47 protein-coding genes (1 of these 47 cut by a window edge) are annotated in these 57,671 nt (G+C 40.5%); 17 read left to right on the forward strand and 30 right to left on the reverse strand.

Going from position 1 to position 57,671, the window contains the following annotated elements:
• The coding region (locus WSC_RS22095; protein WP_169315464.1) for a hypothetical protein at positions 1–1,024 on the forward strand (1,024 nt) is incomplete at its 5' end.
• 72 nt (positions 1,025–1,096) lie between these two features.
• On the opposite strand, the gene WSC_RS0107000 is transcribed toward WSC_RS22095, so the two are convergent.
• On the reverse strand, positions 1,097–2,539 hold the full coding sequence (locus WSC_RS0107000; RefSeq protein ID WP_016955204.1) for a sugar porter family MFS transporter: 1,443 nt from the start codon (positions 2,537–2,539) through the stop codon (positions 1,097–1,099).
• Between the two features lie 130 nt (positions 2,540–2,669).
• On the opposite strand from WSC_RS0107000, the gene WSC_RS0107005 reads away from it, so the two are divergent.
• Positions 2,670–3,842 (forward strand): XylR family transcriptional regulator, encoded by a 1,173-nt coding sequence (locus WSC_RS0107005; RefSeq protein WP_016955205.1) that lies wholly within the window; start codon positions 2,670–2,672, stop codon positions 3,840–3,842.
• 12 nt (positions 3,843–3,854) lie between these two features.
• Here the strand turns inward: WSC_RS0107005 and WSC_RS0107010 are convergent, their stop codons facing one another.
• From WSC_RS0107010 to WSC_RS25575, 12 genes are all read right to left on the reverse strand, one after another.
• Complete coding sequence (locus tag WSC_RS0107010; protein WP_016955206.1) at positions 3,855–4,859, reverse strand: LacI family DNA-binding transcriptional regulator; 1,005 nt, start codon at positions 4,857–4,859, stop codon at positions 3,855–3,857.
• A gap of 362 nt (positions 4,860–5,221) precedes the next feature.
• Positions 5,222–8,029, reverse strand: coding sequence for a bifunctional aconitate hydratase 2/2-methylisocitrate dehydratase (locus WSC_RS0107015; RefSeq protein WP_016955207.1), 2,808 nt, complete (start codon positions 8,027–8,029; stop codon positions 5,222–5,224).
• A 178-nt stretch (positions 8,030–8,207) separates the two neighbouring features.
• Positions 8,208–8,615: an HIT domain-containing protein gene (locus WSC_RS0107020; protein WP_016955208.1), complete on the reverse strand. Its 408-nt coding sequence runs from the start codon at positions 8,613–8,615 to the stop codon at positions 8,208–8,210.
• A gap of 169 nt (positions 8,616–8,784) precedes the next feature.
• Positions 8,785–10,083, reverse strand: coding sequence for a tetratricopeptide repeat protein (locus WSC_RS0107025; protein ID WP_016955209.1), 1,299 nt, complete (start codon positions 10,081–10,083; stop codon positions 8,785–8,787).
• A 17-nt stretch (positions 10,084–10,100) separates the two neighbouring features.
• Positions 10,101–10,706: an energy transducer TonB gene (locus WSC_RS0107030; RefSeq protein WP_016955210.1), complete on the reverse strand. Its 606-nt coding sequence runs from the start codon at positions 10,704–10,706 to the stop codon at positions 10,101–10,103.
• 6 nt (positions 10,707–10,712) lie between these two features.
• Positions 10,713–11,120, reverse strand: coding sequence for an ExbD/TolR family protein (locus WSC_RS0107035; RefSeq protein ID WP_016955211.1), 408 nt, complete (start codon positions 11,118–11,120; stop codon positions 10,713–10,715).
• A 167-nt stretch (positions 11,121–11,287) separates the two neighbouring features.
• Positions 11,288–11,815: a MotA/TolQ/ExbB proton channel family protein gene (locus WSC_RS0107040; RefSeq protein WP_016955212.1), complete on the reverse strand. Its 528-nt coding sequence runs from the start codon at positions 11,813–11,815 to the stop codon at positions 11,288–11,290.
• Between the two features lies 1 nt (position 11,816).
• Positions 11,817–13,190 carry a MotA/TolQ/ExbB proton channel family protein gene (locus WSC_RS0107045; protein ID WP_016955213.1) on the reverse strand — a complete coding sequence of 458 codons (1,374 nt, stop codon included), beginning with the start codon at positions 13,188–13,190 and terminating at the stop codon, positions 11,817–11,819.
• Between the two features lie 11 nt (positions 13,191–13,201).
• Positions 13,202–13,963 carry a DUF3450 domain-containing protein gene (locus WSC_RS0107050; protein WP_016955214.1) on the reverse strand — a complete coding sequence of 254 codons (762 nt, stop codon included), beginning with the start codon at positions 13,961–13,963 and terminating at the stop codon, positions 13,202–13,204.
• Between the two features lie 188 nt (positions 13,964–14,151).
• Positions 14,152–16,830 (reverse strand): TonB-dependent receptor plug domain-containing protein, encoded by a 2,679-nt coding sequence (locus tag WSC_RS0107055; protein WP_016955215.1) that lies wholly within the window; start codon positions 16,828–16,830, stop codon positions 14,152–14,154.
• Positions 16,831–16,898: 68 nt separating this feature from the next.
• Positions 16,899–18,170 (reverse strand): hypothetical protein, encoded by a 1,272-nt coding sequence (locus tag WSC_RS22100; protein WP_016955216.1) that lies wholly within the window; start codon positions 18,168–18,170, stop codon positions 16,899–16,901.
• A 159-nt stretch (positions 18,171–18,329) separates the two neighbouring features.
• Positions 18,330–18,497 carry a hypothetical protein gene (locus tag WSC_RS25575; protein ID WP_016955217.1) on the reverse strand — a complete coding sequence of 56 codons (168 nt, stop codon included), beginning with the start codon at positions 18,495–18,497 and terminating at the stop codon, positions 18,330–18,332.
• A 376-nt stretch (positions 18,498–18,873) separates the two neighbouring features.
• Here WSC_RS25575 and WSC_RS0107065 point away from each other — a divergent pair, with 376 nt between their 5' ends.
• Positions 18,874–19,461, forward strand: a complete 588-nt coding sequence (locus tag WSC_RS0107065; protein WP_016955218.1) for a 5-formyltetrahydrofolate cyclo-ligase — start codon at positions 18,874–18,876, stop codon at positions 19,459–19,461.
• Positions 19,462–19,465: 4 nt separating this feature from the next.
• Here the strand turns inward: WSC_RS0107065 and arsJ are convergent, their stop codons facing one another.
• The 4 genes from arsJ to WSC_RS0107085 are packed head-to-tail and all read right to left on the reverse strand — an operon-like array spanning position 19,466 to position 23,526.
• Positions 19,466–20,680: an organoarsenical effux MFS transporter ArsJ gene (gene arsJ, locus WSC_RS0107070; RefSeq protein WP_016955219.1), complete on the reverse strand. Its 1,215-nt coding sequence runs from the start codon at positions 20,678–20,680 to the stop codon at positions 19,466–19,468.
• Positions 20,681–20,692: 12 nt separating this feature from the next.
• Complete coding sequence (locus WSC_RS0107075; RefSeq protein WP_016955220.1) at positions 20,693–21,697, reverse strand: ArsJ-associated glyceraldehyde-3-phosphate dehydrogenase; 1,005 nt, start codon at positions 21,695–21,697, stop codon at positions 20,693–20,695.
• 35 nt (positions 21,698–21,732) lie between these two features.
• Positions 21,733–22,752, reverse strand: coding sequence for an ACR3 family arsenite efflux transporter (gene arsB, locus WSC_RS0107080; RefSeq protein WP_016955221.1), 1,020 nt, complete (start codon positions 22,750–22,752; stop codon positions 21,733–21,735).
• Between the two features lie 12 nt (positions 22,753–22,764).
• On the reverse strand, positions 22,765–23,526 hold the full coding sequence (locus WSC_RS0107085) for a metalloregulator ArsR/SmtB family transcription factor (RefSeq protein ID WP_026016711.1): 762 nt from the start codon (positions 23,524–23,526) through the stop codon (positions 22,765–22,767).
• A gap of 153 nt (positions 23,527–23,679) precedes the next feature.
• Between WSC_RS0107085 and rpiA the strand changes: the two genes are divergently transcribed.
• The 4 genes from rpiA to bfr (WSC_RS0107105) all read left to right on the forward strand — a co-directional run bounded on the left by rpiA (position 23,680) and on the right by bfr (WSC_RS0107105) (position 27,214).
• Entirely contained in the window at positions 23,680–24,333 is a 654-nt protein-coding gene (rpiA, locus tag WSC_RS0107090; protein ID WP_016955223.1) for a ribose-5-phosphate isomerase RpiA, read from the forward strand.
• 399 nt (positions 24,334–24,732) lie between these two features.
• The gene (gene serA / locus WSC_RS0107095; RefSeq protein WP_016955224.1) at positions 24,733–25,968 is read left to right on the forward strand and encodes a phosphoglycerate dehydrogenase; all 1,236 of its coding nucleotides are present in this window, start codon (positions 24,733–24,735) and stop codon (positions 25,966–25,968) included.
• A gap of 298 nt (positions 25,969–26,266) precedes the next feature.
• Positions 26,267–26,731 (forward strand): bacterioferritin, encoded by a 465-nt coding sequence (gene bfr, locus WSC_RS0107100; RefSeq protein WP_016955225.1) that lies wholly within the window; start codon positions 26,267–26,269, stop codon positions 26,729–26,731.
• A 15-nt stretch (positions 26,732–26,746) separates the two neighbouring features.
• Positions 26,747–27,214 carry a bacterioferritin gene (bfr, locus tag WSC_RS0107105; protein WP_016955226.1) on the forward strand — a complete coding sequence of 156 codons (468 nt, stop codon included), beginning with the start codon at positions 26,747–26,749 and terminating at the stop codon, positions 27,212–27,214.
• A gap of 107 nt (positions 27,215–27,321) precedes the next feature.
• On the opposite strand, the gene WSC_RS0107110 is transcribed toward bfr (WSC_RS0107105), so the two are convergent.
• From WSC_RS0107110 to WSC_RS0107145, 8 genes are all read right to left on the reverse strand, one after another.
• Positions 27,322–28,803 carry a tryptophan halogenase family protein gene (locus WSC_RS0107110; protein ID WP_016955227.1) on the reverse strand — a complete coding sequence of 494 codons (1,482 nt, stop codon included), beginning with the start codon at positions 28,801–28,803 and terminating at the stop codon, positions 27,322–27,324.
• Positions 28,804–29,006: 203 nt separating this feature from the next.
• Positions 29,007–32,096: a TonB-dependent receptor gene (locus WSC_RS0107115; RefSeq protein ID WP_016955228.1), complete on the reverse strand. Its 3,090-nt coding sequence runs from the start codon at positions 32,094–32,096 to the stop codon at positions 29,007–29,009.
• A gap of 277 nt (positions 32,097–32,373) precedes the next feature.
• Positions 32,374–32,640 carry a transposase gene (locus WSC_RS0107120; protein WP_016955229.1) on the reverse strand — a complete coding sequence of 89 codons (267 nt, stop codon included), beginning with the start codon at positions 32,638–32,640 and terminating at the stop codon, positions 32,374–32,376.
• 1 nt (position 32,641) lies between these two features.
• Positions 32,642–34,156, reverse strand: a complete 1,515-nt coding sequence (locus tag WSC_RS0107125) for a tryptophan halogenase family protein (RefSeq protein WP_016955230.1) — start codon at positions 34,154–34,156, stop codon at positions 32,642–32,644.
• A 73-nt stretch (positions 34,157–34,229) separates the two neighbouring features.
• Complete coding sequence (locus tag WSC_RS0107130; RefSeq protein WP_085953481.1) at positions 34,230–37,145, reverse strand: TonB-dependent receptor; 2,916 nt, start codon at positions 37,143–37,145, stop codon at positions 34,230–34,232.
• Positions 37,146–37,306: 161 nt separating this feature from the next.
• Positions 37,307–38,056, reverse strand: a complete 750-nt coding sequence (locus tag WSC_RS0107135; RefSeq protein ID WP_016955232.1) for a LytR/AlgR family response regulator transcription factor — start codon at positions 38,054–38,056, stop codon at positions 37,307–37,309.
• Positions 38,057–38,060: 4 nt separating this feature from the next.
• The gene (locus WSC_RS24015; protein ID WP_016955233.1) at positions 38,061–39,158 is read right to left on the reverse strand and encodes a sensor histidine kinase; all 1,098 of its coding nucleotides are present in this window, start codon (positions 39,156–39,158) and stop codon (positions 38,061–38,063) included.
• Between the two features lie 102 nt (positions 39,159–39,260).
• Complete coding sequence (locus tag WSC_RS0107145) at positions 39,261–39,656, reverse strand: GlcG/HbpS family heme-binding protein (protein WP_016955234.1); 396 nt, start codon at positions 39,654–39,656, stop codon at positions 39,261–39,263.
• A gap of 342 nt (positions 39,657–39,998) precedes the next feature.
• Between WSC_RS0107145 and WSC_RS0107150 the strand changes: the two genes are divergently transcribed.
• The 4 genes from WSC_RS0107150 to WSC_RS0107165 are packed head-to-tail and all read left to right on the forward strand — an operon-like array spanning position 39,999 to position 43,687.
• Positions 39,999–40,712 (forward strand): spondin domain-containing protein, encoded by a 714-nt coding sequence (locus WSC_RS0107150; protein ID WP_016955235.1) that lies wholly within the window; start codon positions 39,999–40,001, stop codon positions 40,710–40,712.
• A 10-nt stretch (positions 40,713–40,722) separates the two neighbouring features.
• Positions 40,723–41,442 (forward strand): spondin domain-containing protein, encoded by a 720-nt coding sequence (locus tag WSC_RS0107155; protein WP_016955236.1) that lies wholly within the window; start codon positions 40,723–40,725, stop codon positions 41,440–41,442.
• A 58-nt stretch (positions 41,443–41,500) separates the two neighbouring features.
• On the forward strand, positions 41,501–42,217 hold the full coding sequence (locus tag WSC_RS0107160) for a response regulator transcription factor (protein ID WP_016955237.1): 717 nt from the start codon (positions 41,501–41,503) through the stop codon (positions 42,215–42,217).
• Between the two features lie 9 nt (positions 42,218–42,226).
• Positions 42,227–43,687: a sensor histidine kinase gene (locus WSC_RS0107165; protein ID WP_016955238.1), complete on the forward strand. Its 1,461-nt coding sequence runs from the start codon at positions 42,227–42,229 to the stop codon at positions 43,685–43,687.
• Here the strand turns inward: WSC_RS0107165 and WSC_RS22110 are convergent.
• The 5 genes from WSC_RS22110 to WSC_RS0107190 form a co-directional block, all read right to left on the reverse strand.
• A complete protein-coding gene (locus WSC_RS22110) occupies positions 43,659–44,567 on the reverse strand; it encodes a hypothetical protein (RefSeq protein ID WP_016955239.1) in 909 nt (302 codons plus the stop codon). The two genes, WSC_RS0107165 and WSC_RS22110, sit on opposite strands and share 29 nt — an antisense overlap.
• Positions 44,568–44,611: 44 nt before the next feature.
• The gene (locus WSC_RS0107175; protein WP_016955240.1) at positions 44,612–45,355 is read right to left on the reverse strand and encodes a DUF6445 family protein; all 744 of its coding nucleotides are present in this window, start codon (positions 45,353–45,355) and stop codon (positions 44,612–44,614) included.
• A 6-nt stretch (positions 45,356–45,361) separates the two neighbouring features.
• Positions 45,362–46,120, reverse strand: coding sequence for a SapC family protein (locus WSC_RS0107180; RefSeq protein ID WP_016955241.1), 759 nt, complete (start codon positions 46,118–46,120; stop codon positions 45,362–45,364).
• 10 nt (positions 46,121–46,130) lie between these two features.
• Entirely contained in the window at positions 46,131–47,699 is a 1,569-nt protein-coding gene (locus WSC_RS0107185) for a tryptophan halogenase family protein (RefSeq protein WP_016955242.1), read from the reverse strand.
• 384 nt (positions 47,700–48,083) lie between these two features.
• Entirely contained in the window at positions 48,084–51,026 is a 2,943-nt protein-coding gene (locus WSC_RS0107190) for a TonB-dependent receptor (RefSeq protein ID WP_040394087.1), read from the reverse strand.
• Positions 51,027–51,738: 712 nt separating this feature from the next.
• Between WSC_RS0107190 and WSC_RS0107200 the strand changes: the two genes are divergently transcribed.
• The 6 genes from WSC_RS0107200 to hemL all read left to right on the forward strand — a co-directional run.
• Entirely contained in the window at positions 51,739–52,293 is a 555-nt protein-coding gene (locus WSC_RS0107200) for an RNA polymerase sigma factor (protein WP_016955245.1), read from the forward strand.
• Positions 52,286–53,344, forward strand: a complete 1,059-nt coding sequence (locus WSC_RS0107205; protein WP_016955246.1) for a FecR family protein — start codon at positions 52,286–52,288, stop codon at positions 53,342–53,344. Before WSC_RS0107200 ends, WSC_RS0107205 begins: the two co-directional genes overlap by 8 nt.
• Positions 53,345–53,796: 452 nt before the next feature.
• A complete protein-coding gene (locus WSC_RS0107210) occupies positions 53,797–54,462 on the forward strand; it encodes a tetratricopeptide repeat protein (RefSeq protein WP_016955247.1) in 666 nt (221 codons plus the stop codon).
• A 57-nt stretch (positions 54,463–54,519) separates the two neighbouring features.
• Positions 54,520–55,401: a TIGR02285 family protein gene (locus WSC_RS0107215; protein ID WP_016955248.1), complete on the forward strand. Its 882-nt coding sequence runs from the start codon at positions 54,520–54,522 to the stop codon at positions 55,399–55,401.
• Between the two features lie 100 nt (positions 55,402–55,501).
• Entirely contained in the window at positions 55,502–56,524 is a 1,023-nt protein-coding gene (locus WSC_RS0107220; protein WP_016955249.1) for an aspartate carbamoyltransferase, read from the forward strand.
• A protein-coding gene (gene hemL / locus WSC_RS0107225) for a glutamate-1-semialdehyde 2,1-aminomutase (RefSeq protein ID WP_016955250.1) crosses the window boundary here: on the forward strand, positions 56,524–57,671 show its 5' portion. 142 nt of this gene lie beyond the right edge of the window; 1,148 of the gene's 1,290 nt are visible here — the first part of the coding sequence; it begins with the start codon at positions 56,524–56,526; its stop codon lies off the right edge, out of view. Before WSC_RS0107220 ends, hemL begins: the two co-directional genes overlap by 1 nt.

Raw genomic sequence — 57,671 nt, forward strand, 5'->3', positions numbered from 1 at the left:
CCAAACCATGCACTTAATCTGCAACAAGCATCTCAATTATCAGTTATTAGATGATGAACAATTGCCCAAAGTTGCCAAGTTATTAAAGTTACTAGAACAAGCTATTAGTGTTTGCCAACTTAAAATGCTACGTATTACCCCTTGGCCTATTTTTGTCGCCAGTGTTGAACAGTTTCAACAGCGTGAGATTTGGTTAGAACAACATAACTTTTTACAGTATCTAGCAGAATTAAGATCACAAGCATTTAGTCAGATGATTGCAGAAGACCAAATGGTCTTTTTTGGTAAACATAGCGCCAAACACGATCCAAGTGTTTATCAATTTGATGTCGAGCATTTTACCGGCTTCCGCAATGCAAAAACCTATCTAGCCACAGTAGCTCATAATGGTGAAAAAATTGAAGCTATGTTAGCGGCGATTCCGCTGGAAGGCGAAGTAACTTTTCAACATTACCAAAACTTCGTAAATCAATACGTTGCAATGTTTGAACAACAAGCTGAACCGGAAAAAGCACCACTATTTCCTGCAACTCGATTATTAGCCCTGCGCCGTCCTGACACATTTGTCAGCCTAAATTCAACCAAGGCTGATGTTTTATCTATCGCGTTTGCCATCAATAAATTATCTAACCAAGACTTTTTAGCCTACTGGCATGATGTAGTGACAAGTTATCAACAAATGCCATGGTGGAAATTAGCGACAAATAGCAGCGACAGTGAGCAGTTTATTTTTGCACACAGAGCGATTTTGTTAGATTTATTCTGGTTTAGTGAAGAAAACGCCCATCAGCAAACTAATTATTATAAAGCTTTGAATAAAGCGACACCCGCTAGTAGCAAAAGCACTATAGTTAGACGAAATGGTAAAAGTTTAGAGTCGGTCACAGCTATGGTAGATCGTGTACTTGCAGACGAAGAGATCCCAGCTTTTGTAAAAGCCAACCGCGATGCCATAATTAAACAAGTGATGGGCGGCAAAAAAATAGAAGAAGTTATCAGCTTAATGCGCTCAATATTTGGGTAACAGATTGGGTCAAGCGCTAAGTTGTTAACTTAGCGCTTTAATGATTAAATTTTCAAACTGTGGCTAAATCAATTAACCAGCCATTTCCTCTAGTTCTTTGCCTTTAGTTTCCATCACACACTTAAATACAAAATAAGCTGAAATAGCCGCACAGACAGCGTAAAAACCATACGCATATGCAAGACCGACGCTACCCAATAAGATAGGGAAAGTCATAGTGATGGCAAAATTTGCAACCCACTGGAAGAAACCAGCAATCGCCAAACCTAAACCACGAATTTGATTCGGGAACATCTCGCCTAGCATAACCCACATAATCGGCCCCCATGACATATTAAAAAATATCACATACAGATTAGCCGATACCAAGGCCAGCATGCCCATATCCGAGGTTAAACTTAGGCTACCTTCGACATCTAAAGTGGCGGTTGAAAACGCATATGCTGCAATACTTAAAGTGATCGCCATACCAATTGAACCAATCCACAATAATGGTTTACGGCCTAATTTATCGACCAATACAATGGCTAAAATACAGGCACCAATACTTAAGCTACCAGATAATACATTGATAAATAAAGCATCTGACTCTGAAAAACCAACCGACTGCCACAATATCGCGCCGTAATAAAATACCACGTTAATCCCAACAAATTGTTGGAATACAGCCAAACCAATACCAATCCAGATAATAGGACGAATCTTTCCTGTCACTTTGTCTTTGATATCCGACCACTTTGGCTGATGTTTAGCTTGTGTTTGATCTGCTAATGAAGCTTCAATTTCGGCAAATTTACGATGACCTTCCGCATCACCGTACAATTTAATTAATACCGACCTAGCTTGTTGTGAGCGGCTTTTGGCAACTAAAAACCTTGGACTTTCTGGAATTAAAAACAATGCAAATAAGAAAATGCTTGCTGGAATCAGCTCAACCCAAAACATCCAACGCCAAGTTTCATAACCTGCCCATAAAGGATTTAATGCCGAACCGGATAGATTGGCTAACAGATAATTGCTTAAAAACGCACCTGTTAAACCCGAAATAATCGCCACTTGTTGAATTGTGGTTAAGCGACCACGATATCGAGCTAACGCAACTTCACTGATATACGCCGGCGTCATAACACTCGCAGCACCGACAGCAATACCACCGATAACTCGATAAATAACAAACTCAAACGAGCCAGTCGCAACACCAGATCCCCAAGCAGATACAATAAACATCACAGCAGACAAAATTAACATGGCTTTACGCCCATATAAGTCAGCTAGACGTCCAGCAAGTGCAGCACCAACAGCGCATCCCAACAACATAGACGCGACATTAAAGCCTGTGCCCGCAGAGTCAGAGTTAAATGCAACTTGCAAACCTTCAACCGTGCCGTTAATTACGCCACTGTCGTAACCAAATAAAAATCCACCTATGGTTGCAATACAGCTAACCATAATAATAAACCAAGTATTTTCGCCACCAGTTTCTTGTTGATACTGATTGCTGACAATAGATTCCACCCAAACCTCCACAGTTACGCCAAGTTAACATCTTATGTACTTTTGTTGTTTCATATTAACAAAACTTGTGTTAGCTTAAATTTATAAAATTTCTTATATAACGTATGAAAATTAATTAAAAATTTCATTTATGAAGAAACTGCAAAAAGTCGCTGTGCTGTTTAACGCCAATAAAGGTTACGACAGAAAAATAATCAAAGGCATCTCACGTTATTCGAGAGAAGTCGCCAATTGGCATATTTGTGTTGAAGAAGACTTAGTCACCCGCCTAGACAATTTAGCCAATTGGCAAGGTGAGGGCATAATAGCTGACTTTGATGATCCTAAAATTGTCGATTTTGTCCGCGCCAACAACATCCCTTGTGTTGCTGTAGGCAGTTCATACCGACAAACCAGCGAATATCCACAAAACATCCATTATGTGGCAACCAATAATGATGAAATTGCTCGACTTGGTTGTGAGCACTTAAGCCGACTTGGATTAAAAAATTTGGCCTTTTACACCGGCTTTGTCGACATAAAAAGCCGATGGGCGAAAGAGCGTGAATTGGCCTTTATCGAACATGCAAAAAAGTCTGGTTACCAAGATGAAAACTTGTATGTTTTAAGACCGCAGAATGTATCAGTCGACAGAGTTGAAAATATTAATCAATTAGCCGATTGGATAGCCAGTTTGCCTAAACCCATTGGCATAATGGCACCAACAGATATGCGAGCATGGCAAGTTTTTGAAGCCTGCCAACAAATAGACGTCAGCATACCTGAAGATGTTGCTGTGCTCGGGGTAGATGGCGACGATTTAATTCTGGATTTAACTGGCAATCAACTCAGTACTGTCACCCAAGGCAGTGAACATATGGGTTATTTAGCCTCATCTATCTTGAATCAAATTATGGCGAGCGTGCCACCACAACAAACAATCCACTTAGTTGACCCAATAGGTTTACAAGTTTGCCATTCAACCAATGTTGAAGTTATTGCCGACGAATTTGTCCGCAAAGCACTCGCTTTTGTCAAAGCCAATGCAGATAAAGGCATTAAAGTTGTGCATGTGCTCAACCATTTAGCGATTTCTCGAGCCAATTTAGATAAACGATTTAAAACCGCACTAAATGCAACTGTGCACGAAGTGATTTTTGATGAACAGTTAAATTTAGTTTCGGATTATTTACTCAATAGCAAAATGACTTTGCAACAAATCGCCGACTCTGTCGGCTACAAGTCACCACAATATATGATGATGGTGTTTAAAGGACGTTATGGGGTAACACCCAGCGAGTTTAGAAAAAACCATGGCGCTTAAGCCAAATCACCACTACAACAAAGATTTAACCGATTCACGCTCAACAACATGCGCTTCAACTCTAGATGGCTGAGTATTGATATCTTTAACGTGATAAACGTCTTTTAAAATTCGTCTGGCGGCTTCTGCTGCCATCTGTCGTATGGGAAAATGCACTGTGGTCAATTTAGGTTTGATCAGGCTGCTGTAGGGTAAATCGTCAAAACCAATAACAGATATGTCTTGAGGAACTTTTAAACCAGCATCTTCGATTGCAGAAATAGCACCGTATGCAGTTTGATCATTACCGCAGACAATAGCGCTAAAAGATTCACCAGATTCCAATAATTTTTTCGCCGCGGCATAACCACCGTCTTCACGGAAGTTGCCTTCAACCACTAAATTTAACTTCAGGCCAATATTGCTTTTGCCTAACGCTTGTTGATATCCCCAAAAACGTTCCCTAGCATCGTGTTTCCATTGTGGACCAGCAATATGAGCAATACTGTTATGGCCTTTTTTAATCAAATAATCAGTCGCTAAATAAGCCCCTTGCTCATTGTCTATATATAAACATTGCTGTTCCATTTGCTCAATATTGCGATTAATTAAGATAACATGCGTGCCTTGATTAGCTTGTTCAATTAAATATTCATCCGGTAAAGTTTCGGCATGTAATATCAAAGCATCACAACGGCAACTCAGTAAAAATTCAACCGCCTCTTCTTCAAGCTTTTTGTCGCCATGGCTAGCCGATATCAAAATGCGCTTTTTCGCGTCACGCAATACTTCTTCAGCCCCAGCCATCAAAGCCCCATAGAAAGGCCCATCAAACTCAGAAATAAGCAAACCAACACTATTGGAGCGATTAGACGCCAACGACTGAGCATGTGCGTTTGGTCGATAACCAAGTTCTTTCATCGCGGTTAGGACTTTCTGTCGAGTTTCTTCTACGACTTTCGCCGTACCATTCATCACTCGAGAGACAGTTGCTTGTGAAACACCTGCGCGCTCTGATACTTCTTTTATTGTAGACATTACATGCTCTTAGGCTGTTTTTGTTGAATGTTGCGATATTAGCGTTTTTGCCTTGCCTGCACAAGCAATCGCCTGTGCGTTAGGCCAATCCGCTGCAGGAGTATGAATATAACAAGTGACGTTTTTTACCAAATATTCGTCATTATACTCAAATGACTATTCTGCATTCGCGAGCAATAAAACCTAAACTTCTGATTTGTTTAATAAAACATAAATTGGTATAAAGCTTGTTATACTTGATTAAAAATTATCCTAATTTCACCAAGGAGACAAACATGGGTGTATTCGATATGTACAAACTAAAAATCCCCGTTAATCTCGGATCAACGGGGATTTTATTTTAACTAAATTAGCGTTTAACTTTAGTCAACACGCTGTGCTGGGATAGCTGCACCAAACTTAGTCGTCATAGCTTGCTCTGGCGGTGTAAACTTAGTTAAGTCGATACCATTTACAGCGGCTTTATACTCTTCAGTCGTTGGGAATCGACCCAATACAGTAGAAAGTACCACTAAAGGTGTTGAACCTAATAAAGACTCACCTTTTTTCTCAGCCGAGTCAGCTACAACACGGCCTTGGAACAAACGTGTTGAAGTTGCAATAACTGTGTCACCTGGTTCAGCTTTTTCTTGGTTACCCATACATAAGTTACAACCAGGACGCTCTAGATATAAAATGTTTTCGTACTTGGTACGTGCAGCATCTTTAGGGTGCGCATCGTCAAATACAAAACCAGAATATTTCTCTAATACAGCCCAGTCACCTTCAGCCTTTAACTCATCAACAATGTTGTAAGTTGGTGGCGCAACAACTAATGGCGCTTTAAATTCAACAGTGCCATTTTGTTTTTCTAGGTTACGTAACATTTGCGCGATAATTTGCATGTCGCCTTTGTGGACCATACAAGACCCAACAAAACCTAGATCAACCGGCTTATCTTTATAATAAGAAACCGGACGGATAACGTCATGGGTATAACGCTTAGAAACATCTTCGTTGTTTACATCAGGGTCTGCAATCATAGGCTCGTCAATTGCATCTAAATCAACAACAACTTCAGCATAGTATTTAGCAGAGTCATCAGGTGCTAATGCTGGCTCTTTGCCAGATTTAATCCCTGCAATACGCTCGTCCGCAAGCTTAATTAAGCCAGCTAACATGCCAGCTTCATTATCCATACCCTTTTCAATCATGATTTGGATACGGCTCTTAGCAAGCTCGATAGACTGAATCAAAGTTTCATCGTTAGAAATACAGATAGAAGCTTTTGCCTTCATTTCTGCTGTCCAGTCGGTGAATGTGAATGCTTGGTCTGCTAACAAGGTTCCTATGTGAACTTCGATAATTCGACCTTGGAACACGTTCTCGCCGCCAAATTGCTTAAGCATTTGTGCTTGAGTCGCGTGTACAACATCACGGAAGTCCATATGGCCAGCCATCTTGCCTTTAAAAGTAACTTTTACAGACTGAGGAATTGGCATTGCCGCTTCGCCTGTTGCAAGTGCTAATGCTACCGTACCAGAGTCAGCACCAAATGCGACACCTTTAGACATACGTGTATGTGAGTCACCACCAATGATAATTGCACGGTCGTCCACAGTAATATCGTTTAATACTTTGTGGATTACGTCAGTCATTGAATGGTAAACACCTTTCGGGTCACGTGCAGTGATCAAACCGAATTTGTTCATGAATGCCATTAGTTTAGGAATATTCGCTTGCGCTTTTGCATCCCAAACTGATGCTGTGTGACAACCAGACTGGTATGCACCATCAACACTTGGAGAAATAGTTGAAGCAGCCATAGCTTCCAACTCTTGGCATGTCATAGGGCCAGTTGTATCTTGCGAACCAACAATATTTACTTTAACACGAACGTTAGAACCTGCATGTAAAGGCGCTTCAGAAGCCACACCTACAGCATTGCGGTTAAAGATTTTCTCAACAGCTGTTAAACCTTGGCCTTCGTGTGAAATTTCTTTTGAAGGCGCGTAAACAACAGGTGCTTCAACACCTAAAGTTTCAGCAGCGAACGTTTGTAGTTTTTTACCGAATACAACTGCGTATGAACCACCCGCTTTCATAAATTCAACTTTTTGCGGAGTGAAAGCAGAAGAAACGTCTACTAATTCTTTGTCGCCGTTGTATAACTTTTTAGCTTTAGTATCAATTGTTAAAACTGTACCTGTAGCAACAGAGTATGCTTCTTCTAATACAGGGTCGCCGTTCTCGTCAGTAACAAGATTACCAGCTTCGTCGGTTTTCTTAACCCAGTTTTTAAGGTCAAGACCAATACCACCAGTTACATCAACAGTCGTAAGGAAGATAGGTGCGATACCATTAGTACCAGCAACTACAGGTGCGATATTGATGAATGGAACGTATGGAGAAGCTTGTTTACCCGCCCATAAAGCTACGTTATTCACACCAGACATACGTGAAGAACCTACACCCATAGTACCTTTTTCAGCAATTAACATTACTTTGGCGTTAGGATGTTTTTTCTGTAATGCAACAATTTCTTGTTGTGCTTCTGGGGTGATCATACATTGACCGTGTAACTCGCGGTCAGCACGTGAATGCGCTTGGTTACCTGGCGATAATAAGTCAGTTGAAATATCACCTTCACCAGCGATATAAGTAACAACTTCAATTTTTTCGTCAATTTCAGGTAATTTAGTAAAGAACTCAGCTTGTGCGTAGCTTTCTAAAATTTCTTTAGCGATTGCATTACCAGCTTTAAATGCTGCTTCTAAACGAGCAGTATCAGCTTCGTATAAGAATACTTGTGTTTTTAATACTTCAGCAGCAGGTGCAGCAACAGCTGCGTCGTCACCTAAAGCAAGATCAAGTAATACTTCAATTGAAGGACCACCTTTCATGTGCGAAAGCAATTCAAACGCAAACTCAGAATTAATTTCAGCAACTGATTCTTGACCTAAGATAATTTCTTTTAGGAATTCAGCCTTAACGCCTGCCGCAGGTGTGGTACCTGGCAAGGTATTGTAAATAAAGAATTTTAAAGAGTCTTCACGGAATTCATTGCCTGTATCTTTGATTTGAGCAATGATTTCAGACAGCAACTCCGCGCTGTCAATCGGTTTAGGATTTAAACCGAGTTCCGTTTTGCGGCTCTCGATTTCAGCCATATATTCTTGATATAGGCTCATTTAACACCTCCGGGCAATTCCACTAAATATTATAAAATTCATTTTTGTTATGTTTAAGAAAGGCAAAGTGCCTATTCTACTCATACAATATGCCAGCAAGTATAAGTGATGCTTGATAAAATAACAGGTGGGCTGGCGTTAACTGCACAAATACCCAACATAAGTTGCGATTATGATTTTAGATACAAATTGCATGTCTGAGCATCTGCACACGCTGCAATAACTCACCTTCGTGGTATCGCTCTTGGGCTAAATTCCCCCAAACTGGCGCTGGCCAAACTGGGTCATTTTTATAACGCCCAATAATATGAATATGCAATTGTCTAACCATATTACCAATCGCCGCCGTGTTGATTTTATCCGGCGAAAACAGCTTTTGCTGAATATTGGTAACCATAGTAATTTCGTTTAATAAAACTTGCTGCTCAGTCGCGGTCAAATCAGTTATCTCTGCAGCATTATCTCTGCGAGGAACTAAAATTAACCAAGGAACAAGGCGATTGTTCATCAGTAATAGGCGGCTTAACTCCAAATCCGCAACTTCTATACAGTCCGCTTCAAGCCTGGCGTCTAAAATAAAGCTCATAAATACTCCACCATGGGATCAGCTAATGTAGAAATAGCTTAGAAGAATATCCACAAAGTTGCGAGTTAATTTTTTACCAGATTCAGGATAGGGTTTTGCAAAACAAAAAAGCTCCAATAGCTATGACAAACTATTGGAGCTGATTTAATTTCAAACGATGCGAAAGTTATTAAGCTGAAATACTCGCTAATGCTTCAGCATTTTGTTTCTCTTTAGAAACGTATTTCTTCCACTGATTCGCCATCACTTTACTTGAGTTATGTTCGCTGGCTAACTCTAGTGCTTTTAGCGATTTGTCATATTGCTTTAAGTTAAAGTAAGCCATGCCCAATACCAGTTGAGCTTTGCCAATATCGTCTAACTCACCTTTTTCTAAAGCTTTCTGGGTAGACTCAATAGCTAATTGCCACTTCTCCATATTTAGATAAGTTTGGCCCAACTGCGCATCTAAATTGCCATCAGCCGATAATTCAGCGGCTTTTGCCAACACAGGCACAGCTTTTTCATCTTCTTTCGCTAGGGTATAAGCTTGTGCTAAAAACTTAAGGTTTTTCACATCTTGCTCAACAATGCCTTCATCCATAGCTTTATCTAACAAGATAGCACCTTTAACAGGCACTTGATGGTAAACATACAATTGCGCAAGCGTAAGCACATCAGCGCGTTTATCAACAAAACCTTGTTGATACGCTACTTCCATCATAGCAAGCTGCTTTTTCTCTAAACCTAACTCACCGTACATGCCCGCAAGTTGCAACCAATATTCTGGTTTATTGAATAAACGCACTAAAGTTTCAGTTACATCCGCAACATGCTCAGGTTTTTTAAGCGAATAATAAATTGCGCGTTGCAATACAAACCAATTTTCTTTTGGTGTTTCGCCCGAATCGGCAACCAATTTAATTGCTTTTTCTAATGGCTTAAGTGCATTGTCGTATTGCTTAAGTTGGTAATACGCTTGCGCCATTAACACTTGAGCATTTGGGTTTTCAGCGTCACCACCTGCTGCCAACCAAGCGTTTAGTTTATCAATAGTGCCTTGATAATCTTCTTGTGCCATTTGCAATTGCGCCAAACTGTACAAAGTACTTTGACGTAAACTTTCTGGAATAGCTTCTTCGGCGACCACAGCTTCAAAGTTTTCAATCGCTTTTGCCATATCTTCCATGTTGTAATAAACAAAAGCATAGAAGTTATGCATCATAGCGATTTCGTAACTATTCATTGAATTACGTTTACGATTTACATTGTCTAACGCTTCAATTGCTTCTTGTGGTTTGCCTTCATCGGCAATCGCCTGTGCACGAGCAAGTTGCTCATACACTTTAGAGCGCATAGCTGGTACTTTTACCGTTTTACTGCTCGCACTTGTTTCAGCATGAGCTGACACAACAACAGTGTTAGATACAGCAGCACCTAACGAAGCGACAATCGACATGATCACGAGTTTTTTGGATAATTTTTTCATCGTTTATACACTCCTAACTAGTCAATTTTGAAGGTAATACGGTTTTGTACACCGGCCACTTCCATTGGCTCACCATTTACCACTCTTGGCTTATATTTAAACTTCATTGCAGCATTAATCGCAGCTTGGTCAAATATATTGGCAGGCTCGGCTTCAACCACTACAGGGTTAACAACTGTGCCCAATTTGCTCACGGTAAACTCAACAATCACGTAACCTTCAATGCCACGTTGTTGCGCACGGCGCGGATAAATGGGTTGTACTTTAACTATAGGTAAATACTCACCGTCGCCAGACTCAAGAGACAAACCGTTTTGAATACCTACATCCGCTTCGATATCCGCAGCAAAGTCAGTGGTCACTGCGTTTGCATTTGGATCTGGCGCATCCATAGGTGGCGCTTCCATCGGCGGTGGTGGCTCTTGTGGTTTAGGTGGCTTTTGTGGTTTTCGGTCTTTTTGCTCTGGTGCCGACTCTTTTTTCACTCGGACAAAGTCTAATACACTGCCGCGAGGAGGATCCGTTAGTGCCCCCTCTCCGCTTTGTATTAACGACTGCATGCCGTAAAAAATTACGAAAGTCGTCGCAACAGATAAAAGAATTGCAATTAAATATCTGCTCATAATTTATCAGTCGTTTGCTGCAATTGACACGTCAAACGCACCCGCTGCACGCGAGGCATCCATTACTTTAATTAGCGTATCTACGTCGGCTTTTTTATCCGCTTGAATCACCACAGAACCTTGTGGGTTTTCAGCTTTTAAACGCTCAACGTTTGCTTGTACCGCACGAATGTCGATACGACGCTTATCAATCCAAATTTCGCCAGTGTCGCTAATGGCAATTAAGATATTAGCGCGCTCTTTTTTAACTGCAGTTGGTGCATCAGGGCGATTAACGTCTATACCTGACTCTTTGACAAAAGATGCAGTTACGATGAAGAAGATCAACATGATAAATACAACGTCTAGCATAGGCGTCATATCTATGGTTGTTTCTTCTTCTTCCATAATTTTGTTTAAAGGACTTGCTCGCATAATTTTTACCTTACTAATTTTTGCATATAGGCACGTTCCTACTTAGCAGCATTCAATTCTAAACACGCATAAATCTGTCCCTAGAGCTCTGCTGCGCCATCCATGAGCGCAGAAGGTTTAGAATTGAAGCGTGCAAAGTAGTCGCTTAATTCATCTGCAATAATTATTTAATGATCCATTGTTAAATGATCTTCAAGTAGCTCAGATTCGCGTTTCGCTACTCGCTTTAACCAAGTTGAGGCAAAAACCCCAGACAAGGCGCCAACCATTCCCGCCATAGTTGGGATAGTTGCTTTTGATACACCTGATGCCATTGAGCGCGCGTTACCAGAGCCAGATATAGCCATAACGTCAAACACTTCAATCATGCCTGTCACCGTACCCATCAAACCAAGTAGTGGACACAGTGCAACAAGTGCATTTAACAAAGGTAAATTTTCATTCAGTTTATTGCTTGCACGCGAGATAACAGCTTCACGAATTTGCTGAGCATTCCATGATTTACGCTCTGTTCGCGCTTCCCATTGCGCTACCATTTCTCGCTCGTACTTTTTGTAGCTAAAGCGTACAAAAGCAACACGTTCAAATATTAAGATCCACATCACGAATATTAGAGCGGCTATCCAGGTGAGTACTTGCCCACCTGTTTCCATAAAACTCTGAATCGCTTCGGACATTTCGAATAAAGCGTACACCTTATTCTCCTTGTTCTGCTCTTTCCGCGATAATACCTGCGCTTTGCTCTTGTAAGATTGAAATCAATCCACGGCTGCGCGAGTTAAGAACTGTGTATAACAACAAGGTGGGAATTGCGACAACCAAACCTAATACAGTTGTAACCAATGCTTGCGAAATACCACCCGCCATTAATTTAGGATCACCCGTACCGAATAAAGTAATAGCTTGGAAAGTATTAATCATACCTGTCACAGTACCTAGTAGACCTAACAAAGGTGCAACAACAGAGATGATTTTGATAAAGGTTAAGTTACGCGCTAATTTTGGTACTTCACGCAAAATTGCTTCACTTAATTTAAGCTCAAGTGTTTCGCTGTCTGCTTGTGGGTTGTCGTTTTTAACCTGCATAACACGGCCAAGCGGATTGTTGGCTTGTGGTGTAGGCTGTTTTAATTGACGCTTAATTTTGCCACCCACTATGGTTAAGCTGATAAAACGCTCTAATGCCAATAATAAGCCGATTAAACCAACACCTAAAATTACATAACCAACAGTACCACCTTGCTCAACACGCTCTTGTAAGTTAGGCGCTTGAACCAATAAACCTAAGATAGAACCACCAGTTGGGTCGACAGCAAATTCAACTAACTCACCTTTTTTATCTTGCACTGCTGAAGCAGTTGCTAAGTAGCGGTCAGTTGGTTGACGAGATAATTCAGCTAATGAACCAGTTTGTTGTACGTATTCAACAAACTTACCATTAGACACTAAGTTAAATGCACCTACACGCACAACTTCTTGTTCAGTTTTAGTACCTGTTTCAGCACTTACTACAGGTGCATTGAAACGAACAATTTTGCCTGATTCAGTCATTTCGCGCTGTAATTCAAACCATACGCGCTCAATTTCTTCAACTGAGGCTAATTTTGAGCTTTTACCCATTTTTTGTGCTAATTCATCTAAGAACACGTCACGGCCAGGGTATTGTGCTGAAATAATTGAGTTTTGGAACTTACCTTTCATATCGCCAGATACTTGCTGTAATACACCAAATAACTCTTTTAACGAACCCATACGGTTGCTTAAAGTGTTGGTGATATCGGCTAAATGAATTTCGTTTTGTTCGAAAGTTGTTTCTAGCTCTTCACTGCGTTTAACCAATTGGTTGCGGCGCGCTTGAGCGTCATTTAACATTTGAACTTGTTGTTCTTTTTTCGCTAAAAACTCAGATTCACGTTGTTTGTTTTGTTGGTTTTGAAACAATTGACCCTGTTCCAATTTAGTTAACAACTCGTCTAAGTTAACTGCAGTTTCAGCTTCAGCCATAACAGGTGCTGATAAAGTTGCAGAAAGTGCTGCTGTTGCCAGAATATGTTTAACAAACTTTTTCATTTTAAAACCTCTTATTCAGCAGCTGAAACTGGTAAAACTAATAAATCAGGTGCTAATTGCTTACGCGCTATACGTAAACCTTTAGTAATTGACGTGCGGTATTCAGGTGATAAAGCAACAAAACCTTGTTGATTTTTGTCCCATGCACCACTGAATTTGCCATCGCGCGTTTGGTAAATTAAAGCAACGCGGCCAACACGTAAAAAGTCAACGTCACGTACTTCACCTTCAACTTCTAAAGTTGAGGTATAAGCTTCAATTGTTTTACCGTAATCAACTTCTACTTGGTAAGCTTCTAATACACGACGGAATTTTTCAGAAGGTGTGATATCAGCTCTGTCCATCATGCTTTTTAAATCAGCTATGCGTTGGGTGCGTTCTTCAGGTAAAAACGGTACGTCTAAACCAACAAACTGCTCTAAACCGTCGATCATGCGAATCATTAATGGGGTAACTTGACGTTCAACAACTGACACCTTGTCAATTGACTCATTAATGTCAGCCATTTCAGCTTCTTGGTTAGCAACTTGTTTTTCTAATTGACGGTTGTAAACCAACAAACCTTCAATTTCTTTATTAATTGCTTTGAACTGTTGCAAACGAACTTGAATGTCGTCGCTAATTTTGTCGATTTTTTGCTGCGACTTTTCAGCTGATTGATTAATTTTTTGTCCAGCTTTGATTGCTGGCTCTAAACTGTTTGCTTGTGCAAACGAAGCCATTGCAACACATGAAGCAATAACAGTCGTTTTAAACATTTGCGAAAGGCTCATAGTTAAGCTTCCTAAAATTACCGTTTGAAATTAGGAGCAACTATATGTCGGTTAGATGACAGTGAGATTAATGCAAAGTGACAGTAATGTGACAAAGCAACAAGGAGAGGCTAGAAATTAGAGACTTGTATGAAAGAAATATTAAAGGGATGAAATATTTCATCCCTTTATAGTGCGAGGTAGCTAGATTAGAACTCGTAGCTGTAGCTAAGGCTAGCGCCTAAACCAATCTCTTTCGAACGAACTGTTACACCAGACTGAGTAACTTCTTGATCTTCATTAAGTAAATTTTTCATTTTAAACTTAACTTTGGAGTTGAAGTCTGGGTAATAGGTGTAAACGAAGTCTAAAGAATGGAAAGGTTGCTCCATTGCATCTTCACGACCCAACACACCAGCAGCTAAGATACGCTCACCAAACACGTTATAAACTAATGAGCTACTATGTTCACCATCAGATGAGTCGTAGTTCAATTGCAAGTTCACAACATATTCAGAGTGACCTGTCATACGTTTAGTCGGGTTGGTCAAACTACCCGCTTGAGCTGGATCTATAACAGCCTCAGAATCTGATAATGTAATATTACCTGAAGTAAAAATACCGTCAGCTAAATAAGTTAGGTCATGCATCCATTCAATTTCAACCCCCATAACTTCTGCCGATTCGCCATTCACGAAAGTCGCTGAATATTCTTCGTCACCTATTTGCAAAACAGTCTCAATTGGTGCGTCTATATCCTTATAAAAAGCAGCAACAGAGAAGCTGTCACCTAGACTTCCATAATATTCATAACGTAAGTCATAATTTTTAATCGGACTGCTTTTTAATCCAGAGCGACCAAAAGTCCTAATGTCAGTCAAAGGGTCTGTATAAGAAACTGGCACAACTTCGCGCAAATCAGGGCGAACAACTGTTTCACCATAACCGAAACGTATTTGATAGCTCTCACCGCCAATATAGGTAAGAGAGAGAGCCGAGTACGTTTCATCTTCGTTTATCGTTCCAGCTTGAATTTTCTCAGGGTCATAATAAATATCTAAATCATCACCATCAAAAATTAAGCTTGAAGTACCTATGGAAACTTGCTGAAATTCCTCATATCGTAGTCCACCGCTTACGCGCCATTGTCCTTGATATATTACATCGAACATACCATAACCCGCCGCAACCTTCTGAGCAGCTAGATAATCATCAGCACGAGGAGACGTTGGCTCATTGAATTGAATAGTGGCGCTCGAGTTGTCGATAAATGAATCGGTTAAATAGCCAGAATTATTTAACGGATTACCGCCATTGTCGACGTTTACGGCTGCACCTGACAAGTTAACCGCAAAACTAGAAGTTGAGTAGATACGGGCTCTATCAACAAAATCATAACCTGCTTTAAATTCCATTTCGAAATCGGACAAATATACAGGTAAATTTAGGTTGCCACTGTATGAGTCCACATGGTCTTCCATGTTAGTGTAACTGTATACAGCACGATTATCGTCACCAGAGACGACTGAATTTACATACTCACCATTAGAGTTGAATTTATCGCCAAATTTATAAGTCACATCAACTGGAATATCGGTTTCAGCTTTAGATCTAGTATATTGCCAGTCAAAACCTAAACCGCCAAAATCAAGAAAAGTATGCTTCCCTTGAAATTGAGAAACACTTAAAGTGCGCTCTTCGTAAAGAAATTCATGGCTTCTGTTTGCAGAACCGTCTCTTATTATTGCAAAACTAGAGCTTGCCGCAGGAGCTTGTAAAATAGAAACATCAACTTCGTCTTCATTATCTTCGAGATAAATATTTGACCAAGATACTTGATGACCTTCTCTTTTATAACCGACGTTGAATACAGCATTGAGCCTTTCGTTTTCAGTTGACGTCACAGAGTCTTTTACGACTTCATAACAGGAAGTGTCAACTTGCTCGACTGTATCCAATGAAGTAGCACAGTTCTCAGACAAATCATTAGTGATAATAGCATTACGCTTTTCACTCGCATCTCTAATGCTGTCATAGGCTACGGACGCTAGAAATCCAAGCTGACCATCTAGTACTTCAAAGCTATCACCAATATGAGCTTTTATGTTGTAATTTGGATCAAGAGACTCTTCTTCGATCTCCAAATCACGCGGTAAAGTTCTTAATAGCTGCTTATTCAACAATAAAGCTTGTTGACCGGCGGTTTGTGTATCGGTTGGCTTTAGTGCTTTCTCTTCAATAATGGAAGATAAACTAAAATCTCCCCTATAAACTGCAATAGCGTCATATAGACTAGCGTTCAACCCTGAATCATTTCGTTCATACGAAAACCCATCGGATGCACTTGAATCGATACCCGCACCAATTTCGAAACCAGCAATAAACTCAGTTGGAACCGACTTAGTACGAATGTCTATCGAACCACCACCGAAAGCAGCAGGCATAGACGGTGAGTAAGCTTTTTGCACAGACAAGCTTTCAATAATACTTGATGGGAAAATATCCAGTGGAACTACATTGCGCGTCAAATCTGGGCTTGGAATGCTCGCGCCATTCAATCTAGCGCTTGAATACCTTTCACCTAAACCTCGAACATAAATAAACTTACCGTCGACCAAGGTTAATCCAGTAACTCGACGTAATGCTGAAGCAGCATCACTATCACCAGTCCTAGATAATTGTTCAGCACCTAATATATCTGCAACAAATGCTTGACTTTTTCGCTCTTCAATAACGGCAGCAGCAGAACCCTGTAAACGACTAGCTGTCGCTACAACTTCTTCAATTAAAGCATCGTTATTTTCTTCAGCAAAAGCACATTGGCTAGAAACCAACAAGCCAAGAGTTACAGAGCAGGCAATTTTATTAAATCTGTATTGATTCATCATTTGAATACCTTTGCTCTTGCAAAAAAATAGGCGCTACTTGGCGCCTATTTTCATATGTCATAACCTAATTAGTCAGCTTTTGCAGCAGTGTATGCAGCTTCTACCCATTTGTACCAATTTGAACTAGTGTCAGTATCAGCTAATGCACCTGTCGTATTTGCATTTTTTGCAGTAGAAGAAGTATTAGTAGCAAAACCATTTGCAGCTAAAACATCAGATGTAGAACCAATACGAGTGTTTCCACCGTTATCAAACCAAGCTGTTTTAGCGGTACCAACTAATGTACCTCCGGCACTAGCACCAAACTGAGCCTCCGCAAATTCTGCGTCTGTATCACAAGCTAACGTTGAATTTACAAACGTGATCACGTGAGCTTGTTTTTCACCATCAGTAGAATGAGTTATACATGAAGAAGCAACTGCGGCGTTATAATTTTGCTTAACAACCAGCACGTTATCAAAACTAGCATTAAAGTAGTCATCGAATTTAAATCCCATAGACGATGAAGCATCTACTGGACCGTCACGAACAGACTCTTCGTCGGTAGTAATAATAGTTACATGCTTGATTGAAGGAACAAATCCACCACGAGTATCCGCATCTGAACTACCTTTAAGACCATCGGCTTCGAATCCACCATTACCCATGTGTGCAACTGTACCGTCAGCCAAAGTAACACTGCCGTGCATTACAAATAAGTGATGCGCATCACCTTGCCAACCTGCATCTAAATCAAATGAATCATCCTGAGTATCTGTAACCGCAATGTATGCTAAGTCAGCCGCACCACCGAAAATTTCAACACCATCATCATAGCCTTGATGGATATGGATGTATTCAAAACTTGATCCTGAACCAACAGCGTTAAGAGTTAACGAGTTTAAGTCATCACCGCCGCCACCTTCACGCGGACCAGAACCTGCGTACCAAATTTTAGCGTATTTAATTGAACCACTAGAATCTGTGTTGTCACTACCACCAAAGAAAGAAGGAATACCTTCTGAAGGAACATTACAAGTATTGGCTAAACGTTGTGCGGCAGTACACTGATCAGTAATCCCATTACCATTAATAATAATACCACCCCAGTCTGCAAATTTAGCCCCGTCACCTACGTCGTCAAAACGGTCAAACGCAAAAGCAGAAGTGAATGTGATTGGCTTATCGATAGTACCTACAGCTTGAATTTTTGCACCACGAGCGATGCGGATAATCGCTTCCCCAGATTTAAATGCTAAAGTTGCTCCTGGCTTAACAGTCATAGTTGGACCATTTGATGGCACTGTAAAGCCAGTTGAAGTGTCTCCATCTTCACCTATTTGTAAAGCTTCTTCAAACACATGCACACCACCATTTGGTAATTCTTCGAATGTGATGTTCGAGGTGATCGAAATAGTCGCACTTGCAAATGAATCATTATATAAACAATCACTACCACTAACTACGCCTTCAACTTCACCAGCATTTGTTGAGTAGCTAGCACAAACAACTTCAGCATCTTACTCTGGTGCATTATTGTTTGTAGTGTTGTTTGAGTTGTCACCTACGCTGTTGTCAGTTGTGCTGTTATCAACAGTAGTAGGAGTGATGTTAATATCGCCGCCACAACCAACTAAAGTTAATGACGCAGCAATCGCCGTTAAAGAAAAAATGTGCTTAAGTTTCATGGATATCTCCGATTAATTATTTAAAGCAGTACTTAAAATTTACGGCAAAGATTACGCATCAAACGTGACAGAAAGTTGCCAGTTTTATGACAGTTGGATTACAAATTGTAATTTTGTATTTTTTTAGGCGTTTGTTTTAATTAGAAAAATGTCAGTCAATCAGCTCAAATGCTAGCTTAAAGCCCTATTAAATAAGGCATTTGGAAAATCAGCTCAATTTAGCGCTTAAATAATTACAGGATCTACTTGTAAATAAATTACCGTTATTTTTTACAATTTAATTACACAGGGCATTTATTTGTCATTCAGGTAGAATAAACAAACAGAGTTCAGTTAGATGTTTTATGGCTCAATTTAACCACTATGGTGACAAAGTATGAATGAATCAAACATTGCAATGTTACGCGCTGAACTGCGCAAAAAAATTAGGCTTAAACGCAACGCGCTTACAAGTGAACAACAAGCTAACGCAACACAAGTATTGCTAAAGCAGGTTATCGACTCTGGCATATTAAATGGTGTTAAGCAGTTTGCTGCCTATTTAGCCAATGATGGTGAAATTAATCCGAAGGCTTTAATTGACTATGCATGGCAAAACCATATGCAAACTTATTTGCCGGTACTGCACCCTTTCGCCAACGGCCATTTAGCGTTTTTACAGTACAACTCCAATAGTGAAATGCAACTCAACAAATACAATATTGCCGAGCCTAAGTTAAATTGCCTGAGTATTTGCCCAACATCCGAGTTGGAGTTGGTGTTTTTGCCTTTGGTCGCTTTTGATAAATTTGCCAACCGCATGGGCATGGGGGGTGGTTTTTACGATCGTACTTTTGCTAACAATACAACAACTAAACTTATTGGCCTTGCCCACGACTGTCAGCAAGTTGAAAAACTACCAATAGAATCTTGGGATGTACCGCTACACGCAATCATCACCCCAAGCCAAACTATAATGATTTAATTACTTAATTTTTGCTAGTTTGCGGTAGTTGCATGGAAATTAACGCAGTGATGGCAATAAAAATAAAAGAGATTACTAAACACGCGGCTAATCCATATAACTGATACACCCAACCAGACAGCACAGTACCAATCAACCGACCAAGTGCATTCGCCATGTAATAAAAACCGACATCAAGCGAAACACCATCGGCATCGGCCATGCTAACAATTAAATAACTGTGCAGTGATGAGTTAATTGCAAACAATACGCCAAAGACCAGTAGCCCACAGATCAAGCTAATTTCTATTGACCAATGAAAGTGCAGCGCAACTGCAATAAATAAAGTAACAACCGCAAGTAGTGTCGCCCATTTGCTTGTAGCAACGGCTGGTGACAAAGCTTGTTTAAAGTTAATCAGCTTAGGTACAATTGATTGAATAATGCCGTAGCCAATAACCCACAAGGCTAAAAAGCCTCCAACAGTCCAATGGTCCCAATTAAATACTTGGGATAAAAACACCGGCAGCGCAACAACAAACCAAACATCACGTGCGCCAAATAAAAACATTCTTGCGGCCGATAAAATATTTATCGCCCGACTTTTTGACAATATGTCGGTAAACTTAGGTTTTTGCTTGGCTTTGCCCAAATCATTTTTAAGTGCATATAGGCTATAACTCCAAACCAAACATAAAGCACCCGCCATTATTAACATAGCGCCTTTAAACGATACTAAAGTTAATAACAAACCACCTAAGAAAAAGCCGACACCTTTGAGCGCATTTTTAGAGCCGGTTAAAATGGCTACCCATTTAAATAGAGTACCTTCTTGGCCCGCCGCTACTAACATCTTAATTGAGCTTTTAGCACTCATTTTATTGAGGTCTTTGGCAATACCAGAAAGCGCTTGGGCAATCATCACATACACAACAGTTAAACATTCTGCTGGCACAGCTAACATTAGCAAAGCAACAATCTGAATGGCTAAACCAATATTCATGGTTTTATTTAGGCCTAAGCGCGCACCTAAATATCCACCCACTAGGTTAGTGATAACGCCAAATATTTCGTAAAACGAAAACAACATGGCAATGCTAAGTGGTGAATACCCTAGTGCATGAAAATGCAGCACCACCAACATGCGTAATGCACCGTCAGTTAGGGTAAACGCCCAATAGTTGCCAGTTACAATTAGATATTGTTTTATGTCGGCCGATAAATTTGCCAAGCGCTTCATAACAATTTCCTCTTATAGCGACAAGGCAACCTTGCGAGTTAACTCTGCTGTACGGTTTGAATAACCCCATTCGTTATCATACCAAGCATATAATTTAACTTGAGTTTCGTTCACCACCATAGTCGACAAAGCGTCAATGGTACTTGAGCGAGGATCAGTTTTATAATCTATCGAAACCAAAGGTTTTTCTTCGTAACCTAAAATGCCTTTTAGCTCACCTTCTGCGGCTTCTTTCATCCACGCATTAATTTCTTCAGCCGTTGTAGCGCGGCTTACTTCAAATACGCAGTCAGTTAATGACGCATTGGTTAATGGTACACGTACCGCATGGCCATTTAATTTACCTTTGAGTTCAGGGAAAATATGTGTAATGGCGGTTGCTGAGCCAGTAGTAGTTGGAATTAAACTGCTGCCACATGCACGAGCGCGACGTAAATCTTTGTGCGGTGCGTCGATAATGGTTTGGGTATTAGTAATGTCGTGAATTGTCGTCATTGAGCCATGTTTAATGCCGATTTTATCTTGTAGCACTTTAACGACAGGCGCTAAACAGTTAGTCGTGCAAGAAGCAGCTGTAACTATGTTGTGCTCATCCGCATTGTATAAATTATCATTCACGCCCATTACCACATTCAATACACCGGCTTCTTTTACCGGCGCTGTAACGACAACTTTTTTGACGCCTTGGTCTAAATATTTTTGCAGCAAGTCTGTTTTGTTCATTTTGCCTGACGCTTCAATAACTATGTCGCAGTTCGACCAATCCGTTTCTTCAATTGTTTTGTTTTGTGTTACTTGAATTGCATGGCCGTCAACCACAATGCTCGACTCTGTATGCTCTACTTGTTTATCCCATTTACCATGCACTGAATCATAAGTGATTAAATGAGCTAAAGTTTCAGCACTGCCAGCTAGATCGTTTATTTGCACAAATTCAATATCTGCATAATCAAAAGCAGCGCGAAAAGTTAAACGTCCCATACGGCCAAAACCGTTAATACCTACTTTAATAGTCATTGTAAATTTTCTCTCAATTTTTAAAGTTAAACTGTCTATTCAAACCAGTGTCGAGTTCTGTTCACTAATGCAACAAGAGACAACATCACTGGCACTTCAACCAATACGCCTACAACAGTGGCCAAAGCGGCCCCCGAGTGTAATCCAAATAACGAGATAGCAACGGCCACTGCCAATTCAAAAAAGTTTGATGTTCCAATTAAACAAGCTGGCGCGGCTATGCTGTGCTTTAATTTAAGTTTTAATGCGATAAAAAATGTAATTGCGAAAATACCGTAGGTTTGTAATAACAGCGGAATAGCGATTAGCACTAAATTTAACGGCTGTGCCACAATGGTATTGGCCTGAAATGCAAACAACAAAACTACAGTCGCCAATAAACCGATAATTGAAAAAGGTTTAAGTTTATTGAGTAATTGACTAATAGCCGCGTTATTTTCGGCAGATTTATTTAAGTAATTACGCGTTAATACGCCCGCAAATAGCGGGAATATCACGTACAAAACAACTGATATGAGCAAAGTACCCCAAGGTACCTGAATATCCGACACACCAAGTAAATATCCGGCTATTGGCGCAAAAGCAAATATCATAATAATGTCGTTAATTGATACTTGAACTAGGGTGTAATTGGCATCTCCTTTGGTTAAATGTGACCAAACAAATACCATGGCTGTACATGGCGCTACCCCCAATAAAATCATACCAGCTATATATTCTTGTGCGGTTTGCGCAGACACCCAGTCAGCAAATATACCTTCAAAAAACCACCATCCAAGTGCAGCCATAGAAAAAGGTTTTATCAACCAGTTAATTACAAGAGTTAACACCACACCTTGTGGATTTTTCCCAACTTCTCGAATGCTCGCAAATTCAATTTGTACCATCATTGGATAGATCATTAACCAAATGAGTACAGCAATTACCAAATTCACTTTAGCAACTTCTAGCTGAGCAACAAACGCAAACACGCTGGGATAAAGCAAACCAAGGCCAATTCCTATAACAATAGCTATCGCCACCCACACAGATAAATAACGTTCAAAACTTCCCACAATATCCCCTTGTTAACTACAGCATTTAGCCATACGTGCAGGCCGGTCACCCATAACATTTAGCCTATTGAGTTCTTGTTCGATAAAATTGGGTTCGTTAACCACAGTTGAGGTAATCACTTGTTTCATCCAAATGGGTAAAGTTGGGTTAAGTGAATAAAAAACCCACTGTTGGTATTTACGATCGGACAAAATACCTGCTTTTTTTAACTGAGCTAGATGACGTGAAACCTTTGGCTGACTGTCTTGTGCAAGTGCAACCATTAATTCACATACGCATACCTCTTGCTCAACCGCGATAATCAATAAAGTTTTTAGCCGAATATCATCCGCTAGAGACTTATAAAAGCGCGTCGGCGAAATTGAATCAGGTTTTAAGTGCTCTAATTCAAGTGAAAAAGTTTTTATCCGTTCGTTGAGTTCTTGCAGCGTTTTTTCAAATGGATTTGCCCCTTCGCGTGATTTAGGCCCAGTAAAATCCCATGCCAAACAATTGCTACCATTCACTCTGCCATCACATTCGGTGGCCGCTTTATCACACAAGGTAATAACATAATCAAAATGTTGTTCAGCAAATTCATCCACATGCTTGGAAGTTAAGTTTTCTGTTGGCAAACCAAAATGCTCAATAGCGGACAAGGTACGAGCATCAACTTCACCAGGATTGGAACCAGCGCTATACACTTGGTATTTCCCTTTACCATGATGTTTGAGCAAAGCTTCGGCCATAATCGACCGTGCAGAATTTTCAGTGCACAAGAACAATATTTTCAAAACACGCTCCATAATATTTTTGTTATATACTAAATTTATTATATAAATATGCAACTGGTTTAAATGAAATAATCGCAAATAAAAAACGACTAAGTTGTTAAGCAAGCTCGAGGTTAGTTATACTGTCGCCACTTTTACGAGGAGCCGTCGCACATGAACCAGAATGAAAAGAAAAAAGCTGTCGCCGAAGCTGCTATTCAATACGTTGAAAAAGGCAGTATTGTTGGCGTTGGCACAGGAAGTACTACTAACTTTTTTATCGATGCATTAGCCCCACTCGCCGATGATTTGAAAGGCGCTGTGTCTAGCTCTGAAGCATCAACTGAAAGACTAAAAGCTTTAGGCATAGAAGTATTTGATTTAAACGAAGTTGACTCATTTGACATTTATGTTGATGGCGCTGACGAAGTTAATCCACAAAGCCACATGATAAAAGGTGGTGGCGCAGCTCTCACCCGCGAAAAAATTGTATCAGCTGTAGCTAAACGCTTTATTTGTATTGTTGACGACTCAAAAGAAGTTGACGTTATGGGTAAGTTCCCATTACCGGTTGAAGTTATCCCTATGGCACGCAGCTATGTGGCACGCGAAATTGTTAAATTAGGTGGTGATCCTGTATATCGTCAAGGCGTAGTAACCGACAATGGCAACGTGATTTTAGATGTACACAACTTACAAATTACCGATGCAGTTGAGCTAGAAAGCAAGTTAAACCAAATTGTTGGTGTGGTTACTAATGGCTTATTTGCTATGCGTGGTGCCGATGTGGTTTTAGTTGCAACCGACAATGGTGTTAAAACCCGTTAAACAAGCTGTTAAATCTTGTTATTTTAGCCGAACTTCAGAGAAACCTAACCGTTTTTCCGGCTAAAAATAACGCAAAAAAAGATGCGTTTTTTTTAAATACTCAAACTACCTGAAGCTGCTATTTTCAGAGCTATCTCAGAGCTCTCAATACAAGGCATGTTAATGCGGGAATGTAGGCACCTTTCAAATTAACATAACGCAGTAGTGGGGGCTCTGAGAAGCTCCCGAAGGGCAATGCTAAAAAGCATTTATACTGCGTTATTGATTTTGATAAGGGTCCACCATTGCCAGCAATCAATGCCTTGTCTAAATGCTTTTTATCTATTGCTGAAATCTAGCATCTTCAGGTAGTTTGAGTATATAATTGCGCCCAATTTAAAGTAATGCCCTGGAAACCCAATGAGTAAATATTCTTTATCTAAAGATAAAATCAAAATCCTTTTATTAGAAGGTGTGCATCAAAGTGCGGTTAAAACTTTGAACAATGCGGGTTATACCAATATTGAGTACCACAAAGCCTCGTTACCAGAAGACGAGTTGCTAGCTGCAATTAAAGATGCACATTTTGTTGGTATTCGTTCACGTACTCATTTAACTCGTGAAATTTTACAACAAGCTGAAAAATTAATCGGTGTTGGCTGTTTTTGTATTGGTACAAACCAAGTTGATTTACAAGCAGCACAAGAATTCGGTATTCCGGTATTTAACGCACCTTTCTCAAATACGCGTTCAGTTGCTGAATTAGTTATCGGCGAAATTTTATTATTGTTCCGTCGTATCCCTGAAAAGAGCATGTTAGCTCATCAAGGTATTTGGGAAAAATCAGCTAACGGCTCTATTGAAGCTCGTGGCAAAACGCTAGGTATTATCGGTTACGGCCATATAGGCACTCAGTTAGGTATTTTGGCTGAAACTATTGGTATGAACGTTATTTTCTACGATATCGAAGATAAATTACCACTAGGCAATGCAAAACAAGTTCACGATATGAACGAGTTATTAGCACAAGCTGATGCGGTAAGTTTACACGTACCAGAAAATGCCAGCACTAAAGATATGTTTGGTGCAGAGCAGTTCAAAGCGATGAAAAAAGGCGCTATGTTCTTAAATGCTTCTCGCGGTACAGTCGTTGATATCGAAGCTTTAGCTGAGTTTTTAGCTGGTGAGCAACCACATTTAGGTGGCGCTGCAATTGACGTATTCCCAGTTGAACCTAAGTCAAATGACGAAGAGTTCGTAACGCCTTTACGTGGCCTAGGCAATGTATTGTTAACCCCACACATTGGTGGTTCAACGTTAGAAGCGCAAGAAAACATTGGTATTGAAGTAGCGGGTAAATTGGCTAAATACAGTGACAATGGTTCTACGTTATCAGCGGTTAACTTCCCTGAAGTTTCTCTACCTTCACACGAAGGCCGCAGCCGCTTGTTACACATCCACAAAAACCAACCTGGTGTGTTAACTAAAATTAACCAGGCGTTTGCTGAAAAAGGTATTAATATTTCAGCTCAGTTCTTACAAACTGTTGCTGACATAGGTTACGTTGTATTAGAAGTAGATTCTGACGACAGCGAAGCTGCATTAAACCAATTAAAAGCAATTGACGGCACAATTAGAGCACGTGTATTGCTTTAATAAACATAAGTCAATTAATGCTTAACGATTAAAAGGAGCTTAGGCTCCTTTTTTGTTATTAATTTCAAATACTAACTTAGATTTCTAGATACACTGCCTCACTAGTAAAATACTGGTCATATATATTCCCTCCCTTACAATTGTCTTTGCAATAATTATCAGCAGCAGTAGCAATAACAGGAATGGTAATGAGAACAGTTATTCTTTGCAAACCATTGAATTTTAAAGATTTTTTTGACAAAAATCAAATTTAGTCTATACTTTGTTCATCTTTGGCGTAACGCGCGTGAGGCATACCATGAAAGGTGACAAGCAAGTTATTGATATGTTGAATAAAGTTCTGACTGCAGAGCTTACCTCTATTAACCAATTTTTCTTACATGCTCGTATGTACAAAAATTGGGGACTATCTGAATTAAACGAAAAAAGTTACAAAAAATCGATTAAAGACATGAAACAAGCTGACGAAATTATCGAGCGTGTTTTAATGCTAGAAGGTTTACCAAATTTACAGCGTTTAGGCTCACTTCGTATTGGCGAAAGCACTGAAGAAATGCTCAAGTGCGATATGGAGTTTCAAGTTGAACAAGTCGCTTTATTAAAACAAGCTGTCGCTTTGTGTGAAACTGCGCAAGATTATGTAACTCGAGATATTTTAGAAGAAATTTTAGAATATGAAGAAGAGCATATTGATTGGATTGAAACCCAACAATACCAAATCGACAATATGGGGATTGCCAACTATCTCCAATCGCAACTGTAATTGGAGGATATGACCATGAAAGGCAATGCTAAAGTAATCAAATCGCTTAACAAATTGTTAGCGTTCGAATTAGCAGCAATGGATCAATACTTTATCCATTCACGCATGTACCAAGACTGGGGCTTAAATAAGTTATACGAACGTATTGACCACGAATTTGATGACGAGAAGTCACATGCCTCTTTGTTAATCGAGCGTATTTTATTTTTAGAAGGCACACCAGACATGACTAAACGAGATGGTTTAGTTATAGGTACAGATGTTCCTTCTATGTTAGAAAGTGATTTACGTGTTGAATATGCAGTAGGCAAAGCATTAAAAGAAGTCATCGCATTGTGTGAAAAAGAGCAAGATTACGTAACCCGTGAAATGCTTGAAAAATTACTCGACGACACTGAAGAAGATCACGCATATTGGTTAGAGCAACAATTGCGCTTAATCAAAATGTTGGGTATTCAAAACTACTTACAATCGCAAATTTAAGCTGCTTTCAAGCCATAGAAAGCCGTACTATATGTGAGTCATTCGGGTTAAGTGAATTGGTAAAAGGGGCGCTCATTGAGCGCCCCTTTTTTCTCTGAGAGTTCTTGCTAATTCGCAAGTGGCGACGGACAAAACTGCTGAATAAACTGCCAATGCTCAGGCAACTGATTAACCGTATTGTCAATGCCATCTTTAATAGATTTTAAGAAGTTTTGTAGCTCTTCATCCGACATATTATCAACAATCGGATGATAATGTTCAGGTACTAAACCTTGACCTATCATGACTTGCTGCCACGAATCATCAAACAGCTCGTTATTTTTTCTAAATACTTTACCGGTTTGTTGAAACAGCTCTAACCTATGTGCAAGCGTCTCAGGCACTTGCATATTTCGGCAGTAATGCCAGAAGTCGGCGTCATCTCTGTTGGTCACTTTATAGTGCATAATAATAAAGTCGCGGATGGCTTCCACATCAACTTTAGTTTGTTCATTAAACTCGTCGATATCACACTGTTTAACCCCATCGTATGGGAATATGCGTAACAAACGCACGATAGCTTGTTGAATTAAATGAATACTGGTTGACTCTAGTGGCTCTAAAAAGCCGCTGGATAAACCAACTGCCACACAGTTTTTATGCCAATGTTTACGGCGTGTACCAGTTCTAAATTTGATCACTCTTGGCTCGGTTAACGCCTCACCTTCAATATTGTTTAGCAGGGTTTGTTTTGCCTCGTCATCTGAGACATATTTGCTTGAATAAACTATGCCGTTGCCAACACGATTTTGCAGTGGAATGCGCCACTGCCAGCCAAACGGGTGCGCAATAGAGCGAGTATAGGCGCGTGGTTTCTCGACAGCTTTTGTTTGAATGGCAATTGCGCTATCGCAAGGCAACCAATGTGACCAATCTTCAAATCCTGCGTGTAATGTTTGCTCTATCAATAATCCACGCTGGCCAGTGCAATCTAAAAATAAATCGCCTTCAATAACTTGGCCATTTTCCATTTCAAGAGACTGAATAAAACCATTTTCAGAACACACATTTACTTTGCCAATTTTGCCTTCAATGCGTTTAATGCCGTGCTGCTCAGCTATACCTCGTAAAAACTTAGCATATAAAGAAGCATCCATATGATAAGCGTAGTTAATACCGTTTTTTGGCAGTTGCGCGAAACGGTTGCGTTTAGCCGCGACTTGCTCGATGCAATAATCACCATAGTCAGACGCAAAACCCTTGTCACGACCTTTTTTCCAAAAGTGTTGAAAACCCGCAGCCCAACAATCGCGGCCGGTTACCCCAAACGCATGAATATAATCTTCATTTACATCGCGCCAATTTTCAAAACTGATCCCAAGCTTAAAGGTGGCATTCACCGCCTTCATAAACTCAGCTTCATTAATTTTTAACAGTCTGTGGTAAAAAATGAGGGTTGGTATGGTTGCCTCACCCACACCAACTGTTCCGATTTCTTCTGATTCAATTAAGGTGACTTCTAAGTTATTGATCAATTTGGTTAGTGCTGCCGCTGCCATCCATCCTGCGGTACCACCACCTGCAATCACTACTTTTGTAACTTTATTCATGTGTATGCCTTATGTTTAAACTTATACTGCCCGTTTAGGGTCTTATTATTTACTTTCCACAAAAGAAAGCGCATTCATAACCTGCAGCATAACAAACGATTAACATCATCAGCAATAGTATTGAGTTAATCTAAATCAAAAAAGCCGCTAATGATAACTCAATTAGCGGCACACTAAGGTTACTACAAGGTCAAACAAAGGTTTTAGAAGGTGTAACGTGCACCAAAGTTATAGCGAGTACCGGTTTGCTCAATTAAATAAGTCATTAACTGATGACGACCATAGTCGCGGGTATATTCATCGGTTAAGTTTATCGCCTCAGCAAATATCGAGAAATTCTCGTTAATCTCGAAACTAACATTAGCATCTAACTGGCCATACGCCTGAGTGTATACAGGTGCTGGACCAATTGGATCATCTGTATCTTTCAAGAAATCATCACGCCAGTTATAAGCTAAGCGTATCTGCAAACCGTCTTTGTCATAAAAACCTACAATGTTGTATGAATCTGACAAACCAATAAGCGGTGCTTCTTGGTCTCCTAGTACACCATTGTCATATGTCAGGTCACTATTTACAAAAGTGGCATTAACAATTGCGCCAAATCCTGAGTCGCCAAATAGGTGTTGTACAGCAAATTCGAAACCATCTAAGGTTTTCTTGTCTTGATTTACCGGTTGGCTAAATTCAATACTCAGTATGTCGTTTTCAGTCGGATGGCCCCAAATTTTCGCTGCTTCACCCGTTGTTGCATTTGGCCCTTCGATATAAGTACCATCAATTCCATTTTGATTGATAATTTCAGCACGGATATCGGCAGGGCTATCATCGCCAACCTGAGCAACCGCGTCATTATATCTATCACCTAACACAGGGCTTGTAACGTTAAATGGCGAATCAATAAAGGTTTTAGTCGCGATAAAGTTGTCAACAGATTTATCAAAATAACCAACTGAGATGTAACTACCTTCTGCATAATACCACTCAACAGATAAATCAATATTCTGTGATTCGACAGGCAAGAGATCAGGGTTACCCCAGCTACCGGTTGCTTTATCTAAACGAACTTCATTTAATCTTTGCCCTGCAGTTAAATTACCATACGCCGCACGTCCAATAGTTTCGCTATAAGAAGCTTTAACCAATAAATCGTCGATTACTTCTAATTGAATGTCTAGATTAGGTAAGACATAGTTGTAACTGCCTGTGCCATGAGCAAACACTTGTTCGCCACGCTCAATCTTAAACTCATTGTCTGAGATCCAACCAACGCGATTGATTGTCGGTAACAATGTATTAGAGGTGACATCGGTTTTTTCATAACGTAAACCGGCATAAATAGTCGCGGGCATTGGGCCTATATCAAATACTAATTTAGACATAACATAAGCACTTAACGATTCTTCTTTGGTACGTCTGTCTTCTGAATATTCAGAAGGCGCACAGATAGTTGTACCACAAGGCCAAGTCGCAGGGTCGTTTACATCACCATATTTCTCACCGACTATTTTTGCTATGGCATCAAAATCCGGCGCCCAAAATTCGTTAATCATATTTGATTTATCACCTGGCAAGTTATCGAAGCGATCTGCCATAGTAGAGCGGCTTGCTTCTAATAATTCGTTCGGCACATCATCAAATTGACCAACCCCACCCCAAGTTGCGCGCTCAGCAAAACCATAGGCATTACGATTGTCGACAACATTATTGCCGATACCAAAGTCGATACTTTCAACTACGCCATCATCAAAAGTCCACTTACCATTTAATTGTAACTGGTCAATTTCCGATCTCATGTATGAGTTACGGAAACTGGTCCCTGTCGTTCGCACACGATCTGGTTCTAAATGAGAGGTATAATCTAACGGGTTATCCTTAGCACCGTCGAAGTCATCTATCGAATATTCAGATGGAAATTTAACGCTTGCGACTGGGAATTCGGAGCTAAAATCAATTGTGGTTTCACCGCGAATATTAGTCGCCATTTGAATGGTATTACTGTTACCGTAAATGGTGTTTGGTTTAGCTTCAGCACTTGAGCTATGGTAATCCAAAGTAAATTTTAAATTATCAGTTGCTTGATACTCTAAGTTAAAACCAACTGATTTATTTTCATTCACTTGGCCGCTTTTTTCAACTTGACTCACTAAGTCAGCATAGGTTAAGTCTCCAGGTTGATGACCAAATGGTGTATCAACCTCTGGTGCAACACCTGTATTGTTTTCAGTGATAATTATAGGCGCTGCAACCCCATCTGAGCTTGTATCCGTCCACACGCTAGAGGTATGACCGAAGTTCATCCACACAGAATGAATATTTTGCTGCACATCTACATCATACTTAGAATAAGTATAATCTAGTGTCGCAGTTAACGCGTCAAATGGTCTAAATTGCAAAGTTAATTGGCCGTTCGTGCGAGTTCGGTCAACTTCTTTAAAACCATATAACAAATTCTGAGGCACTGAATACACGCCAGAAGTAGGCTGATTTACATGTGGATCAACCGAGTCATCGGTTGGTGCTGCGGGTATAGTTCCCCAACCTTCGTCACCAGCATTAAATGATCGCCAACCATTACCCACTTCTGCACGAGCCGCACCATTTTGGCGATTTTGATAGCTACCAGAAAAAGAAATACCTATAGTGTCGTCGGCAAATGTATTACTAAACAAACCAGAAATTTCTGGTGTTAACGAGTCGCCAGAATCTGTCGAAGTATCGTGAACAGCTTTAACTCCAACAGTTAATTTTAAACCTGGTGAAGCAAGTGGTCTGTGGGTAGACAAGTTAATCGTAGAGCCGATACCACCTGTTGCAATATTTGCACGGCCGGTTTTATATACTTCAACACCACTTACACCTTCAGACGCTAAGTTAGCAAAATCGAATGACCGAGAATCGGAAGCGCTAGTCGCATTAATATTGGCTGTCGGCATTTGACGACCATTTAACGTAACTAAGTTGTAATCCGGGCCAAAACCACGCACTGTAACTTTACTACCTTCACCATTACTGCGATCAATTGATACACCAGTAATACGTTGTAGTGATTCCGCTAAGTTGGTATCAGGAAACTTACCCATATCTTCGGCAGAAATTGCATCGACAATACCCGGTGCTTCTCGTTTAACATCCATTGAACGCATTAAACTGCCGCGTATACCTTTTACTTGAATAACTTCAGTATCCGCCGCCTCTTCTGCAAATACAGGTGCAGATGTAAATGCAGTGGTACTCAAAACCAGTGACAAACTAGTTGCAAGTTTTGTTTTATTAAACTTATTATTTTTCATTTGTGTTCACCCATGTGTTGGAAAACTTGATTGTGGCCCCTTTGCCAATGTAATCATTTACATTAAAAAACAAAAAAAATCAGTTTAAATTGAAATTAAATGTAAACATTTACACAATCTAATCGATCATTTTTACTACGTCAACAACTTTTGCTCACAAAACCAGCAAAACAACATACATATATTTAACAATAGATAAGAAAGTAGTCGAAAAAGAGTGAAAAAACAATTCAAATAAGCAGAAAAAGCGCTTAAAAACCCAATGTAAACGATTAAGTTAACTTTCAGCTTTAATATGCAGCATTTTAGTAAGTTGTTGTAGGTCTTTAAGCTGGCGCTCAAGATCTACAACTGTGTATTGAAGTTGATTGAGCTCATTAATATGCTGCCGGTACAATTCGCCGCGGCGATATTGGGTGATCCACTGCAGTAATTTGCGTTTACCAACATTATTTTGTTCAGCGACAGCGCATAAACTTGTATTGCTGTGAACAACAGCTTCAATGCATTTTAGTTTGAAGGCTAATGATTCATTGGCCGACATGTTACATACCTAGAGTTTGAGCCTGTGAAGGGTAATTTAAACCACAAGCGTGGATAAATTGCTGAATTTTGTCTATGGAGTATTGTTTAGCAAAGTCATTGCCTTCAATCAGCTGCGATTTTTCTGGGAAATGCCCATACCCTGCCAATAAACAATGCCAAGATACGCTCGGGTAATACTTATCGATTTGCTGGCGTGTTAATTCATCAGACAAATTCTGACCGCTAAACCAAGTTTTTAAAATGTGCTGTAAAGAGTCTGACAAGTTTTGATTAGCTGCATTATCACGCCAATAAAGTGTGTCACTGCGTGTGTTCAGCTTGTAATGCGCAACAATATAATCGCGGATCGCATTAAAACGTGCTGTCATTTGTTGGTTGTATTCCGCTTGTAATTGGTTGCTAAAGCCACCTTTACTCAGCGCATCAATAAAACCTTCTATACCTTCTTGCACTATATGCAAAGCGGTTGCTTCTAATGGTTCGATAAAACCTTGTGACAAACCAATAGCCACACAGTTTTTATACCAATGCTTATCTACCTGCCCAACTCGCATATTAATATGCCGCGCTGATATGTCACTCGCTTCAATATTTAACCTTATACGCAGTTCTCGTTCGGCCTGCTCTGCATTTGTGTATCCACTGCTATAAACATAACCAAAACCTGTTCTGTGTTGCAGCGGTATTTGCCACATCCAACCATGCTTTAGTGCAGTGGAAATTGTTTGGCTCATTAGTGGCTGCTGCTTGTTGCGGGGCACACTTAACACCACAGCTTTGTCATTAAATAAATTGTTGGCAAACAACTGGAAAGGTACGGCAAGGCTCTGCTGTAATAGAAGAGATTGAAAGCCTGAGCAATCAACAAAATAATCAGCTGAAAAGGTTTGGCCGTCTTGCGCGAATAGCTGATTTATGTTGCCGGCAATATCTTGCTCAACATGCTCAATAGTTGCGCTCGCTACTGTTACCCCCAACTGCTGGGCTTTGCTTTTGAGTATGCGTGCGACTTTGGCCGCGTCAAAGTGATAACCATAGTTTACTTCAAACGGAAAGTTTGCCGCTGAAATAGGCGCTTTATTCTGCTTGGCTAAATGCGTAGTCAGAAAAAAGTGATCTGGATGTGCGTTTAAATCAATGCCCTTTCGAATTAAAAAGCTGTTGTGAAAAAAACCTGGCACTGTGTGATCATCCACTTGTGTCGGAAAAGGATGGAAGTATTGTTTAAAACCAGCGCGAGTAGACCAATCGACAAAACGAATGCCATTTTTGTATGTGGCATGGCAAACTGGCATCCATTCTTGTTCGCTAATATCCAATGTATCAAATAGTTTTTTAAGTTGTGGAGTTGAACCTTCACCTACACCAACACTTGGTACTTTATCTGATTCAATTAGCGTGATTTGCACTTTTTCAGTTGGGCTGTCTGCGTGGCGGTTGAGCCAATGTTTTGCCATTAAACATGCCGTCATCCAACCTGCAGTGCCGCCACCTAAGATGCATATTTTTTTCATCTAGCTTGCTCCGTAACTCTGTTGATAAAAGCTCACAGCCATATAGCTGCGAGCTTAGTTATGTTAGCGACAACTAAAAGTTGAAGTTTGCGCCAACAAAGAATTGACGGCCAAAACTATGGTAACGCCCTGTGGATAACGGTGTGCCATAAGTCGATGAATTGGACTCATTGGTTAAGTTATTCACTTGCAGCACGGCATCTACCCCATTGTTGAAGTTATAACTTACTTGCCAGTCAACAATTAGGTATTCGTCTGCTAGCTCAAAAGTCGCACCACCCGGTGTTGCACCGTTGTAGATGTATTCGTCGCGATACCTAGCATTAAAATGGGTACTTAAATTATCGATATCCCAAAATACAGTTGCGCTCCAAACGTGCTCAGATAAACCAGGCAAACTCACCTGCACATTGGTAAAGGTATTACCACCGTCTAAACCTATTTCACTGTCGGTATATGAGTAGTTGGCGTTAATCCCTAAACCAGAAAACACGCCAGGTAATTGGTCGAATATTGTGGTGAAAGCAAGCTCTAAACCTTGCATATAACCGCCTTCAGCTGTGTTGCGTACCGTTTGATACTGGCCTTCAACAAAACCTTCAGGTGCTTCTAAACCAATTTCAGACCAAGCGATATCCCCTTCGTTATAGGTAATTGATTCAACAACTGATTCAATGTCTTTATAGAAAATAGCCGCGGTAAATGCGCCACCATTCTCGGTGAAATATTCGTATGAAAGATCGTACTGAGTCGCTCTAAACGGATCTAAGTTTGGATTACCTTTAGACCAAACATTGTATCTAGGACTAGTACCATCGTTGGCAGTGTCTGCCCAAGAGCCAGCGCCACCACGCAATTGATAAACAGGTGGACGACCTAATACTTTAGCCGCAGCAAAACGGATTTGCTCTTGCTCTGATATTTGGAAATTTAAGTTTATCGATGGCAAGGTATCAGTATATTCAGGGCCGTATTTGACATTTTCGTAGTCATTACGGGTAACACCATTGTCATCAGTAATTTCATCGCCAACCAAGCCACCTTGTAGCTGCTGAATACCTATGGTTTTGGTATCAGTTCTGACAACACGTACACCAAAGTTACCTGTTACCCCAACATTCCCAAGGTCGGTATTAAAGTTAGCCATTACATATCCAGCACTAACTTTTTCTTCAACCGAGCCACTTTCAATTAAAGTCCAGTTGTGATTCCAAGTTTGCTGCGCTTCATAACCACCAGCGCCAAATGTTGCGTCAGCTAGGCCTGCCATGTCAGTAATTTCAAGAAATTGAATACCGTCTAACTCAGTAACCTTGGTAAAACCATCCAGCGATCTTGGCGTACAATCGTAACCATAATGATTAAACTCACAGGTGGTATTCGGGTCGCTTACCACTGCGCCATCTGGCATTTGGTAACCTTTTTGCCCTTCACGTGTGCCCCATCTAAATACACTACGTTTATCTCCAAAACGACGCTCAGACAAACGAGTACCAAATTCAATTGAAGTGAAAAAATCACTTTCTAGATGCAATTTAAAATCTAGTTTGGCGCTGTCTATTTTATCTGTATATCTGTGCGGGAAGCGCTCAAAAATACCTAAACGCATGTAGTCTAGATCTGTGTAATCAGTATTGAGCGCCACACTTGGCATTTGCTGATTTTGATAAGCAAAAGTAATTTGTTGGTCTGACTTTTCTTGCCAAGTGTCTACTTGTACTTGGTTTCCGTCATCATCTGTAACTGTGTCAGTGCCAAACTCATAAGCATGCATACTCGCTATCATATCCATACGCGTTTTTTCGCCTTCACTGCGCGCGATATCAAGTTTTACTTCCAGTTTGTCACCTAAATATTCAACATTTAAACCATAGCTGTCGGTAGTTGCATCTGTTGTTTGGTCTTCTGAGCGCATTTCAAACCAAGGGCCGTTGTACGCCATATTGTGCACTGTACCACCAACTAACCAGTCGTTGTCGTCTAGTGCACCTTCAGCTTGTGGAACAATTTCATAAACTGGGTTTGCCACATCATAAAGGTTTATCGACTTTTCCATGCCTTCGAAATTTAGGCCGTGGCGAAAGTCTTCTGACTTGAACGTAGAGCGGAAGTAATCAACTGCAACTTTAAAATTATCTGTTGGTTGATAGACAGTAGTGAATAACATGCCGGTACGCTCGTCTTTACCACGTGCATATCTCAGCTGTATGCCATCAAGTGAGCGTACTCGAGTGTCATCTTGGCGATAATCTTGGCGATTGCTTGGCTCGTGTGCATCAAAACCTTTAAAGAAATTAGGTTGGTCAAGCACTGCCACACCTGCTGCGACCCCTAAAGTATCGTTTAAAAATTTACCTTGGTACGACAAACTCAGTCTGTGACCTGATTTTTCGCCGTCGATATCATCCGCTTCGTCATTCCAAGAATATCGAGCTGAGCCAGAAAAGCTGTGCTGTTTTTCCGCGTTAAGTGGATTAGCGGTTTTTAACTCAACAGTTGCGGCAACCCCACCTTCAACTAAAGAAGCTTTAGGTGACTTATATACAGCAGCTTGATTAATTAATTCTGCCGGATATTGGTCAAAAGAGATCCAACGGCTACCAGCAGTATAACCACTGGTACTAGCCTGCTCACGACCATTGAGTGTGGTTTGAATAAAGTCGCCATCCATACCACGAATATTTAATTGAGACGATTGGCCACTGGCGCGAATAGTTGTCACGCCAGGTAAACGCCCCAAAGCGTCTGCTATAGATACGTCTGGCAATGAGTTTAAATCACCCGCGTCTATTACTTCACTAACAGTGTCGTTAAAACGCTTTTTATCAATTGAGCCTAAAATACTGCGGCGAATACCACGAATTTCTATAACTTCGGTTTCTTCATCTTGTTCTATTACATTATTTTGTTGTGCCAAGATTGTCGTTGGAGCAGATATGCCAGCAGCAGTAAGCGCCAACATAAGTAGGTTGGGTTTAAAGTTTTTCACTGTGTTCCCTCTGTTTTTGTTTATCGTTTGTATGTGTGCCTGCTAGTTGCAGGTATATACCCAAGCTACTTGAAGATGCATGTTTCAGAGCTTGGGAATATCAGTCTAATCACAGAGGTTAATAAGATGTTGTAAATTATGATAAGCGGCAGAATAGTCGGCTAAAAGGCATAATTGTTTTTTAGTTGGCTGGCATGCCTGCGCGAAACTTCAACTAAATGAGCATTATTTAGGGTTAAGCGAAAGCCGCCATTAACCCAAGGTTCGACGTTTTCAACATAAGTTAAATTAACAATATTTTGTCGGTTAGCACGAAAAAACATCTGCTCAGGCAAACGCTCTGCCAGTTTCAGCAAAGACTTATATACAAAAGCTTTGTGCAATTGACTGCTGTGGCTGTGCTGATAAAAATACAGTAGTGAGTGATTGCCACAATTTTCAATGCGCTGAATTTGTTTAAGGGCAACCAAATAACAATTGTCGCCATCTTTGACAAAAATTCTATCTTGTTCAGAAAATGGCGAACTCACAACTTCAGGCTCGCTTGTTTCTGGCATGTGCAATTTTTTGATTGCTGCAGCTAACCTTTGTGGATGCACAGGTTTTACCAAATAATCGACTGTGTGATAGTCGAACGACCTAATCGCATACTCTGAATAAGCAGTAATAAATATTACTTTCACTTCGGTGTTAATTTGCTCAAGCAAAGCAAAACCATCTTGCTCTGGCAAATGAATATCCAACAAGATTAACTCAATTGTTTGTTGTCTAGCCTGTTGCTGTTTTATCAGCTCGAGTGCTTCTACTACATTGCTCGCTTCAGCAACTAACTCTATTTCTGGGTGTTTTGCCAACATGGCTTTTAAGTCTTCTCGGGCCAGATATGAGTCTTCAACAATCAATGTACGCATTTTCTTATCCTAATTGCAGCGGCATATTCAGCTGAGCAACAACTTTTCCGTCAGTTTCTGTTAGTTGAAAGTTAGCTTGGTTGGCATAAACCAGCTGTAGTCTTTGCGTTAAGTTGCTTAAACCAACACCCGTTTTATCTTGGCTAGAAGTTTGTTTATGTGTGGGATTAAGCGTGCCACAATTACTCACTTCAATGTTTAATTGCTGCTTGTCATGCTTAATTATTAGCTTAAGTTCAGTGGCGGATTTGCGTTGATCTACCCCGTGTTTCAGCGCATTTTCAACCAGTGTTTGTATCGCCAAAGGTGGCACCAGCGCTTGTTCTAAACCCTGGTCAATGTGTTTGCTAAAAACTAAGCGCTCGGCAAATTGCAATTGGGCAATATCAATTAAACAATCTACTATCGCGAGTTCACTCGCCAGTGGAATTTTATCTGTTTGTTGATGAGCAAGTGAAAAACGCAAGATTTGCGACAACGCAGTTATCATCTCAATTGCTTGCTCAGCGTTAATGCGAATTAAACTGCGGATATTATTTAAACTATTAAACAAAAAGTGTGGGTTAAGTTGAGTGTGCAAGGCATCCAATTGCGCTTGTTTTAACGCCTGCTGCAGCTGTAAGTTTTCCAGCTTAGTTGCAAAATGTAATTTGCGGTGTTCGACAAAACAATACAGCGCACACCAACCCAACACAATAAACATGCAGCTAAACACATTCCACGCTAGCTCTAACACCCTGTGTTTAGTTTCACCTTGCACAATCACACTTTGATATAAGCTTTCAACCAATACCCACTTTGCAGACAGGAAGCTAACAGCCATGCTCAACGAACAAGCAAGCGTGCTGACAATTAAACTCGCCAGCGCAATATATTTGGCTAAGCGATACAGGTTGAGGTGTTGCCAAGCATTTTTTAAATACAAATAACGAAAGACAAAACAGCCGAGCAACATAAACAAAATTTTGCTACCTGAGCTCAGTACTGTGTACAGCAACCAATCAGGCGATGGCAGCATTAATACTGCGACCACCAGCAGGTAACAAAAAAAGATAATAAAATGGAACAGCCAAAACAATGGCTCTTTTGACCAAAATGACATAACTGAACTTACAACAACTTACCCAAGGGCTAAATCTACTTGTGTGAAGATGTTTTGACAAATAAACATGACAAGCGGTTTATAGCCGTGATAAACGGCAAACTATAAACTAATCTTCAGCACATTTAACGCTAACGCTTCGTCATCTTCTTCAGCTAAACCACTAATGCCAATTGCGCCAATTGCACCTTGGTTGCTTTCAATAGGTACACCACCTGCGATACCGGTAAATTTAGCATCCGTCCAATAAGCTAGATCTTTACCTGTTTGTTGCGCCCACTTTGCGAGTGACGATGTTTTTTGTCTATCTCGCGCTGAGGTATAAGCTTTGTTTTGTGCAAGCACACCGGCATGAAAGGCGGTGCCATCCATTTTGGCATAGGCGAGCAATTCGCCGTGAGTATCCACTATCGCGACTGCGACATGCTGATTTTTGCTGGTGGCAATTTCAATTGTGTTGGTGATTAGTTGTTGGGCTAGTTTTAAAGTTAGATTCATTTGAATTTTCTTTTATTAAGGTGATTTCTGAAAAGTGATAGAGCAATAATTTAGAGCAAAATCTCTTTTTCATGGATGAAAAAGCGAAGCATACAAGGACGTACTTGCTGCGTTTTTGCGATAATTATGCTCTAGCACTTTGGTGCTAATCCCTGCTATTAAAGCTTAGATCTGAGTCTAATGTCCTACACAGATTAAACAATCACCCAAACTCCACACCTCGAACTATTGTACGAAAACAACTTGGGATACTTTTGTGATAATTACTTATATTGTTTTGCGATAGTTATTTTCGACAATGATTCTGACCTGATAACTCAATTTCTTTGACGGAGAATCAAAATGAAAAAAACAGCTCAATCACTCGCAAAAAACGCAGTCATGGCTGCAGCATTGGCTGCAACAGCTTTTTCAGCTCAAGCAGCTGAACTAGATATTAAACTTTATAACTTAACTCACGGCATTACCTTTACCCCTGTAGTAGTGGCAGCGCACGACAGCCAAACTATGTTGTTTAAAGTAGGTGATACCGCGTCTGCCGCATTACAAAAAATGGCTGAAGGTGGCGCAATTGATGATTTATCTAGCCAAGTAACAACTGCTGGTGGTGTTGTAGTCGAGAATCCAGCGCAAGGTATGTTAGGCGCAGGTGCTATGACTATGGCCATGCTAGATACCCAAGACAATATGTATTTGTCATTAACAGCTATGTTATTGCCAACTAACGATGGTTTTGTTGGTTTAGATAGCTGGAAAATTCCATCAGAAGCTGGCACTTACACTGTATGGTTAAATGCTTATGATGCAGGCACTGAAGCAAACGATGAAATTATCAATGGTGGTGGTGCTTCTGGCACACCCGGTATTCCAGTTGCACCAAATAGCGATGGTGGTACTGGTGCATCTGGCGTGCGCAGCACTGAAAGCAACAACATGGTACATATCCACCCAGGCAATATTGGTGACACTGACGCCACAGGCGGTATTTCAGATGTGGATAGCCGAGTACACCGTTGGTTAAACCCAGTTGCAAAATTAGTGGTAACAGTTAAGTAAGGAGTCGGTTATGAAAACTCAATTTAAACCCGCTCATAGTCTTGTTTGGTTATCACTAATTGCAGGTATGTCAGTATTAAGCGGTTGTAGCATAGACATAAACGGCGACGATGATGACGACAAAGATAAAGACATGCACGAAAGTTATCACTACCAAGTAACAGTGACTAACTTAACCCAAGCACAGCCTTTGTCTCCGGTGAGTTTAACTTTGCACAATGCTTCCACCAAATTGTGGATGGCAGGTGAAATGGCCAGCAGCGCGATTGAAGTTATGGCTGAAGGTGGTGACAACAGCAAAATTGCCGAGTTATCTGCAGTGAAAATGGCCTACTCAGGTGATGGCATTTTAATGCCAGGCCATAGCCAAAGTTGGATGATAGAAAGCATGTATGAAAATTATATGTACCTATCTGTTGCGACTATGCTGGTTAATACCAATGATGCCTTTACCGGTAAAACAGGTATTGATTTATCAAACCTTGAAGTTGGCATGAGCATGCATTACACCACTATGGCGTACGATGCAGGTACAGAAGCAAATGATGAAATTAATTTGCCTGGACCCGCAGCAGGTGGTGAAGGTTATAACAATACTCGTAACGACGTAGACCGAGTGCATATTCACCCAGGTGTTTTATCAAATGCCGAGCTAACTGGCTCAATGCTCAGCCCAGAGCACAAATTTGATAACCCTGTCACAAAAATAACCATAACCCGCATGCAATAAAGTTGTGGAAAACACGCTCTCTATCTAAACCAGCTTGGGTAGATGATAGGGAGCGACTATGTGTAAACATATTTTATTGGTGGAAGATAATCCAGATATCGCCAACATAGTGTCGATAAATTTGGGCATGTTAGATCATAAAATCACCGTATTTAGCGACGGTAATACTGCATATAAACAGCTAAATCAAAATTATGATCTGGCTATTTTTGACATTATGTTGCCCGGTACAGATGGGCTCAAGTTGTGTAAGCGTATGCGTCAATTACATCCAAATATTCCAATTATTATGCTAACGGCTAAATCGTCTGAGCTTGATTTAGTTGTCGGCCTTGAAAGTGGTGCGGACGATTATTTAACTAAACCTTTTTCTGTATTAGAGCTGCAAGCTAGGGTAAAAGCGCACTTACGTCGCTTACAAAATTTAACTGGCGGCGATAACACTGAACATTTGCAACAAGTGCTCACTTTTGAGCAGCTAGAAATAGACCCAAATCGCTATCAAATAAAACTCAATGGTGAATTTCAAGATATCAGCCATAAAGAGTTTGAACTGCTACATTTTTTAGCGCAACAGCCAAGCCGAGTATTTTCGCGCGAACACTTATTAGAGCAAATTTGGGGTTATCAACATGCTAATTCAGCGCATACAGTTAACTCGACGGTTAATCGACTGCGCGCCAAATTAGAAGATGATCCAACTAATCCAAGATGGCTACAAACCGTATGGGGTGTCGGCTATAAATTTGTAGCGCCCAGCCTGCTGTCGCATTAGGACAAACTTATGTTTAACTCATTAGCCGCACGTTTAAGTTTATTATTTGGTTTATTATTTCTATTATTTAGTGCTTTTGCTTTTAACTGGTATGTATCGAGCAGCCAGACCTTTAGCCACGAAGTTAAACAACAGCTTCATCACGAACTAGCCCATCACCTGATTCATGACAGCCTAGATTTACAAAACGGCATAATTAACAAAGCTGATTTAAAACAAGTATTCCATACCCAAATGTTATTAGGGCCAGAATGGGAGTTCTACGCAACAGATGCAAACGGCAATATTCTTGCGTATTCAGCACCCGACGATGTGGTTAAACTTAAGCAAATAGATTTAGCACCCATCAATAGTTTTTTAGTTGGTCAGCGGTACCCAATTTATGGCAGTGATCCACGTACACCGGGGAAAAGCAAAATATTCTCAGCAGCACCAATATATACGCCTCAAGGTGACATAACAGGTTACTTGTATGTCGTGATTGGTGGACAAAAGTTAACGGGCTTGGTGGATATGCTGTCTGCTAGCCAAGTTTTACAAAATGGCTTAATTATTCTGCTTTTGAGCTTATTATTTGCAGCCATAGTATTAGCTTTAATTATCCATATTGTTAGCCGCCCTGTGCGCCAAGTTAGCCAACAATTGCATAGTTTTGTAGATAGTCACTTTAGCCAATTACCCCAACAACAAAAACATTGGTTTAGCTCTGACGAAATTGTTTTGTTGCAACAAGATATTCAGCTTGCTGCGGCACATATTCAACAACAATTTAGCCAAATAAAATCAACTGAACAACTGCGCACAGAACTGCTTTCGCATATATCACATGATTTTAGAACGCCACTGACAGCACTCAATGGTTATTTAGAAACCTGGCTTATCGCCAAAGAGCAACAAAAAAGCCCACTACTTATTGAAAGTGCGCATAAAAATGCCCAACAGTTAGGTCAATTAGTTGAAGCATTATTTGAGCTAGCAAGGCTAGAAAATGGTGATATCAAAACCCATTTTGAAAACATTAATTTAGTAGAATTGGCGTTAGATGTTGTGCAGCGTCTAAGCTTTCAAGCACAACAAGCTAAGGTAAAAATAAAGGTTATAGCCGCAGATAATTCATCTCCTATGGTCATTGCTGACATAGCGAAACTTGAACGCATCTTGGTCAATTTAATCGACAATGCCATTCGCCACACGCCAGAAAACGGCAATATAGATGCCGTTATTCAGGTAAACTCAGAACAATCCATTATTAAAATTATAGATTCTGGCGTGGGTATACCTGATCACGAGCTTGAGCATATTTTTCAAGCTAAATACAAAGCGAGCAATAGTAAAAGTCAGCAGCTTAATGCCGGATTAGGTTTAGCAATAGTCAATCATTTACTTAAACTGCACAATAGCGAAATTAGAGTCGCATCTAAACCACAACACGGCAGTGAATTTAGTTTTGCACTGCCGCTGGCTCATTAAGCAATTCACTAATGGTAAAGTTATATTGGGTATAGTTGGGATCTAATGTTGTAATAAACGGATTTTCCAACTGAATTATTTTACGTTTCGCCAGTTGTGCTTTGGCTAAACTAGCGAAATGATTCTCTCGCCATAAGGCAACAAAACTGCCATCTTTCCATGCTCTTTGTAGACCCAATTCAACACGTTTAGCATTGCTAACATTGTCTTTAGAAGTCATAAAAAATCTAGGCAACGGGTAAACCAATAACAAATTTGGTTCTGTACGTAAGTTATTGTGCGTTAGAGAAAAATCGGCATATTCGTTAGCAATTTCATTGACACCTCGAAAAAATAAATCGACCCGTTTGCGCTCAACCATAGCAAACATACTGATGTAATTACTCACTTGGAAAACACTTAGTTTGTTGTACTGCATTATTGAGGTGTCTAGCCAGCCTATACCTTGCACAATAGAATATTTGGCCAGCGAACTTATATCTGTCACTTTATTAAATGCATTCAGGTTATCTTGGTGAACAAAGGCAACCCGATAACCAACTACACCACGATCAGCAGGAATTTGAATTGCCAAAAACTTACTTAGCATTTCATCGGTAGCAGAAAATTTAAAAAAGAAATTTGGATAGTGTTTACTTTCTGCCAACTTAATTAAGCGGCTTAAACTTAAACCCTCGCCACTTGGTTGCATGGTATAAGGGCCGTATTCAGCAACGGTTTTTTCTAAGGCTAATTCTAACAGACGCCTATCGTAAGTATTACGTTCATCCAGCGACGATTCGTTACCCATATAGGTAAATACTGTACCAAAAGCTAAAGCAGGAACCTGTATCCATACGGCTACAATTAATACGCCCAACTTATTTAACAAGCTTTTCATACCCGCCACTAAATAACTAAAGTTGCTATAAGCATAGCCAGCTATTAACTAAAACACAAAAAGCTATTTAAAGTTAAGCGACCTTTTGTTGGATTTGAACTGAGTAGCTGTGGGTTTATCACCCCTGAATGCAATAAATTAGCGGGATAAATAACAGCGCGATTGTATTTATGTGGTATTTGGCCTATTTGCTCAAACATTTGCCAATGCGCCGCTGACTTTGGCATAGCAGATATATAACCCGGTGTTTGATGCAGTTGCGCCTGCATAGCTTGTTGTTTTAACACTTGCGCGTAATTGGCTAAATCGTTTTGCCTGATACGCTCTAAACCTGTGCTTAAGTGTCGATAAAATGCTGTGCCGCCTGGCTCGCTAGTTGGCGTATTTAAACCACCAGCCGCTAGATAATGCACAACAGCAAATTGATTATTTGCGGCGTTGTCAAAGTGCGGCAGCATTTGAATGGGTTTTAACTTATCAACAGGGGTGGTTGTCAGTGAAAAAGCCGACAGTAAACAGCTCAGTTTATCACCCATATCAGCATAGTGCGCCGATAACATTGGCTGAATCAACTCAACTAAATTGTGCTGATATGCTTGAGGCGCAATGCAACGTTTACCTGGGTAATAGTCGCTACCATGATCAACAAATTGCCCTTGCTCGATAGCATATTGCTGTAAGTCTTGTGGTTTAACAGCAAAATCATCTATCACTAACACGAGTGTGTTTAGCTGCCCAACCCGCATTAACTGAATATTCGCCGAACCATTTAAGCCAAAATCAACCACAGCTGCTTAGCCTAAATTGTCTGCTATGCTTTGGTTTTTCTTTTGAATCAAAGCGTAAATTTGCGCAACTGAATGAGCTATCGCAAAACAAGCACCTAAATAGCCTTTGTCATTCAACATAGCTAACTCAGTGGCTTTAAGCATACTTAAACGCTCGTTCGAAATTGTATATAAACCATTTATTTGTAGTTTTTGTTGGTTATCTAACACTATGTCTAAGCTCATAGGTTCAATTAAATCTAGTTCAACTAAACTCTGCACAAAATCTTGCGTAATCGGCTCGTCTTTTAAAATATCGCTGATCACTTGATAACTTTGTTTAAAAACTTCGGTTTGTTCGCCGTTTTCATCAAACAAAGCTTCTCCTTGGTCAAAGCTTAGCGCTGGGCTATTTTCGTCAATACACAAGACATATTTAGTTTTGCCCGGCTCATCTACTGACGGCTCTTGACCAACAAAAAATGGCTGGCGGCGCACCTGCATAGGCACATACACAGCTTGCCATTGTTTGTCTTGCCAAAAGAGGTTTTCATTTTTTTCTAAACCCAACAATACGCTAGTAGCAAATTGGCCTGTTTGTTCATTTTTGCTAATAACAATTGGGTAGCACACAGCTAAACGAACATATTCAGAAAACATAGCAGGGACTAAATGCTGCGCCGCTGCATGTTGCTCAATTTTGTCTTGCAGTAAACGTAATTCTCTATGCTCTGCCGGATTTAACGCCACAAGGTTTGGGGTTTGCTCTGAAGAAAACTCAATCATAATAACTCTCTTAAATTTTGTTTAAGCCGTATTGAGCAATTTTATTTAATAACTCACGGTTTTTCGGTAATTGCTGGCAGCTTTGTTTAATCATTTGTTGATTGCGTTGAAATAAATGTGCTGCTTGTTGCGCTTGCTGATGTAAATAATCTGATTGACTAAAATCGGTTTTAAAACCCATACCATACAACACATACAAATAACTTGCTGCAGGAAATACCTCATTGTTGCTGGTAAAGTCGTAATCCGCTGGCGCGCGAGTCGACCACAAAGACAATAAATCAACCAGCTCTTGTGGGCATGATGATAAGTCTTGGTTATCGCGCCAGAATTGACTGTCTTGGCGTTTAGTCAGTACATAATGCAATTTTAAAAAGTCGATTATGCGCGCCCAACGATACTGAAAAGTTTGATTAAAACGTTTAGCGACAATATCCATATTGCTGCGATTATGCGGTAACTGTTCAGCAATCATAGTTGCCGACAACTCGACCAAAACAATCGCTGATGCTTCTAGCGGCTCTAAAAAGCCTGCCGCTAAACCGACTGCAACACAGTTGTTGTGCCAAAAGCGTTGTCTATGACCGCTTTGAATTGGAATTTTTCTATAATTAAAATCTTTCACGGCGGCTGGATTGAGTTTTTCGACATATTGATACAACTCATCCGCAGCTGCTTGCTCATTGGTATGTTTACTTGAATAGACATGACCCACACCACGGCGGCTCGGCAAACCTATATCCCAAATCCAGCCGGCACTTTGTGCGGTAGAAACCGTATGCGAAACAATATCTTCATCCGCTGATTGATAAGGCACATGCAGCGCCAAAGCGTTATCAATAAACAACACATCACTTTGGTCAACAAAAGGTACTTGGTAATGTTGGCCGAGCAATAAAGATTGGAAACCAGTACAGTCGACAAACAAATCGCCAGCAATTTCGCCATGCGCTTTAGTGGTTAAAGTTGCAATATCACCAGACACTGAGTTGTTAACCTTAACCACATGGTCGACTATATGACGCACACCTAATTTATTTATACTGTGTTTTTTCAACAAGCTGGCAAATTTACCTGCGTCTAAGTGATATGCGTAATTAGCCACATGCGAAAACTCAGCTGTGGTAATTAATTTCGGCGCTAACCCTTGTTCACATAAAGCTTCTTGAAAACACACGGCATTGGAGTATGAAATATCCATTCCATCATCATTGGCTTGTTGCCAATATGGGGTTAAATCGAATTTTGGAAAACCTTGCGGCAGCATTAATGGATGATAATAAAAATCGCCCTCTGCGCCTGTTGTCCATTTGGCAAACTTAGCACCTTGTTTAAAACTTGCATCACATTCGCGTAAAAACTCGGTTTCACTAATACCCACAGCTTGCAAAGTTGCTCGCATAGTTGGCCAAGTGCCTTCCCCCACTCCAACAGGCGGCACATCACTTGATTCAATCAAGGTCACTTGTACTTTGGCGTTCGCTTGCTGGCATTTGTGGTATGCGGCTATACGGGCTGCAGTTAACCACCCGGCTGTGCCGCCGCCAACAATGACAACTTGTGTGAGTGAATGTAACATTTTTCACCTCGATATTTTAAAACTTGCGTTAGTTGATATGCACCTCAAACCGCTGGAGACACATAGGCAATAAAACACAAACACGCATAAATCCATCCTTGGAGCTCCGCCGAGCCATCCATGGCTCAGAGGGTTTGCTTTTTTATTGCCTATGCATCTCCGCTATCAGAGTGGCTGCTAGATCAGGTGAACAATTTGACCGACGCCACAAAATAGCGGTTTGAATTATGCAAAGGTCTAGATGGTGTAAAAGAATGCGGAGCATATATTTACGCAAAAACGCTGTAAATACATCCTGGTACGCTTGGACTTTTCATCCATGAAAAGTACATTTTGCTTAAAACATATTGCTCCACATTCTCAATAACCTAGGGCAATCAACCGTTAGAACGAACCTCGAACACCAACAGCAAAACGTCGACCACTATCTTCAACCAATAATAAATGGTTATCAAAACGACCGCGTTTGTGCACGTAAGACTCAGTTAAATTAATCCCTTCAAAGAAGATAGAAATATCATCTGAGATATCATAACTACCACTAAGATCCCACTGGTCATAATCTTCAACTATCGTTGGGCCATTACCTTGAACCTGCGTTAAAGATTGAACGAACTGATCACGCCAGTTCCAGGCTAAACGAATTTGTAGCGGCCCGTCTTCGTAAAAACCAACTAAATTTAACGAGTCACTTAAACCAGTTAATGCAAATACTTGGCTTACATTGGTCGGATCAAGCTGTGCGTTACTATCTACTAATGTTGCATTAGCCATAGCACCAAAACCTGAATCAAAAGTATGTTGGAAAGCAATTTCCCAACCATCAACAGTCGCATCTTCACCATTGATAGGTAAAGTATTGGTAAAGCTTGCAATGCCGTCGCTAGCGTCAGGATTGTTTGTATCAGAACCAGTAGAAGGATCGGTTAATTGTCCACCATCAGGCAAATCAAACGTGATAGTGTCTTTAGTATTTACAATAAAGTTAGCAACGTTTTTACGGAAATAACCAACCGACGCGTAACTTGCATCACCAAAATAATATTCGAGTGATAAATCAAAGTTATCTGACTCAAACGGCTCCAATTCAGGGTTACCTGAAGTTGAGGTTAAATTGCCACCTTGGCGAGTTGTTGTTATTACCGTTGCTGGTGACATGCTCTGTAAAGTTGGACGAGTTAAGGTGCGAGATAAGCCCATACGCGCAACTAAGTCATCGGTAATTTCTAATTTCGCGCTGAAGTTAGGCAATATCGAATCATAAGATTTAGATTCACTGATAGGTTTTGCACTACCGTACTCTGCTAACATCTCTGTTTTATCGAGAATTTTTAAGTTAACAACCTGCTCCTGAGTTCCGTCCACGGAAATATCTGTTGACTCAACTCTAAGACCGGCATTAGCAGTAAAGTACATACCTGAAAACTCAGTTTCTAAATCAACCTCTGCATAAGCAGAAACAGTTTCTTCTTCTACTGTAAAAGAGTTATTGCGACGCACAGCATCAAAATTAGAACCACTTTGTTGCTCTAAAAATGCAAAGTTTGCTTCGCCATCATGCGCTAGCCAACTGGTTGGCATACGGCCACTACCGCTAACATCAGACAAAAAGTCACTACCTGCATCAAAAACATACTGAGCACTTTCTAAAATTACCGGATTATCTGGGTAGCCACAGTAAGTACAATGAATACCAACACCTTCGTTATCCCAACGAACTAAATCTTTAGTTTCAGAAGAATGCTGAACACCAAATTTCACTGCAGTAATAAAGTCAGAAGCTAATTTATAATCACCATCAATTCTAAATTGCGTCACTTCATCTTCAACAGCCCAACCACGGCGCAACATTACGTGGGCACGGCTGTTACTCTTATCTAAATGATCAGATACACCCGCTGCAGCCCACTCAGGGTTGTATGCTGGGAAACCATCAGCATCAAAATAAGATTCATCACCTACATTGTCAGGAGTACCAGTATTTAACGCTCCATCCAACTCTTGTTGGCCACTATAAATTCCGCTATCAGCAGTAACAAACATACTGGCTAATGGCAAAATATTGTCGTCTACCTGGAAGCGCACTCGGTTGGCATAACCGATAAGCGATAATTGATTACCACGACCATTATTCGCAGCACGCTCAGCAGTTGAATGACTGACATCAAATTCTAGATTTAAACTGTCTGTTACTTGCCAGTCTGCATTAAAACCAATTGCAACAGTCTCAGTTAAACGGTCGAATTTTTTCGCATGCATATCGGTCGCTAAACCAACTTCTTGGTATAAATCAATTACAGTACCGTTAGCATCAACTGTTGGACGAACACGATCGCCGTTTGCATCAAACAAATCACCATCGTCTTCCACACCTTGAATATTTGGTGCAGTAAACCAGTGTCCATAGGAAGTAGCGTCAGTTTCAATATCAAAATCTGAATACAACACATCTGCGGTTAAGGTTAAATCACTCGATGGACGATACTGTAAAACTAAATTCGCGTTGGTACGTTTGCGCTCTTCAAAAGTAACTTTATGGTCGTAATTACGCGGCGAAAAAATTGTTTGTCCGGTGAAATCAGCACCAGACTCAGTTTGTGGATTATGAATACCACCTTCTTGGTCAACCGCAAACTCTAACCAACCATCCATTTGTGCTTGATTTAAACGGGTTTTACGTTGCTGATGTGATAACGCGAATAACACACCTACAGAATCATCCGCGAATGTATTGCTGATTAAGGCAGACACTTGTGGTGAGGTTTCTTCACTATTTTCATCGTAAACCGCTTTCGCACTGGCGGCTAACTTAAAGCCAGGATTATTTAACGGTCTAGCAGTATTAATATTAATAGTTGAACCTATACCGCCCGATTGCATAGTTGCAGTTGATGTTTTGTGTACATCCAAACCACTCACTAACTCAGAAGCAATGGTGTCAAAACTAAATGCACGTGTATCATTTTCGGAGGCCATTTGGCGGCCATTAACCAATACAGTATTAAACTGCGGGCCAAAACCACGTACGGTAATTAATTGGCCTTCACCACCTGAACGGTCGATAGAAACACCGGTAATACGCTGCAGCGATTCAGCTAAGTTAGTATCCGGGAATTTGCCGATATCTTCAGCTGATATCGCATCTACAACACCATCGGCGTCGCGTTTTACGTCCATAGCGCGAATTAAACTGCCGCGGATACCACGAACTTTAATGGTTTCGTCTACTGTTGCACCTGCTGATTCTTCAGCAATTGCTTGTTGTGCTATGACAGTGCCTAAAATTGCCGCCACTGCGCCTGCAACTTTGTTTTTGTTATGTGCCATGTCGTTATCTTGCTCCACATTTGTGTTTAGAGAAATAACGAGCTGGCCCTTGTCATTAAATTCGCCTCTCAGCCCAGTGCCAGTTAACAATAATTCAATTGCTTTGGCAGCTGGGTAGTGCCCCGTCAAGGCGTTTGCTTGAATTTGGTCGATTTGCTCCACCGGAAACAGCAGAGTGATATCAGCCTGTTCAGCAAACTCAATTAACGACAAGTCAGCTCGTTGCTGTGGGATTTCAAATTGAAGCAACGAGTTTGAGTTTGCGAGCACAGGACCGGCTAAACTAATGCTTAATACCATGCTAGCAGCATTCAACTTGTTACATCTTCTCCCAATTTTTGAAGGTTCAAGCCCTTCATAGGTTGAAGACGAACAAGCTGGTAAATTCCACCATACATTTTTTAAATAATTTTTTAACACACCTGTTTTTGCCATGGTATTTAATTCAATTTACTCTTGTTAGCAGGTTATAAAAATCAATTTATAGATTGTTTTTATTAGCTTTATTTTGTTATTGAGTATAGTTCGCACTAATCACAAATATTTAACTATTTTTAAAGTAATAGATTTTTTTAATAATTGATACTGTCCAATCAGCTATAAGTTGTAGCAAATTTAAAATTAATTGCATTTTAACTAGTGGAAATTTGCTCGCCGCTCGTCCTAGTAAATACAAGCTATACTGCTATTAACAAAAGCTTTGGTTTTAATTATGTCTAAAGACAGTAGCCTACAGAATCTGTTTATTTCGTCGCGCGACTTATTAACTCGAGTTGTCTCGAGAATAGTGCCGCCGAAAGAAATTGAAGATATAGTACAAGAAACGTACGTGCGTATTTGCCAAATAGATAATGCCGAGCGCATTCAGTCGCCGCGCTCGTTTATGTTAAAAACCGCAAAAAATTTGGCCTTTGATTATTTAAAAAGCGCCAATGTAAAGTGGATGGACGGCCAAGATGTGCTCGAAGTTTTGGAACTAAATGCTGATTCAACAGATCAAATGTTTGAAGCAGCTGCCAGCAAAGAGGAGTTTGCCGACTTTTGTGAAGCCGTTAGGTTGTTACCCTTGCAAAGCCGTAAGGCGTTTATTTTGAAGAAAGTGTATGGGCATTCACAAAAAGAAATCGCCCAGCAATTGAATATAAGTGAAAGTACAGTGGAAAAGCATATCGCGACAGGTATGAAAAAATGCATGCAGTTTATGCAACAGCGTCAACATCAGTTATCCGATAAACAATCATCTAAATTGGGAGGCCAGCATGAGTAACGTCTACCCATTCCCAAATAAAACTGCGACCAATAGCGAGCAAGTTATGCAAACAGCTTGTGATTGGATTGCCAAAATTGATCGCCAATTAAACGAGCAAGAATCAGCCGATTTAAAAGCTTGGTTAGCCGAGTCAAAAGCGCATTATCAAACTTTTATTCAAGTGGCGAAAATGTGGGACAAAATGGATGATTTATCTAGACTGTCAGCGCTATTTCCACACGCTGAATACAAAACACCGGTCGCAGCTAAAAAGCCTGCGCATTATTGGCTAACAGCAGCCAGTGTGTGTTTCGCCGCTATTTTAGGCTGGTTATTGGTATTTTCGCCTATGCAGTCGAGCGATGATTATATTTTGGCTTTTAGTCAACATTATCAAACTCGCGTTGGCCAAAACAATACGATAGCCCTGCCCGATGGCAGCAAATTAACCCTCAATACCAATACTTTTGTGCAGGTAAGATATAGCCAATATGGGCGTATTATTGATTTACAACGCGGTGAAATTCACATTGAAGTGGCACATGATAAAGAGCGTCCACTCAGTGTATTAGCTGGTGGCAAAGTCATTCAAGCTGTTGGCACAGCCTTTAGTGTGCAAATGGATGTTGAGAAAGTGGAATTAATAGTGACTGACGGCAAAGTAGTAGTTGCGCCTAAACCAGAAAAAGCGGATGACAAAACGCTTAAACAATTACCGAAAAAATCTTTAGCAGTGGCTAAAGGGCAAAAAGTGGATTTAGACCCAAGTAATAAAGCGGTTGAAAAAGTAGTGGCAATTGAGCCAATTGAAATCGCCAGTAACTTGTCATGGCGCAGCGGCAACCTGATTTTTAGAGGTGAATCGCTTGAGCAAGCTATGGCAGAAATTAGCCGCTACACTGAAACTAAATTTATTATTAACGGCAATGACCAGCTCAAACAAACTAAAGTAGCTGGGGTATTTAAAACCGGTGATGTGAATGGTTTATTGAGTGTATTGGAGTCGAACTTTGCGATTCAATACCAAAAACAAGCTGACGGCAGCATAGTCTTGTCACCAGCGAGTTAACAGTAATTGACGCAATAAATTAGCTTGGCGTTAAGGGCGTAAGGGCATAATTTTCGCCCCCGCGCCATAGTCCGATAAGGATAAAGCTAGAGCAATAATTTAAATTGGAGTCGAGGGCGCAAGAGCATAATTTTCACAAAACCGCCCGCGCCATAGTCAGACAAGGATAAAGCTAGAGCGATAATTTAGAGCAAAATTTCTTTTTTTATGGATGAAAAAGCGAAGCGTACATGGAAGTATTTACAGCGTTTTTGCGAAAATTATGCTCTAGATTTAGCCCTAGCACCTGACTAACAACAGAATTACTGATTTTGCCAACCGGCAATTTCAGTAGGAGTATAGACGCAGTCAAGGATGACATTTCCTCCATAATTCCAATTCGGCACAATATCTGCTTAAATCACCAACATTGAGCTAAATTTAACTTAACGACATTTTTTTGGCAGATAATTATGGCTAACAACAATTCAATTTTAAAACAAACCACGGCAGCAGTTTCTGCGCTAGTCACTTTGTTTAGCCTTTTGATAACACCCAACAGCCAAGCCAATGAATTTGATAACTTAAAAGTTGTGCAAATTTATACTCAAGAAGAATTAATTGGTTGGATTAATAACAACACCCACCTCAGCCGAGTAAAAGAAGATAGATGCCAGTTAGTTGAAGATATTGAAGCACGTGCGCAAATAGTTAAAACGCCTGCCTATCAATTTTTATGGGGCGATATGTTAGCTTGGGGCGTGTGCGTCGATAAAGATCCAGAACTAGGTTTGTATTATATGCAAGAAGCCGCTCACCAAGGTTTACCTGGAGCCCTTGAACAACTTGGCCGTTATTACGCCAACGGCATACTAGTGCAACAAGATGATAAACGCGCAATCAACTATTTGCGTGAAGCTTCAGCACTTGGCCATGTAAAAGCCAGAATTCAATTTGCCGAATGCCTTAACAAAGGCCTTGGAAGCCCACTTGATTTTGAAGATGCCTACCACTGGTTACACAACACAGTTATCGCCGACAATAAAATGCACAAGCGCGCGGAAATGGCGCTAGCCTCACTCGCAACCAAAATGCCAGCCAGATTAGTTGAAAAAGCAAAAAGGCCTGAGCAGAAATAATGCTATGTAATAGCGAGATAGCTATACTTAGCTACAAACACATCTATTTATTTTGCTATGTTAATAAGAGCCAAAGCTGTTTTACTATTTGTATTAGTTACCTTCTCTGTATGCTGCCCCTCTATTTTACATGCTGATACTAACAAGCCAGAGATATTATGGAATAGTTATAACTGGGCACCTTTCATGATCACGGAAGGCCCTAGCCAAGGAACGGGCACCTTGGATTCCATATTAGCGCTGATACAACAAAACATGCCAGAATACCAACATCGTAAATTAGAAATGAATTGGGCGCGAATTTATGCCTATATGAAATCAGGCAAACCTTTGTGTAATATTGCGGCTTTTAAAACGCCTGAACGTGAAACTTTCGCCTATTTTTCAAATGCAACTATGCTGGTATTACCTCATGCGATTGTGATGCGCAATCAGGACACACACAAACTCAATTCGCCACACAGTTACTCTTTAGCTAAATTACTAAGTCACCCTGAGCTTCAAGGGCAAGTTGAAAGTATTCGCTCTTACGGCAAAGAAATAGACCAACTAATTCAGCTGAATGCCAACAAACTACGTTTCACTACGGGAGAGTCTGAGCGAAACCTAAAGATGCTGGTCAACCAACGTATAGACTTTTACATTGAATATCCAAGTGTTGTTAAATACACCTCGCAAACTACATACAATACTAGTACCCATCAAGATATCACGACCATAAAAATCAAAGAAGCGCCTAAGTTTTTATTAGGTCATGTCGCCTGCACTAAATCGGTATGGGGTCAACAAGTTATTCGGTCAGTAAACTCAGCGCTACACAAGCTACAAACTACCGAGGCGTACCAGCGCGCACTAACTAAATGGTTGACCCCTCTAGAAGCTGCAGAGTATGTTGCGCTCTATCAACAGCATATTTTGGCAAATGCCCAAATAAATTAGCAAAATCACCTTGAGTGTTTTTAGCTAAAGATACATTTTTAAATAACGCCCTTGTGCTATCATACCGCCAATTTGTATCTTAGTTTGAGTTAGGTGGCTGATGTTTAAGTTTGAAGGCGCAAATATCCTGTCGGTTAATCAATTTGACCGCGAAAGTATCGAATATCTTTTCCGCATTGCCGATATGATGCAACCCTACGCACATAGGCAAAAACAAACAAAAGTTTTAGATGGTGCCATTTTAGGCAACCTATTTTTTGAGCCAAGCACACGTACCCGCGTAAGTTTTGGTACAGCGTTTAATTTATTAGGTGGCCATGTTCGTGAAACCACAGGGTTAAGCTCTTCTGCTTTAGCAAAAGGCGAATCTTTATACGATACAGCACGTGTATTAAGTAGCTATAGTGATGTAATTGCCATGCGCCATCCAGATGCTGGCTCTGTTGCTGAGTTTGCCGAAGGCAGCCGTGTACCTGTTATCAATGGTGGTGACGGTGCAAATGAACATCCAACTCAAGCATTACTCGATTTATACACAATTCAAAAAGAACAGCACGCCCACCACGCAGGCATAGACGGTATGCATATAGCTATGATCGGTGATTTAAAACACGGCCGAACTGTGCATTCACTCTGTAAGTTATTATGTTTATATCAAAACATTAAACTTACGCTGATTTCGCCCAAAGAGCTTGCTATGCCAGCTTACATTGTTGATGCTATTAATAATGCAGGCCATGAGTGTATTATTACCGAGCAATTAGAAGGCCATTTGGATGCGGATATTGTTTATCAAACGCGTATTCAACAAGAGCGTTTTGCCAGCGAAGCCGAAGCGAATTTGTATCGTGGTAAATTCCGTTTAAACCAAGCAATTTATACCCAACACTGTAAGTCGAATACTGTGATTATGCATCCATTACCACGTGATTCTCGTGCCGATGCCAACGAACTAGACAACGACTTAAACTTAAATCCAAACCTAGCCATATTCCGCCAAGCGGATAACGGCGTACTCGTGCGTATGGCGCTATTTGCCACCACTTTAGGCGTACAAGACATCATTCAAAAATACGAAGCACCTGTGTGCTGGTACAGCAATAAAAGGGATACAGTAAACTAATGACTACTCGTTCAGAACAATTATTTGAAAAAGCCCAACAACACATTCCAGGTGGTGTTAACTCACCCGTTCGTGCATTTAAAGGTGTTGGTGGCACGCCAGTATTTATTGAAAAAGCAGACGGCGCATATATTTATGATGCCGACGGCAAACAATATATTGATTATGTTGGCTCTTGGGGCCCAATGATTTTAGGCCACAACCACCCTACCATTCGCGAAGCTGTGCACAAAGCAGTTGATAACGGTTTGAGCTACGGCGCACCAACCGAAAGCGAAATTACTATGGCTGAGTTGGTTAAACAAATTGTGCCAAGCATGGAAAAAGTGCGCATGGTGAATTCTGGCACTGAAGCAACCATGACAGCTATACGTTTAGCCCGTGGTTATACTGGCCGCAATAAATTAGTTAAGTTTGAAGGTTGTTACCACGGCCACGCCGACAGTTTATTGGTAAAAGCTGGCTCTGGTGCACTCACTTTAGGTGTGCCTAATTCGCCTGGCGTACCTGCTGATTTTGCTAAACACACCTTAACAGTTGAATTTAATAATCTAGAATCAGTTAAACAAATTTTTGCTGATTGTGGTGACGATATAGCTTGTATCATAGTTGAGCCAGTTGCTGGCAATATGAACTGTATTCCACCAACTCAAGGCTTTTTACAAGGTTTACGAGAAATTTGCGACCAATACGGCGCTGTGCTTATTTTTGACGAAGTAATGACAGGTTTCCGCGTTTCTTTATCTGGCGCACAAGGTTATTACGGCATCACGCCAGACTTAACCACTTTAGGTAAAGTAATCGGTGGCGGTATGCCAGTTGGCGCATTTGGTGGTAAAGCAGAAATTATGAACCACATAGCACCGGATGGTCCTGTTTACCAAGCTGGCACGTTATCAGGTAATCCAATTGCTATGGCCGCAGGTATTGCTGCATTAACTATGTTAAAAGAACAAGCTGACAGCATTTATCCAACCATCACAAAGCTTGCAGAAAAGTTATGTATTGGCTTTAAGCAAGCAGCTGAAAAAGCCGGTGTTGCCTTAACCACTAACCAAGTAGGCGGCATGTTTGGTTTCTTCTTTACCGATAAAGAAACTGTCACTAGCTACCAACAAGCCACTGAGTGCGACCAAGCTAAATTCCG

The sequence above is a fragment of the Catenovulum agarivorans YM01 genome (assembly GCF_000281085.1).
GTDB classification, from domain to species: domain Bacteria; phylum Pseudomonadota; class Gammaproteobacteria; order Enterobacterales; family Alteromonadaceae; genus Catenovulum; species Catenovulum agarivorans.

Excerpts from the sequence above, each read along its gene's own strand:
- WSC_RS0107005 (WP_016955205.1), top strand. The coding sequence starts at position 2,670 with ATGAAGAAACTGCAAAAAGTCGCTGTGCTGTTTAACGCCAATAAAGGT.
- WSC_RS0107010 (WP_016955206.1), bottom strand. The coding sequence starts at position 4,859 with ATGTCTACAATAAAAGAAGTATCAGAGCGCGCAGGTGTTTCACAAGCA.
- WSC_RS0107015 (WP_016955207.1), bottom strand. The coding sequence starts at position 8,029 with ATGAGCCTATATCAAGAATATATGGCTGAAATCGAGAGCCGCAAAACG.
- WSC_RS0107020 (WP_016955208.1), bottom strand. The coding sequence starts at position 8,615 with ATGAGCTTTATTTTAGACGCCAGGCTTGAAGCGGACTGTATAGAAGTT.
- WSC_RS0107025 (WP_016955209.1), bottom strand. The coding sequence starts at position 10,083 with ATGAAAAAATTATCCAAAAAACTCGTGATCATGTCGATTGTCGCTTCG.
- WSC_RS0107030 (WP_016955210.1), bottom strand. The coding sequence starts at position 10,706 with ATGAGCAGATATTTAATTGCAATTCTTTTATCTGTTGCGACGACTTTC.
- WSC_RS0107035 (WP_016955211.1), bottom strand. The coding sequence starts at position 11,120 with ATGCGAGCAAGTCCTTTAAACAAAATTATGGAAGAAGAAGAAACAACC.
- WSC_RS0107045 (WP_016955213.1), bottom strand. The coding sequence starts at position 13,190 with ATGAAAAAGTTTGTTAAACATATTCTGGCAACAGCAGCACTTTCTGCA.
- WSC_RS0107050 (WP_016955214.1), bottom strand. The coding sequence starts at position 13,963 with ATGAGCCTTTCGCAAATGTTTAAAACGACTGTTATTGCTTCATGTGTT.
- WSC_RS0107055 (WP_016955215.1), bottom strand. The coding sequence starts at position 16,830 with ATGATGAATCAATACAGATTTAATAAAATTGCCTGCTCTGTAACTCTT.
- WSC_RS25575 (WP_016955217.1), bottom strand. The coding sequence starts at position 18,497 with ATGAAACTTAAGCACATTTTTTCTTTAACGGCGATTGCTGCGTCATTA.
- WSC_RS0107065 (WP_016955218.1), top strand. The coding sequence starts at position 18,874 with ATGAATGAATCAAACATTGCAATGTTACGCGCTGAACTGCGCAAAAAA.
- arsJ (WP_016955219.1), bottom strand. The coding sequence starts at position 20,680 with ATGAAGCGCTTGGCAAATTTATCGGCCGACATAAAACAATATCTAATT.
- WSC_RS0107075 (WP_016955220.1), bottom strand. The coding sequence starts at position 21,697 with ATGACTATTAAAGTAGGTATTAACGGTTTTGGCCGTATGGGACGTTTA.
- rpiA (WP_016955223.1), top strand. The coding sequence starts at position 23,680 with ATGAACCAGAATGAAAAGAAAAAAGCTGTCGCCGAAGCTGCTATTCAA.
- serA (WP_016955224.1), top strand. The coding sequence starts at position 24,733 with ATGAGTAAATATTCTTTATCTAAAGATAAAATCAAAATCCTTTTATTA.
- bfr (WP_016955225.1), top strand. The coding sequence starts at position 26,267 with ATGAAAGGTGACAAGCAAGTTATTGATATGTTGAATAAAGTTCTGACT.
- bfr (WP_016955226.1), top strand. The coding sequence starts at position 26,747 with ATGAAAGGCAATGCTAAAGTAATCAAATCGCTTAACAAATTGTTAGCG.
- WSC_RS0107110 (WP_016955227.1), bottom strand. The coding sequence starts at position 28,803 with ATGAATAAAGTTACAAAAGTAGTGATTGCAGGTGGTGGTACCGCAGGA.
- WSC_RS0107115 (WP_016955228.1), bottom strand. The coding sequence starts at position 32,096 with ATGAAAAATAATAAGTTTAATAAAACAAAACTTGCAACTAGTTTGTCA.
- WSC_RS0107120 (WP_016955229.1), bottom strand. The coding sequence starts at position 32,640 with ATGTCGGCCAATGAATCATTAGCCTTCAAACTAAAATGCATTGAAGCT.
- WSC_RS0107125 (WP_016955230.1), bottom strand. The coding sequence starts at position 34,156 with ATGAAAAAAATATGCATCTTAGGTGGCGGCACTGCAGGTTGGATGACG.
- WSC_RS0107135 (WP_016955232.1), bottom strand. The coding sequence starts at position 38,056 with ATGCGTACATTGATTGTTGAAGACTCATATCTGGCCCGAGAAGACTTA.
- WSC_RS24015 (WP_016955233.1), bottom strand. The coding sequence starts at position 39,158 with ATGTCATTTTGGTCAAAAGAGCCATTGTTTTGGCTGTTCCATTTTATT.
- WSC_RS0107145 (WP_016955234.1), bottom strand. The coding sequence starts at position 39,656 with ATGAATCTAACTTTAAAACTAGCCCAACAACTAATCACCAACACAATT.
- WSC_RS0107150 (WP_016955235.1), top strand. The coding sequence starts at position 39,999 with ATGAAAAAAACAGCTCAATCACTCGCAAAAAACGCAGTCATGGCTGCA.
- WSC_RS0107155 (WP_016955236.1), top strand. The coding sequence starts at position 40,723 with ATGAAAACTCAATTTAAACCCGCTCATAGTCTTGTTTGGTTATCACTA.
- WSC_RS0107160 (WP_016955237.1), top strand. The coding sequence starts at position 41,501 with ATGTGTAAACATATTTTATTGGTGGAAGATAATCCAGATATCGCCAAC.
- WSC_RS0107165 (WP_016955238.1), top strand. The coding sequence starts at position 42,227 with ATGTTTAACTCATTAGCCGCACGTTTAAGTTTATTATTTGGTTTATTA.
- WSC_RS22110 (WP_016955239.1), bottom strand. The coding sequence starts at position 44,567 with ATGAAAAGCTTGTTAAATAAGTTGGGCGTATTAATTGTAGCCGTATGG.
- WSC_RS0107180 (WP_016955241.1), bottom strand. The coding sequence starts at position 46,120 with ATGATTGAGTTTTCTTCAGAGCAAACCCCAAACCTTGTGGCGTTAAAT.
- WSC_RS0107185 (WP_016955242.1), bottom strand. The coding sequence starts at position 47,699 with ATGTTACATTCACTCACACAAGTTGTCATTGTTGGCGGCGGCACAGCC.
- WSC_RS0107190 (WP_040394087.1), bottom strand. The coding sequence starts at position 51,026 with ATGGCACATAACAAAAACAAAGTTGCAGGCGCAGTGGCGGCAATTTTA.
- WSC_RS0107200 (WP_016955245.1), top strand. The coding sequence starts at position 51,739 with ATGTCTAAAGACAGTAGCCTACAGAATCTGTTTATTTCGTCGCGCGAC.
- WSC_RS0107205 (WP_016955246.1), top strand. The coding sequence starts at position 52,286 with ATGAGTAACGTCTACCCATTCCCAAATAAAACTGCGACCAATAGCGAG.
- WSC_RS0107210 (WP_016955247.1), top strand. The coding sequence starts at position 53,797 with ATGGCTAACAACAATTCAATTTTAAAACAAACCACGGCAGCAGTTTCT.
- WSC_RS0107215 (WP_016955248.1), top strand. The coding sequence starts at position 54,520 with ATGTTAATAAGAGCCAAAGCTGTTTTACTATTTGTATTAGTTACCTTC.
- WSC_RS0107220 (WP_016955249.1), top strand. The coding sequence starts at position 55,502 with ATGTTTAAGTTTGAAGGCGCAAATATCCTGTCGGTTAATCAATTTGAC.